The organism is uncultured Microbacterium sp., from assembly GCF_947632095.1.
Classification (GTDB): Bacteria; Actinomycetota; Actinomycetes; order Actinomycetales; family Microbacteriaceae; genus Microbacterium.
The window spans coordinates 1-51,367 of the sequence record NZ_CANROA010000013.1 but is presented as its reverse complement, the minus strand read 5'-3'; the positions used below and the strand labels follow the sequence as shown (position 1 = coordinate 51,367).

The 51,367-nt window shown below is 67.7% G+C and carries 44 protein-coding genes and 1 pseudogene; 11 read left to right on the top strand and 34 right to left on the bottom strand.

Going from position 1 to position 51,367, the window contains the following annotated elements; genetic code table 11:
* Positions 1-194 (bottom strand): 30S ribosomal protein S15 (rpsO, locus tag Q0Z66_RS05690; RefSeq protein WP_298038784.1); only part of this gene is annotated, 194 nt, incomplete at its 3' end.
* A 148-nt stretch (positions 195-342) separates the two neighbouring features.
* On the opposite strand from rpsO, the gene Q0Z66_RS05685 reads away from it, so the two are divergent.
* Positions 343-1,626, top strand: a complete 1,284-nt coding sequence (locus Q0Z66_RS05685; protein WP_298038783.1) for an MFS transporter — start codon at positions 343-345, stop codon at positions 1,624-1,626.
* A gap of 27 nt (positions 1,627-1,653) precedes the next feature.
* Here Q0Z66_RS05685 and Q0Z66_RS05680 read toward each other — a convergent pair whose 3' ends face one another.
* The 3 genes from Q0Z66_RS05680 to Q0Z66_RS05670 form a co-directional block, all read right to left on the bottom strand.
* Positions 1,654-2,208 carry a YceI family protein gene (locus Q0Z66_RS05680; protein ID WP_298038781.1) on the bottom strand — a complete coding sequence of 185 codons (555 nt, stop codon included), beginning with the start codon at positions 2,206-2,208 and terminating at the stop codon, positions 1,654-1,656.
* Positions 2,209-2,351: 143 nt separating this feature from the next.
* The gene (locus Q0Z66_RS05675) at positions 2,352-2,720 is read right to left on the bottom strand and encodes an FKBP-type peptidyl-prolyl cis-trans isomerase (protein WP_298038778.1); all 369 of its coding nucleotides are present in this window, start codon (positions 2,718-2,720) and stop codon (positions 2,352-2,354) included.
* Positions 2,721-2,928: 208 nt separating this feature from the next.
* Positions 2,929-3,942, bottom strand: coding sequence for a PrsW family intramembrane metalloprotease (locus Q0Z66_RS05670; protein ID WP_298038775.1), 1,014 nt, complete (start codon positions 3,940-3,942; stop codon positions 2,929-2,931).
* A gap of 279 nt (positions 3,943-4,221) precedes the next feature.
* On the opposite strand from Q0Z66_RS05670, the gene Q0Z66_RS05665 reads away from it, so the two are divergent.
* On the top strand, positions 4,222-5,091 hold the full coding sequence (locus Q0Z66_RS05665; RefSeq protein WP_298038774.1) for a fumarylacetoacetate hydrolase family protein: 870 nt from the start codon (positions 4,222-4,224) through the stop codon (positions 5,089-5,091).
* A 40-nt stretch (positions 5,092-5,131) separates the two neighbouring features.
* Here Q0Z66_RS05665 and Q0Z66_RS05660 read toward each other — a convergent pair whose 3' ends face one another.
* The 3 genes from Q0Z66_RS05660 to Q0Z66_RS05650 all read right to left on the bottom strand — a co-directional run bounded on the left by Q0Z66_RS05660 (position 5,132) and on the right by Q0Z66_RS05650 (position 8,356).
* Positions 5,132-6,586 (bottom strand): aspartate ammonia-lyase, encoded by a 1,455-nt coding sequence (locus Q0Z66_RS05660; RefSeq protein WP_298038773.1) that lies wholly within the window; start codon positions 6,584-6,586, stop codon positions 5,132-5,134.
* 67 nt (positions 6,587-6,653) lie between these two features.
* The gene (locus Q0Z66_RS05655; protein WP_298038771.1) at positions 6,654-6,989 is read right to left on the bottom strand and encodes a peptidase; all 336 of its coding nucleotides are present in this window, start codon (positions 6,987-6,989) and stop codon (positions 6,654-6,656) included.
* A complete protein-coding gene (locus tag Q0Z66_RS05650) occupies positions 6,986-8,356 on the bottom strand; it encodes an inorganic phosphate transporter (RefSeq protein ID WP_298038768.1) in 1,371 nt (456 codons plus the stop codon). The genes Q0Z66_RS05655 and Q0Z66_RS05650 overlap by 4 nt, the downstream gene beginning before the upstream one ends.
* A 154-nt stretch (positions 8,357-8,510) precedes the next feature.
* On the opposite strand from Q0Z66_RS05650, the gene Q0Z66_RS05645 reads away from it, so the two are divergent.
* On the top strand, positions 8,511-10,604 hold the full coding sequence (locus Q0Z66_RS05645) for a S9 family peptidase (RefSeq protein WP_298038765.1): 2,094 nt from the start codon (positions 8,511-8,513) through the stop codon (positions 10,602-10,604).
* 65 nt (positions 10,605-10,669) lie between these two features.
* Here the strand turns inward: Q0Z66_RS05645 and Q0Z66_RS05640 are convergent, their stop codons facing one another.
* The 6 genes from Q0Z66_RS05640 to truB form a co-directional block, all read right to left on the bottom strand.
* Positions 10,670-11,698 carry a 6-phosphofructokinase gene (locus Q0Z66_RS05640; RefSeq protein WP_298038763.1) on the bottom strand — a complete coding sequence of 343 codons (1,029 nt, stop codon included), beginning with the start codon at positions 11,696-11,698 and terminating at the stop codon, positions 10,670-10,672.
* A 217-nt stretch (positions 11,699-11,915) separates the two neighbouring features.
* The gene (locus tag Q0Z66_RS05635; RefSeq protein ID WP_298038762.1) at positions 11,916-14,069 is read right to left on the bottom strand and encodes a DEAD/DEAH box helicase; all 2,154 of its coding nucleotides are present in this window, start codon (positions 14,067-14,069) and stop codon (positions 11,916-11,918) included.
* A gap of 208 nt (positions 14,070-14,277) precedes the next feature.
* Positions 14,278-15,234, bottom strand: coding sequence for a bifunctional riboflavin kinase/FAD synthetase (locus tag Q0Z66_RS05630; protein WP_298038761.1), 957 nt, complete (start codon positions 15,232-15,234; stop codon positions 14,278-14,280).
* Entirely contained in the window at positions 15,231-15,674 is a 444-nt protein-coding gene (locus tag Q0Z66_RS05625; RefSeq protein WP_298038758.1) for a hypothetical protein, read from the bottom strand. Before Q0Z66_RS05625 ends, Q0Z66_RS05630 begins: the two co-directional genes overlap by 4 nt.
* A 51-nt stretch (positions 15,675-15,725) precedes the next feature.
* Complete coding sequence (locus tag Q0Z66_RS05620; RefSeq protein ID WP_298038757.1) at positions 15,726-16,094, bottom strand: hypothetical protein; 369 nt, start codon at positions 16,092-16,094, stop codon at positions 15,726-15,728.
* Positions 16,091-16,984 carry a tRNA pseudouridine(55) synthase TruB gene (gene truB, locus Q0Z66_RS05615; protein WP_298038756.1) on the bottom strand — a complete coding sequence of 298 codons (894 nt, stop codon included), beginning with the start codon at positions 16,982-16,984 and terminating at the stop codon, positions 16,091-16,093. The genes Q0Z66_RS05620 and truB overlap by 4 nt, the downstream gene beginning before the upstream one ends.
* Before the next feature lie 52 nt (positions 16,985-17,036).
* On the opposite strand from truB, the gene Q0Z66_RS05610 reads away from it, so the two are divergent.
* A complete protein-coding gene (locus tag Q0Z66_RS05610; RefSeq protein WP_298038753.1) occupies positions 17,037-17,936 on the top strand; it encodes an A/G-specific adenine glycosylase in 900 nt (299 codons plus the stop codon).
* A gap of 18 nt (positions 17,937-17,954) precedes the next feature.
* Here Q0Z66_RS05610 and Q0Z66_RS05605 read toward each other — a convergent pair whose 3' ends face one another.
* The 8 genes from Q0Z66_RS05605 to Q0Z66_RS05570 all read right to left on the bottom strand — a co-directional run bounded on the left by Q0Z66_RS05605 (position 17,955) and on the right by Q0Z66_RS05570 (position 28,520).
* Entirely contained in the window at positions 17,955-20,132 is a 2,178-nt protein-coding gene (locus Q0Z66_RS05605; protein WP_298038750.1) for a helix-turn-helix transcriptional regulator, read from the bottom strand.
* A gap of 94 nt (positions 20,133-20,226) precedes the next feature.
* Positions 20,227-20,655: a 30S ribosome-binding factor RbfA gene (gene rbfA, locus Q0Z66_RS05600; RefSeq protein WP_298038747.1), complete on the bottom strand. Its 429-nt coding sequence runs from the start codon at positions 20,653-20,655 to the stop codon at positions 20,227-20,229.
* Between the two features lie 64 nt (positions 20,656-20,719).
* Positions 20,720-23,473 carry a translation initiation factor IF-2 gene (gene infB, locus Q0Z66_RS05595; RefSeq protein ID WP_298038745.1) on the bottom strand — a complete coding sequence of 918 codons (2,754 nt, stop codon included), beginning with the start codon at positions 23,471-23,473 and terminating at the stop codon, positions 20,720-20,722.
* Between the two features lie 60 nt (positions 23,474-23,533).
* Positions 23,534-23,806 (bottom strand): YlxR family protein, encoded by a 273-nt coding sequence (locus Q0Z66_RS05590; protein ID WP_298038742.1) that lies wholly within the window; start codon positions 23,804-23,806, stop codon positions 23,534-23,536.
* Positions 23,807-23,847: 41 nt separating this feature from the next.
* Positions 23,848-24,831, bottom strand: a complete 984-nt coding sequence (gene nusA, locus Q0Z66_RS05585) for a transcription termination factor NusA (RefSeq protein WP_298038740.1) — start codon at positions 24,829-24,831, stop codon at positions 23,848-23,850.
* Positions 24,832-24,924: 93 nt separating this feature from the next.
* Positions 24,925-25,953, bottom strand: coding sequence for a TIGR00730 family Rossman fold protein (locus tag Q0Z66_RS05580; RefSeq protein WP_298038737.1), 1,029 nt, complete (start codon positions 25,951-25,953; stop codon positions 24,925-24,927).
* A 1-nt stretch (position 25,954) separates the two neighbouring features.
* Positions 25,955-27,709, bottom strand: coding sequence for a proline--tRNA ligase (locus tag Q0Z66_RS05575; protein ID WP_298038735.1), 1,755 nt, complete (start codon positions 27,707-27,709; stop codon positions 25,955-25,957).
* A 40-nt stretch (positions 27,710-27,749) separates the two neighbouring features.
* Positions 27,750-28,520, bottom strand: coding sequence for an isocitrate lyase/phosphoenolpyruvate mutase family protein (locus tag Q0Z66_RS05570; RefSeq protein WP_298038732.1), 771 nt, complete (start codon positions 28,518-28,520; stop codon positions 27,750-27,752).
* A 70-nt stretch (positions 28,521-28,590) separates the two neighbouring features.
* Between Q0Z66_RS05570 and Q0Z66_RS05565 the strand changes: the two genes are divergently transcribed.
* On the top strand, positions 28,591-30,012 hold the full coding sequence (locus Q0Z66_RS05565; RefSeq protein ID WP_298038730.1) for an RNB domain-containing ribonuclease: 1,422 nt from the start codon (positions 28,591-28,593) through the stop codon (positions 30,010-30,012).
* Positions 30,013-30,139: 127 nt separating this feature from the next.
* Here the strand turns inward: Q0Z66_RS05565 and ispG are convergent, their stop codons facing one another.
* Positions 30,140-31,291, bottom strand: coding sequence for a flavodoxin-dependent (E)-4-hydroxy-3-methylbut-2-enyl-diphosphate synthase (gene ispG / locus Q0Z66_RS05560; protein WP_298038728.1), 1,152 nt, complete (start codon positions 31,289-31,291; stop codon positions 30,140-30,142).
* A gap of 188 nt (positions 31,292-31,479) precedes the next feature.
* On the opposite strand from ispG, the gene Q0Z66_RS05555 reads away from it, so the two are divergent.
* Positions 31,480-33,366, top strand: a complete 1,887-nt coding sequence (locus tag Q0Z66_RS05555) for a chorismate-binding protein (protein ID WP_298038725.1) — start codon at positions 31,480-31,482, stop codon at positions 33,364-33,366.
* Between the two features lie 27 nt (positions 33,367-33,393).
* Here Q0Z66_RS05555 and Q0Z66_RS05550 read toward each other — a convergent pair whose 3' ends face one another.
* Positions 33,394-34,704 carry an RIP metalloprotease gene (locus Q0Z66_RS05550; protein WP_298038724.1) on the bottom strand — a complete coding sequence of 437 codons (1,311 nt, stop codon included), beginning with the start codon at positions 34,702-34,704 and terminating at the stop codon, positions 33,394-33,396.
* A gap of 51 nt (positions 34,705-34,755) precedes the next feature.
* Here Q0Z66_RS05550 and Q0Z66_RS05545 point away from each other — a divergent pair, with 51 nt between their 5' ends.
* The 3 genes from Q0Z66_RS05545 (at position 34,756) to Q0Z66_RS05535 (ending at position 37,788) form a co-directional block, all read left to right on the top strand.
* Positions 34,756-35,328, top strand: coding sequence for a hypothetical protein (locus Q0Z66_RS05545; RefSeq protein WP_298038722.1), 573 nt, complete (start codon positions 34,756-34,758; stop codon positions 35,326-35,328).
* Positions 35,329-35,424: 96 nt separating this feature from the next.
* Positions 35,425-36,096 (top strand): YcnI family protein, encoded by a 672-nt coding sequence (locus Q0Z66_RS05540; RefSeq protein ID WP_298038720.1) that lies wholly within the window; start codon positions 35,425-35,427, stop codon positions 36,094-36,096.
* Between the two features lie 75 nt (positions 36,097-36,171).
* Positions 36,172-37,788: a UDP-N-acetylmuramoyl-L-alanyl-D-glutamate--2,6-diaminopimelate ligase gene (locus Q0Z66_RS05535; protein ID WP_298038716.1), complete on the top strand. Its 1,617-nt coding sequence runs from the start codon at positions 36,172-36,174 to the stop codon at positions 37,786-37,788.
* Positions 37,789-37,795: 7 nt separating this feature from the next.
* On the opposite strand, the gene dxr is transcribed toward Q0Z66_RS05535, so the two are convergent.
* Both dxr and Q0Z66_RS05525 read right to left on the bottom strand, forming a co-directional pair.
* On the bottom strand, positions 37,796-38,878 hold the full coding sequence (dxr, locus tag Q0Z66_RS05530) for a 1-deoxy-D-xylulose-5-phosphate reductoisomerase (protein ID WP_298038712.1): 1,083 nt from the start codon (positions 38,876-38,878) through the stop codon (positions 37,796-37,798).
* A 48-nt stretch (positions 38,879-38,926) separates the two neighbouring features.
* Entirely contained in the window at positions 38,927-39,877 is a 951-nt protein-coding gene (locus Q0Z66_RS05525) for an FKBP-type peptidyl-prolyl cis-trans isomerase (RefSeq protein WP_298038707.1), read from the bottom strand.
* A gap of 135 nt (positions 39,878-40,012) precedes the next feature.
* Between Q0Z66_RS05525 and Q0Z66_RS05520 the strand changes: the two genes are divergently transcribed.
* Positions 40,013-40,804: a 1-acyl-sn-glycerol-3-phosphate acyltransferase gene (locus Q0Z66_RS05520; RefSeq protein ID WP_298038701.1), complete on the top strand. Its 792-nt coding sequence runs from the start codon at positions 40,013-40,015 to the stop codon at positions 40,802-40,804.
* 12 nt (positions 40,805-40,816) lie between these two features.
* On the opposite strand, the gene Q0Z66_RS05515 is transcribed toward Q0Z66_RS05520, so the two are convergent.
* Positions 40,817-41,296 (bottom strand): OsmC family protein, encoded by a 480-nt coding sequence (locus Q0Z66_RS05515; RefSeq protein WP_298038697.1) that lies wholly within the window; start codon positions 41,294-41,296, stop codon positions 40,817-40,819.
* Between the two features lie 63 nt (positions 41,297-41,359).
* Between Q0Z66_RS05515 and Q0Z66_RS05510 the strand changes: the two genes are divergently transcribed.
* Positions 41,360-42,355, top strand: a complete 996-nt coding sequence (locus tag Q0Z66_RS05510; protein ID WP_298038693.1) for an asparaginase — start codon at positions 41,360-41,362, stop codon at positions 42,353-42,355.
* A gap of 47 nt (positions 42,356-42,402) precedes the next feature.
* Here the strand turns inward: Q0Z66_RS05510 and Q0Z66_RS05505 are convergent, their stop codons facing one another.
* The 8 genes and pseudogenes from Q0Z66_RS05505 to Q0Z66_RS05470 form a co-directional block, all read right to left on the bottom strand.
* Positions 42,403-45,171, bottom strand: a complete 2,769-nt coding sequence (locus tag Q0Z66_RS05505; protein ID WP_298038689.1) for an FtsK/SpoIIIE domain-containing protein — start codon at positions 45,169-45,171, stop codon at positions 42,403-42,405.
* A 57-nt stretch (positions 45,172-45,228) separates the two neighbouring features.
* On the bottom strand, positions 45,229-46,053 hold the full coding sequence (locus Q0Z66_RS05500; protein WP_298038686.1) for a protein phosphatase 2C domain-containing protein: 825 nt from the start codon (positions 46,051-46,053) through the stop codon (positions 45,229-45,231).
* 173 nt (positions 46,054-46,226) lie between these two features.
* Positions 46,227-47,066 (bottom strand): DUF5684 domain-containing protein, encoded by an 840-nt coding sequence (locus tag Q0Z66_RS05495; RefSeq protein WP_298038683.1) that lies wholly within the window; start codon positions 47,064-47,066, stop codon positions 46,227-46,229.
* 100 nt (positions 47,067-47,166) lie between these two features.
* Positions 47,167-47,910, bottom strand: a complete 744-nt coding sequence (yaaA, locus tag Q0Z66_RS05490) for a peroxide stress protein YaaA (RefSeq protein ID WP_298038680.1) — start codon at positions 47,908-47,910, stop codon at positions 47,167-47,169.
* Positions 47,911-48,001: 91 nt separating this feature from the next.
* Positions 48,002-48,262, bottom strand: a complete 261-nt coding sequence (locus Q0Z66_RS05485; RefSeq protein ID WP_298038676.1) for a F0F1 ATP synthase subunit epsilon — start codon at positions 48,260-48,262, stop codon at positions 48,002-48,004.
* Between the two features lie 2 nt (positions 48,263-48,264).
* A complete protein-coding gene (atpD, locus tag Q0Z66_RS05480; RefSeq protein ID WP_298038673.1) occupies positions 48,265-49,716 on the bottom strand; it encodes a F0F1 ATP synthase subunit beta in 1,452 nt (483 codons plus the stop codon).
* A gap of 23 nt (positions 49,717-49,739) precedes the next feature.
* The gene (locus Q0Z66_RS05475; RefSeq protein ID WP_298038670.1) at positions 49,740-50,642 is read right to left on the bottom strand and encodes a F0F1 ATP synthase subunit gamma; all 903 of its coding nucleotides are present in this window, start codon (positions 50,640-50,642) and stop codon (positions 49,740-49,742) included.
* A 20-nt stretch (positions 50,643-50,662) separates the two neighbouring features.
* Positions 50,663-51,367, bottom strand: a pseudogene (locus Q0Z66_RS05470) (F0F1 ATP synthase subunit alpha); the annotation flags it as partial.

Below are 51,367 nucleotides of genomic sequence, written 5' to 3'. Positions count from 1 at the left end.
CGACGGCGCTGACCGACGAGCAGGAACAGGCCACGACGCGAGTGGTGGTCGTGCTTGTGCTCCTTGAGGTGCTCAGTGAGGTCCTTGATGCGCTGCGACAGCATCGCAACCTGCACCTCGGGGGAACCGGTGTCACCGGGGTGCGTCGCGTACTCTTCGATGATCGCCTTCTTGACGTCTGCTTCCAGTGCCATAAATTCGATCCCCTCTCACTCATTGCGCGGCGCCCGACGCCTGATGCGTGGACTCTCTTTATCCGCGGCCGATCAAACGGCAACCTGGAAAGTCTACCAGCACCGGGGCGGCGCAGAGGACACCGGGTCCAGCAGATAGCCTCGATGAGTGCACAACGCCCTGATCGATCTGCGCCCGTTCCGAGCGAGCGCCCCCTTCACCCGCATGTGGATCGGTTCCACCCTCGCCGGCCTCGGCGGGCAGCTCACGCTCGTCACCATCATGCTGCACGTCTTCGATCTCACCGGCAGCACGTTCGCCGTTTCCATGGTCGCGGTCGCCGGCCTCGTCCCGATGATCATCGCGGGCCTCTACGGCGGCATGCTGGCGGATGCCTTCGACCGGCGCATCGTCGCACTCATCGCCGCCGTCATCACCTTCGCCTCCACCCTGATGCTCGCAATCCTCACCTGGGCGCACATGGAGACGATCTGGTGGCTGTACATCCTCAGCGTCGTCAATGCCGCCGCCAACTCCGTCGGAATGGCAACCCGCAGCGCCATCACCCCGCGCCTGCTCCCCCGCGACCTGCTCGCTCCGGCAGCCGCCCTGCACGGCATCACGATCGGCATGATGGTCATGGTCGGCCCGGCCCTCGCAGGCATCCTCGTAGCGACCACCGGATACGGATGGACCTACACGATCGACGTCGTCCTGATGACGGCGATGTTCCTGGGCCTGTGGACCCTGCCCCCGCTTCGCCCGGAGGGTGTCATCGTCAAACCAGGGCTGGCGTCGCTCATCGACGGCTGGCAGTTCCTCAAGCGCGCGAAGAACATCCGGATGCAGTACCTGATCGACATCACCGCCATGACCTTCGGTCAGCCCGTGGCCCTCTACCCCGCGCTCGGCACTGTCCTGCTCGGAGGCGGAGCGATCACGACCGGCGCCCTCGCCGCCGCCGTGGCCGTGGGCACCTTCCTGTCAAGCCTGTTCTCCGGTCGAATCGTCCGGTACCGATGGCACGGCCGTGGCATCCAACGGGCCGTCCAGGTCTACGGCCTGTCGATCCTCGCCTTCGGCGCTGTGCTCCTCGCCGGAACCGCGCTGCCTCCCGTGAGCGAGAACACGGCGAACATCGGCCTGATCATCGCCGCATGCATCGCCCTGGCCGTCTCCGGAGCATCCGACAACGTCAGCGCGATCTATCGCAACACGATGATGCAATCCTCGGTGCCCGACAGCATCCGCGGGCGCCTGCAGGGCATCTTCATCATCGTCGTCACCGGCGGCCCGCGCGTCGGCGCCCTCTACGTCGGCGCACTCACGACCGTCACGGCACTCTGGTTCCCACCATTGCTGGGCGGGTTCGCCGTGATCGCGCTCGTCGCCCTGCTCGTGCGGCTGACACCGCGCTTCCGCTCCTACGACGCGGAGAACCCCGAGCCCTGATTGGCCCGGGGTCCTCGAAGAACGACCTCAGTCCTGCTGCAGCGCCGCCTGCAGATCGAGGCCGATCGTGATCTCCTTGCCGACGAGAACACCGCCGGTCTCGAGCGCTGCGTTCCAGGTCAGGCCGAAGTCTTCGCGGTTGATGACCGTCTTCGCCGACGCGCCCGCCTTGTAGTTGCCGTAGGGGTCCTGACCGAAGCCGCCGAAGTCCAGCTCGAACGTGACGGGCTTCGAAACGCCGCGGATGGTCAGGTCTCCATCGATGAGCAGGTCGCCGTTCTCGACGCGGGCGCCGGTGGAGACGAACTCCATCGTCGGGTGATTCTCGACGTCGAAGAAGTCGGCGGAGCGCAGGTGGCCGTCGCGTCCCTCATCCTGAGTGTCGATCGAGGCGACGTCGACGGACGCCGTGACCGATGTCTCCAGCGGGTTCTCCGGCGCGACGAGCGTTGCGCTCTTGACGCCGAAGGTGCCGCGCACCTTCGAGATCATCATGTGGCGGACGCTGAAGGTCACCTCGCTGTGCGAGGGGTCCAGGATCCAGGTGCCGGAGCGGTAGCCGGGGATGTCGATGGTGCTCATGGTTTCTCCTTCAAGCGTCGGGGCCGAATGTCGGCGTTCACCGAGGGACAACTCTTATGCGATTGAATATATTCCGGTTTCGTGTAAAAAAATTCGGCCCTGCTCACCGGAGACGGGAGCAGAGCCGATGAGCATCGCGCTGATCAGCCGACGGCGACCAGATCGATGATGAAGATGAGGGTCTTCCCCGAAAGGAAATGGCCGGCCCCGGCCGGACCGTAGGCCAGGTGCGGCGGAATCACGAGCTCACGGCGTCCGCCGACCTTCATGCCGGGGATCCCCTCCTGCCAGCCCTGGATCAGTCCGCGCAGCGGGAACTGGATGGTCTCGCCACGACCCCAGGAGGAGTCGAACTCTTCCCCGGAGTCGTACTCGACACCGGCGTAGTGAACCGTCACGGTGTCGCCGGGCTTCGCCTCAGCGCCGTCGCCCACGATGATGTCACGGATGACGAGCTCTGCGGGAGCGGGACCGGAGGGTGCGTCGAACTCAGGCTTTGTGCGATCAGTCATGACTCCATACAACCCGAGCACGAAGGCCCCGGTCAACGCCACAGCGACAGCCGAGAGCGAACACCCCGACCGGATCGCCCCGGAGGGGTATTGACTTCCTCGCACGGGCGAGGCACCCTGGTGTCAGATCAACTCAGCGCCCGGGAGACTCGCAGGCATCGCCGCAGCACCGGGCGCTGAGTCTTTCCTCCGGTGCCCGCAGAAGGGATCAGTACGCGAGCAGCGCCGCGCGCGTCGCGCGGGTGCGCACCAGCAGCGCCTGCTCATCCGCAGGAGCCAGGGGATCGCGTCCCGTGATCGCCCGCTGGCGCACGGCCGCCAGTGCCGTCGCATCCTTGATGAACTGCTTCATCAGCATCCGACGATCCCCCCGCAGCGAAGCCGCCCATCGCAGGCCCGCCGCCCGACCGTTGGGCGTCGCGAGCATCGTGACCTCCTCCGGAGTGAACCAACCGGCCTGCGCATACTCGCCGAGCCGCTCGCGCGTCACACGCGCCTCCTCCTTGCGCAGCGCCACGATCGCCAGGATGAACCCGATGAACAGCGGCACCTGAAGCGTCACATACAGCCACATGAAGTCCGCGAAGATCGTCGAGCCATTCCAGAACCCATGCAGGAGCATCGCCCCGATCACACCGATCGTCCCCGCCCGTAGAACGGCAGTGCGCGTCCCATGCCGACGCGCGGCCAAGCCCATCGCGAAGCCGGTGAGAGCGGTGAACATCGCATGCGCGAAGGGAGACATCAGGCCACGCAGGACGAATGTCGCCGTCAGATGTGCTCCCCCGCCCTCGATGAGGCTGATCGCGAAGTACTGGATGTTCTCCGTGAAGGCGAAGCCGCCGCCGATGAGAGCGCCGTACACGATCCCGTCGATAGGACCGTCAAAAGCACGGCGGCCGATCAGGAACACGAGGAAGATGCCGAGCCCCTTGGCCAGCTCCTCGACGACGGGCGCCTGGATCACCGCACTCAGCGTCTCGGCGCGCATCCCTATCGCAAGCGTGATCGCCAGATCAACCAGCAGGGTGATCGCGATCGCTGCAATGGCACCCCAGCAGATCGCGAACGCGATGAGAGACTTCGGCTCCGGCTCCCACCGATCGATGAGCCGAACGCCGAGGAAGACGATGGCCAAGGGCACCAGCGCCAGAAGCAGCCCGATGCCGGACGCGATAATGCCCAGAGCCCAGATGAAATATCCCGTGAGGACGATCAGCACGAATCCCAGGATGCCGAATAGCCAGACAGACGCGGAGCGCCCAGCGCGCGCGGGAACCGGCATCGGCGGCAGCGCAGCGGACGGGGCCGGGGCCGGGGCCGGCGGCGTGTACAGGGCCGGCTGAGCCAGCGGCGAAGCATACGGCCAGCTGCTCGGAGCGACCGGCCCCGCACCGGGCTGCGAAGCGTGATGCGGATGTGACGGTCCTCCGAGAGTCATATGAAAAGCCTAGAGGTACTCACCAGCCTTCCCCGGTACCGGCACCGGTAGCGTAGAGACATGCGTTTCGCCCATCTGCGCCGCTCACAGCATGACGAGATCCATCTCGCAGTCATCGACGACACCGACGCCATCCTCGTAGCCGATCTCATCTCCCCCGCCCCGCGGACCCTGCAAGACCTCATCGAGGGCGGCGACGACGCACTCCAGCAGGTGCGCGCGGCATTGCGCGACAACGATGCCCCGCGCCATCCCGTCGACGAACAGATCTACGCCTCCGCCGTGCTGAACCCGCCCGTCGTCATTGCGATCGGCCTGAACTACGCCGCGCACTCGAGCGAGCTGGGGCTCAAGACCGACACGGCGCCGACCGTGTTCAACCTGTGGCCGAACTCCCTCACCGGGCACGAATCGACCACCGGCTGGCCGCGCAGCCTCAGCGAATCGATCGATTACGAGGCAGAGCTCGGTGTGATCATCGGAAAGCCGGCGCACGACGTCGCCGAGGGCGACGCGCTCGCCCACGTGTGGGGCTACACGGTGGTCAACGACATCACAGCGCGCGACATCCAGTTCGCCGAGGCCCAGTGGTCGCGGTGCAAGTCCTTCGACGGCTTCACCCCCACCGGCCCCGTCGTCGTCACCGCCGACGAGATCCCCGACCCGCAGGACCTGCATATCTGGACCGTCGTCGATGGCCACACCGTGCAGGATGCGAGCACCGGGAAGATGGTTCGTCCCGTCTCGAAGCTGATCGCCCACCTGTCCCAGTCGGCGACCCTTCTGGCGGGCACGCTGATCTCCACCGGAAGCCCCGGCGGCGCCGGATACTCCCGCGAACCGCAGATCTTCCTGCGCGACCGTTCCACCGTCACCGTCGGAATCGACGGGATCGGCGAGCTCACCACGCACTGCCGCATCTACGGCTGATCGTCGTTGCGCCCGGGGTTCCCCCCGGGCGCAACGCCCCTCAGATCTGGATCATGTCCTCCGGCGGGATCACGGTGATCGCCGAGGTGACCGCCTCCAGGCCCGACAACCGTGCCGGAGACAGCTGCTTCGTGACCTCTTCGCGCGACATCAGCTCGGCCTCGACCACCAGATCCGCGACATTGCGGTTCGTCAACAGCGCAGTTTTCGCCAGAGCCGCGGCCGCCGAATAGCCGATGAACGGCGTCAGCGCCGTGATCACGCCGACCGAGGCGCCGACCATCGCGCCCAGGCGACCCTCGTTGGCCGTGATCCCGTCGACGCAGTTCACGCGCAACGTCCACATCGCCTGGCGCATCCAAGTGATGGACTGGAAGATCGAATGAGCGATCACCGGCTCGAAGGCGTTCAGCTGCAACTGACCGGATTCGACCGCCATCGTGACCGTCGTGTCGGCACCGACCACGGCGAAGGCGACCTGGTTGACGACCTCGGGGATCACCGGGTTCACCTTGCCCGGCATGATGCTGGAGCCCGCTTGCTTGGCGGGAAGGTTGATCTCGCCGAAGCCCGCCTGCGGGCCGGAGGAGAGCAGACGCAGGTCGTTGCAGATCTTCGAGAGCTTGATGGCGTTGCGCTTGAGCGACGAGGAGAACGACATGAAAGCGCCCGTGTCGCTGGTGGACTCGACGAGGTCGGTCGCCGTCTCCAGCGGCAGGCCGGAGATCTCCTGCAGATGCCGAAGCACCGCCGGGGCGTAGTCGACGTGGGTCGTGATCCCCGTGCCGATCGCCGTCGCGCCCATGTTGATCTCGAACAGCAGCTTGGCGTTCTCGGACAGTCGCGACTGATCCTCGTCGAGGGTGGTCGCGAAACCGTGGAACTCCTGTCCCAGGGTCATGGGCACGGCATCCTGAAGCTGGGTGCGTCCGACCTTGAGGACATCGTGGAATTCGACCGCCTTGCCCAGGAATGAGCGCCGGAGCAGATCCAGCTCGTCGAGGAGCGAGCGCAGATTGAGCGAGAGACCGATCTTGATCGCCGTGGGGTAGACGTCGTTGGTCGACTGGCTCCGGTTCGTGTGATCGATCGGGGATAGGAAGGCGTAGTCACCCTTCTCGCGCCCCGCCATCTCGAGGGCGATGTTGGTGATGACCTCGTTCGCGTTCATGTTCGTCGAGGTGCCCGCACCGCCCTGGATCACGCCGACTGTGAACTGGTCGTGGAACTCCCCGTCGATGACGCGCTGCGCGGCGGCATCAATCAGGTCAGCGCGCTGTGCGTCGATCACGCCGATCTGCTTGTTGGCACGGGCGCTGGCCTGCTTGACCATGGCCAGGCCCCGGATCAGATCGGGATAGACCGAGATCGGCCGCTTCGAGATCGGGAAGTTGGCATCGGCTCGAGCAGTATGGATGCCCCAGTACGCCTCAGCGGGGATCTCCATGCTCCCGAGGGAGTCGGTCTCTGTACGGGTGGGCGCGGCAGAAGCCATGTCACATCCTTGTGGGTCGTGGCGAAATCAGGGATATCGCCAGTCTACGCCCGCAGGATGCTGAGGGTCAGAGACCCACGACGATGATGATGATCCCGGCCAGCACAGCGATGGCGCACACCGCGAAGCAGCCGTACGCGCCCCACAGGGAGAGCTTCTTCTGCCCCTCGGTGAGCGGACTCTTCTTCGCCTGCTTCGCCGCCTGCTTGGCCGCGCGCCGTGCTTCCTTCTCGCTGATCACCGCGATCGCATCGGTGAACTCGACGGGTGTGACCACCGGTGCGTGCCCGGCGCGAACCATCAACCGCAACCCCAGCGCATAGAAGGTGACGATCGCCGCTGCTCCGAGGAGAGCTGCGATGAAGACGTGCAGGAACGCATCCCAGTCGATGACCACGCTCATGCGCCGGCCTCCTTGTCGGTTGCCGGAGAGGAGTCCTCGGCGGCATTCGCCGCCTGCTTCTTCGCCTTCTTGTCACGGGACTTGGCCTTCGCCTTCGCGTCGGCCTTCGCCTTCTCACGGGCGTCGGCCTTCGCCTTCGCGCGCGCCTTCGCCTCGGCCTTGGCATCGAGGATGCGCTGCTGACGACGCGTCGGCGGAGGGTTCTCGGGAAGCTCGATCGCGTGACCGGACTCGGCGACATCGCTCATCGCGTTGTCGGGCGTGACCGCGTTGACCTTCGAGCGCAGGTACAGGCCGATGATGACGACCAGCGCGAGGACCGCGTCGATCGCCACTCCCCAGTTCCCGAGCCACACGACCATGAGCGCCGCGATGGCGCCCACGGACGCGGCAGCGGGCAGCGTGAGCAGCCAGCCGATGGCGATGCGCCCGGCGGTGCCCCAGCGGACAGCCGAGCCGCGGCGACCGAGGCCGGAACCGATCACCGAGCCGGAGGCGACCTGCGTGGTCGACAGGGCGAATCCGAGCGCGCTGGAAGCGAGGATGGTGGCCGCCGTCGAGCTCTCCGCCGCGAAGCCCTGCGCCGGCTTGACGTCGGTGAGGCCCTTGCCGAGCGTGCGGATGATGCGCCAGCCACCGAGGTACGTGCCCAGCGCGATCGTCACGGCACAGGCGATGATGACCCAGAGGTACGGATCGGCGTGATCGGAGCTCTGCCAGCCGATCGTGATGAGGGCGAGGGTGATGACGCCCATGGTCTTCTGCGCGTCGTTGGTTCCGTGCGCGAGCGCCACGAGCGACGAGGTGAAGATCTGTCCCCAGCGGAAGCCGTCGCGGCCATCCGGCTTGCCGTCGTAGCGGCGCGTGACCGAGTAGGCGATCTTCGTCGCGGCGAACGCGATGATTCCCGCCGTCAGCGGCGCGATCAGCGCAGGCAGAACGATCTTGGAGAGCACCATGCCGAAGTCGATGCCGCCCAATCCCACGCCGACGAGCGTGGCGCCGATCAGACCGCCGAACAGCGCATGCGAGGAGCTGGAGGGCAGCCCCAGGAGCCAGGTGAGCATGTTCCAGGTGATCGCGCCGATGAGACCGGCGAAGATCACGGCCAGGAATAGCTCGGCGCCGGCTTGGAGGATCGAGGCCTCGTTGATGATGCCGTGCGAGACGGTCTTGGAGACCTCTGTCGACAGGAATGCGCCGATGAGGTTGAGCACCGCGGCCAGCAGGACGGCCGTCTTGGGCTTCAGAGCACCGGTCGCGATGGGCGTGGCCATCGCATTCGCGGTGTCATGGAAGCCGTTGGTGAAGTCGAAGAAGAGTGCCAGCAAGATGACCAGCACGACAATGAGGACTGCGGTTTCCACCGTTTGCTTTCGGTTCGACGAAGAAGGGAGATGCCGACGTGATCGGCGTGACGAACGAAGAGTTCACCGCGGGTTTTTCTTCCGTTAACCGGCCCCGATAAATCCTCGCACCGACATCGCCTCCGGTCAACTCGACAGCGGCTAGCGTTGACTCGTGACGAATGCTCCGATTGCCGCCCGCCGCTCCCAGCTCCGCACCCACCACGGGGATGTCTTCGACGACCCCTACGAGTGGATGCGCGAGAAGGAGTCCCCCGAGCTCATCTCCCACCTCGACGCCGAGAACGCGCACACCGATGCCATGACGGCTCATCTGGAGCCGCTGCGGGAGCAGATCTTCCAGGAGATCAAGGGGCGCGTCCAGGAGACCGACCTCTCCGTCCCGACCCGCCGCGGCGACTGGTGGTACTACAGCCGCAGCGAAGAGGGCGCTCAGTACAGCATCCACTGCCGAGCCGCTGCTGCGCCGGACGACTGGACTCCCCCGGTCCTCGAGCCCGGCGTCCCGGTGCCCGGCGAGCAGATCCTGCTCGACGGCAACGCCGAGGCCGAGGGGCACGAGTTCTTCTCCCTCGGCTCTTTCGCGACCTCCGACGACGCGACCAGGCTGCTGTGGGCACCCGACTACGAGGGCGATGAGCTCTACACGATCAAGGTGCGCGACCTCACCACCGGCGAGACGCTCGCAGATGAGATCCCCCGCACCGGCGGCGGCTTCTTCACTCCCGACGGCAACGCCATCATCTACACGACTCGCGACGAGGCCTGGCGCCCCGACACCCTCTGGCTGCACCGTTTGGGCACCGATGTCGCGGACGACGTGAAGCTGTTCCACGAGCCGGATGAGCGATTCTGGCTCGGGGCCGGGATCACCCGCAGCCACCGCTACCTCGTCATCGGCGTCGGTTCGAGCGTCACGAGCGAGGAGTATCTCGTCGACCTCGCCGGCGACATCACCGCCGAGCCCCGGCTCGTCTGGCCACGCACCGAGGGCGTCGAATACTCGCTCGAGCACGCCGTGGTCGACGGCGAGGACCGGCTCTACATCCTGCACAACGACAACGCACTCGACTTCGAGCTCGTCTCGGTCTCCGCCGCCGACCCCCGCGGTCAGCGGCGGGTCGTCGTGCCTCATACGCCGGGGCGTCGGCTGCTGGATGCGGACTGCTTCCGCGACTTCGCGGTCCTCGCCTATCGCAGCGAGGGCCTCGAGCGGATCGGACTTCTCGACTACGCCACGGATACCGTCGAGGAACTCGCCTTCGAGGAGCCCCTGTTCTCCGCCTGGCCCGCCGGGAACCCGGAGTGGCATGCGCCGTTCCTCCGCCTCGCGTACGCCTCGTTCGTCACGCCCAGCACCGTGTACGACCTGGATCTCGCGACCCGCGACCTCGTGCTGCGCAAGCGCCAGCCTGTGCTGGGGGGCTTCGAGCCGGGCTCCTACGCGCAGGAGCGGCGATGGGCCACAGCGTCCGATGGCACACGTGTGCCGATCTCCCTCGTGTGGAAGACGTCCTTCGGCTCCCCCGGCGACGAGACCCGTCCCGTGCACCTGTACGGATACGGGTCCTATGAGCACTCCATCGATCCCGGATTCTCCGTGGCCCGCCTCAGCGAACTCGATCGCGGCGTGATCTTCGCCGTGGCGCACGTACGCGGCGGCGGAGAGATGGGCAGGCAGTGGTACGAGGACGGCAAGCTCCTGGCCAAGAAGAACACCTTCACCGACTTCGTGGCCTGCGCACAGCACCTCATCGACAGCGGCGTCACCAGCGCCGATCGTCTGGTCGCCGAGGGCGGCAGCGCCGGTGGCCTGCTCATGGGGGCTGTCGCGAACCTCGCGCCCGAAGCGTTCGCCGGAATCCTCGCATCCGTGCCGTTCGTCGATCCGCTGACGAGCATTCTCGACCCGTCTCTTCCCCTGACAGTTATCGAATGGGACGAGTGGGGCGACCCTCTTCACGGTGCGGACGTGTACGCGTACATGAAGTCGTACAGCCCCTACGAGAACGTCCGCGAGGGCGCTGCCTACCCGCGCATCCTCGCCATGACCTCGATCAACGACACCCGCGTCCTGTACGTCGAGCCCGCGAAGTGGGTCGCCCGGCTGCGGGAGGCCGGCGCGGCGGACGTGCTCCTCAAGTGCGAGATGGCTGCCGGCCACGGCGGTGTCAGCGGCCGCTACAACTCCTGGAAGGAGCGGGCGTTCGAACTCGCCTGGATGTTCGACGTGCTCGGCCTGGCCTGACTCCGGTCCACGATGACGATGCCGCCCCGGGAACATCCCCGGGGCGGCATCGTCAGGAGAGAGGATCAGCCGAAGAGCGCTGCGGCCTCGTCATAGCGGTAGCGCGGCACGGTGTTCAGCTCTCCGAGCGCCTCCTCGAACGGCACCCGGACGATGTCGGTCCCCTTCATGGCGACCATCTGCCCCCAGGCGCCCTCGACGATCGCGTCGGCGGCGTGCAGCCCCAGACGCGTGGCGAGGACGCGGTCGAAGCCCGAAGGCGAGCCGCCTCGCTGGATGTGGCCGAGGATCGTGGCACGGGTCTCAACACCCGTGATCTGCTCGATGAGCGGCGCGAGCTGGTCGCCGATCCCGCCCAGGCGCGGACGGTTAAAGGCGTCCAGCCCCTTATCGCTGTAGGCCTCGTCCATCCCCTCGAGCTTGAAGCCCTCCGAGACGACGACCAGCGGTGCGCGTCCGCGGTCGTGGGCGCTCGTGACCTGCGCGGCGATCTCATCGATCGACATGGGCACCTCGGGGATGCAGATCACGTGCGCGCCGGCGGCCATGCCCGCGTGCAGGGCGATCCAGCCCACGTGGCGGCCCATGACCTCGGCGACCATGCAGCGCTGGTGGGAGTCACCGGTGGTGCGCAGGCGGTCCATCGCGTCGGTGGCGATGTTGACGGCGGTGTCGAAGCCGAACGAGTAGTCAGTGGCGCGCAGGTCGTTGTCGATGGTCTTCGGAACGCCGAGCACGTTCAGCCCGTCCTTCGCGAGCCGGTCGGCCGCCGCGAGGGTGCCCTCGCCGCCGATCGCGACGATGCCGTCGATCTTGTGCCCGTAGAGGGTCTTGGCAATGTTCTCCGCACCGCCGCGGTCGCCCTCGTAGGGGTTCGTGCGGCTGGTGCCGAGGATCGTGCCGCCGACCTTCGAGAGTCCCTTGACCTCGTGGCGCGTCAGCGGCATGAAGTCGCCCTCGACGACGCCGCGCCATCCGTCACGGATTCCGACGAACTCGAGATCGTAGGTGGTGGTCCCCTTGAGGACGATTCCGCGGATGACCGCGTTGAGGCCGGGGCAGTCGCCGCCGCTGGTGAGGATGCCGATCTTCATGCTGCTGCCTTCAGACGTTTCGAGGGGAGGTGGTCGGGCGACGTTGCCTGTTCTCGACCCTAGTGGGCATCCGCCCCCAGACGCCATTCGAGGACGATGAGAATCCACGATCTTGCTTCCGTGAGACATCTGATTTCACGGAACTTCGATAAAACGACGAAAAAGACGCAAAAAGGGGCGTAAGAATCCAAATTCTTACGCCCCTTGAGCGAGGGTGTCAGTCCCCGAGAGCCTCCCGCAGCAGATGCATGAGCGCCGCCAGCTGCACCGACTCGCTCGCCGTCTCATCGACGGCCTCACCGTCGAGGGCCCGGGCGGCGAGCCCCTGCTTCTGATCGATGAGCTCGGCGATCTTCGTATCGATCGTGTGCGCCGCGATGATCCGCCACGCCGTGACCGGTTCATCCTGACCGATGCGGTGGACCCGGTCGATCGCCTGGGTCTGTTCGGCAGCGGTCCAGCTCAGCTCGGCGAGAACGACGTTGGATGCCGCCTGCAGGTTGAGTCCGACGCCGGCCGCGGTGAGCGAGCACACGGCGATGCCGACGTTCTCATCGCCGTTGAAGTCGTCGATCGCCTGCTGGCGCGCGGGCGTCGACTGGTCGCCGCGGATCGAGACATAGCGGATGCCGGATGCCGCGAAGTGCGCCTCCGCCTGATCCATGACGTCGATGTGCTTCGCGAAGAAGACGACCTTGCCCACGGAGCGCTGCAACTGCGCCGCGTAGTCGGCGGAGAGCACGGCCTTCGCCTGGCCGATCTTGCGCACCATGGTGAAGACGTTGTCTCCCCCGGTGCCGGCGGCCTTCGATTCCTCGAGCTCGCCCGTCGCGACCAGACGGACAATGTCCTCGTCGATCATGCCCTGAGACAGGTTTCGGGAGCGCGCATCGCCCCGGTCCCCGCGGGCCTCCACGATCCGGCGGTACTTTGCGGCCAGACGCTCGCCGAGCTCGCGCTCCGCCTGACGGATGCTGCGGCCGAAGTCGTCATCGAGCTGCACCGGCAGGTCAGCGACGAGCTTGTCCGGCAGGTCTGCGGCGACGTCCTTCTTCTTGCGACGGACGATGCCCATCGAGATGACGGCGTCACGCGCTTCGGGATAGAAGGCCTTGTCTGCGGGGGTGTGACCGGTCGCGTCGAGCTTCTCCATGAGCTCGGGACCGGGCTTCTCCCCCGTCGTCCAGCCCAGGAAACGCCAGATCGCGTCGAAGTCCTCGACGTCGTTGATCAGCGGTGTTCCCGTCAACGCCATCAGGAGCGGGTTGCGCATGCGCTCACGGATCCGCGAGGCGAGCGCGAGAACGTTCTGCGACCGCTGAGAGGAGAGGTTCTTGATGAAGTGCGCCTCATCGACGACCATGCCCTTCAGCCCGATCTCGCCGAGCCACGACAGATGACGGTCGAGGATCTCGTAATTCACGATGAAGACATCGGCGAAGGCATCCACGTCCTGGCCATCGCCCTGGATCACGGTCGCACGGCGCTGCGGCGTCCAGCGCTCGACCTCGCGAGCCCAGTTCATCTTCACGACGTTGGGCACCACGACCAGCAGCGGGTAGGCATCCGCCAGCGACGCCGCGAGCACGGACTGCGCGGTCTTGCCGAGTCCCGGCTCGTCGGCGAGCAGGAAGGAGCGATGCCCGGCGCGCACAGACTCCAGGAAGCGCGACTGGTGGACCATGATCTCCAGTCCGCGCGGCGAGATGTGGTCGTACTCCGGAACCGGAGGCAGCTCCATGGTCGCGGATGCTCCGCCCGCCCCGGTTTCGAAGGCCTTGTACAGGGGGCCCATGAGCTCCCAGTCGTCCAGACGCCGACGCGGAGTGGTCGTCTCGCGCGGCGTGAGATCCGGCGCGAGGAACGGATTGGCCAACTGGCGCGCCTCCAGCGATGGAGGCGTCACCTGACGCTCCGCAAGGGCAGCGGGAACCACAGGCTCGCGGACCGGCGCAGCGTCGCTGATGACCAGCTCCTCCGGCGCGAGTTCCGCACCGGATTCGAGCAGCCAGTCCCGGCGCATGCGCTTGGCGACAGGGCTCGTCGCCTGATCCGCCTCGAGGAGCTGGATCAGGGAGGTGTCGCGCGCCGCCGTCTTCGCGAGGATCGTCGCGACGCCGTCAAGTCGCTTGAGCAGTTCTGCGCGCGCCGAGTCGCCGAGCGCGGCATCCGCCTTCACCCGGGCGCGCTCCTCGCGCACCAGGAAGGCGATCACCTGGAACTTGACCCGGTTCGTCGGCCCGAGCTTTCCGCGCTGCGTCTTGGCCTCGATCTCACGCACCTTGCGCGCGAGGATGGGAATCAGCGGGGCCTCGTCATCACGACGGGATGTCTTCTTGCGCCGCGTCGCGGCGGTTGCCGTAGTCGGCATGCTCCTCCTGAGCGTGAAATACCGAAACGCCGTTCAGAGGCGAATCGTGCCGTACGTATCGTCCGCGTGTGGCGCGAGCCAGGACCGTGCGGACGTCCTCGGGTTCGCGTCGCGGTGCCGATGAGGCGGGCGTACGGGGTGAACCCGCGGACAGTTTACGGCATCCTGCCGAGAAAACGCAGGCGCGCCGGGCCCCTCGGCCAGGATCTCAGGCCTCGGAGGCCCCGAGCAACAGCGTCCGCGCAGCGACGACGTCGGCAGCCATCTGCGTCATCAGCTCTTCGATGCCGTTGAAGGCGACCATTCCGCGCAGCCGCTCGACGAATTCGACCGACACATCATGTCCGTACAGGTCGAGCGAATCCTCATCGATGACATGCGCCTCGACCTGACGCACCAGCACATCGTCGAATGTGGGATTCGTGCCCACCGACACCGCCGCCGGATGCCGGATGCCGGTGTCATGGTCGACCAGCCAGCCGGCGTAGACACCATCGGCCGGGACGAATGCATCGACGCGCTCCGAGAGGTTCGCCGTCGGGAAGCCGAGCTCGCGCCCGCGCTTGAGCCCGTGCACCACCTCCCCGCGCACATCGACCGAACGCCCGAGGACTCGAGCCGCCGCGCGCACATCGCCGGCCGCGAGCAGCTCGCGCACCCAGCTCGAGGAGACGCGTCGATCGGAGCCCTCGATGTAGACGTCCTCGACGACATCGACCGTGAATCCGTAGCGCGGCCCGAGCTCCCGCAGCAGATCGGGAGTGCCGGCGCCGCGGTGCCCGAATCGGAAGTCCTCGCCCACGAGCACGGCAGTCACCTGCAGAGCACCCACGAGGATCTGCTCGACGAAGGCCTCCGCGCTCAGCGAGGCCAGAGCCTCATCGAATGCCAGAACGAGCGTGGCGTCCAGGCCCAGTTCCCCCAGCAGCTCGAGCTTGCGCTCGACCGACACGACGTTGTCGGGGCACAGATCCGGGCGCAGCAGAGCGAGCGGATTGCGGTCGAAGGTGACCGCCACTGCACGGGCACCCGTGGCCGCGGCATCCGCCTGCAGACGCGCGATCACCTCACGATGCCCCGCGTGCACGCCATCGAATTTGCCGATCGCGACGGCCGAAGGCCCGAAGCTCTCCGGCACCTCCGCCGGGTCGCGGAAGATGATCACGCAGTCGCCTCCGCCGGAGCATCGTGCACGGCCGATGCCGGGCGGTGCTTGCTCAGCCACCACAGTCCGAAGATCGGCAGAACCAGTGGGATGAACACATAGCCGCGGCCGAACATCGACCAGACCGAGTCGTGCTGGAAGAGATCGGGGGCGAGGATGCTGAGGCCGCCGACGACGATCACGCCGACCAGCTCGAAGACGATCGCGACCCACGCGACCGTGTACCAGCCCCTCCTGCCCGCCAGGATCAGCGCGAGCGTCGCCAGGATGTAGACGACAGCGGCCGCCGCGGACAACGAGTACGCCAGTGGCGCCTCGTCGAATTTGCGGACGACCTGCACGAAACTGCGTCCGGTCGCGGCCATGGCCATGACGGCGTAGACGATGACGAGGACGCGACCGATTCCGGTCATCCGAGAGCGGGTTTCGATGGAGCTCATAGCGTGGTCCATTCTATGCGCGCTAAGCCGAGGAGCCGCGCCGCGGCGGCCTCACGCGACCTGGATCGTCCAGATCGTCTCCATGCGCCAGAGCATGATCGCGATCGACAGAGCCACGACGCCGAGGATCACGGTGCTCCAACGACTCCGGTCGATCAGCGCCCACACCGTTCCGCCGATGGGCAGGATGACCGCCGAGACGAGGTAGGTCCAGTACTCGAGCAGGTCTCCCGTCGGCGGGTTCCCGACGAACGGCGCGATGATCGCGACGACGACCTGCACGATCAGGAGGGCCTCGACCAGGGCGAGCGCACCGACCGTGAAATCGCTGGGGCGTCGCCCCATCAGCCCCGCGATGAGGCAGAACAGGCCCGCGGCGATCGCGATGACGATCTGCAGGGCGGTGAACCACAGGATCATCGGCTCTCCTCCGGCATGTTCATGGCGCTCTTCAGATCGCGCCCGCGCTTCTCGACGATCCCGATGAGCGCGCCAGCGGGATCGATCGCGGTTCCGAAGGATGTATCCATACGCTCGGCCTGTCCGCTGAGACGCTTGCCGTGACGGAGATCGCGTGCCTCGTCGGCAGACATCGCCAGCGGCGGCAGGATGAGGGACGCGGCAGCCGCGGCGGACAGTGGCATCGCGTCGGCGAGATCGTCGATCCCGACGGAATCCGCCACATCGAAGGGTCCGATGCGCGTGCGGCGCAGTGACGTGAGGTGCCCGCCGACGCCGAGAGAGTCGCCGAGATCACGGGCGAGGGCGCGGATGTACGTGCCCGAGGAGCAGTCGACCACGACATCGAGGTCGATCACGTCGTCCTGGCGTCGCTCCGAGAGGATGTCGAACCGGGAGACCGTGACGGCTCGGGCCTTGAGCTCGACGTCCTCGCCCGCACGAACCAGATCATAGGCACGGCGCCCGTCGACCTTGATCGCGGATACCGCGCTCGGAACCTGGGAGATATCGCCGGTGAGTGCGGTGATGCCCGAAACGAGCTGCTCATCGGCGATGGCTGCGACCCGCGCCGCATCGGCAGTCTCGACGATGTCGCCGTCGGCGTCATCCGTCGTCGTCGTCTGACCGAGCCGGATCGTCGCCCGATAGGTCTTATCGGCCCCCACGATGTAGGTGAGCAGACGCGTCGCCCCCTCGACGCCGATCACGAGGAGACCGGTGGCCATCGGATCGAGCGTGCCGGCATGTCCGACCTTGCGCGTGCCGACGGCCCGCCGCGTACGCGCGACGACGTCGTGACTGGTCAGCCCACCGGGCTTGTCGACGAGGAGAATACCGGGCGAGACCATTCCTCCAGCCTACCGATGAGCGGCATCCGCGCCGGACGCCTAAGCTGTCCGGGTGCCCGTGACCACGCCCGACCCGACCCCGTTGGCGATCGAACTGGCCTCCTGGTACGCCGCCGAAGCGCGCGACCTGCCCTGGCGACGCGAGGATTTCGCCGAGCACTACGGGGCCTGGGGAACGCTCGTGAGCGAATTCATGCTCCAGCAGACGCCGGTCACGCGCGTGATCCCTCGGCTGGATGCATGGTTGAAGCGCTGGCCGTCGCCGCGGCGCATGGCGCAGGCGAGGCCCGCGGAGGTCGTCGAGCAATGGGCCAACCTCGGTTATCCGCGCCGCGCGCTCTGGCTGCACCGCGCAGCGATCGAGATCTGCGAGCGGCACGGAGGCGAGGTTCCCCGCGACGTGGACGCTCTGCTCGAACTCTCCGGGATCGGCGACTACACCGCGCGTGCCGTCGCGGTCTTCTCATTCGGAGATCATCACCCGGTCGTCGACACCAACACGCGCCGCGTCATCGCGCGGGCGATCGACGGCCGCTCCCAGCCGGGTCCTGCGTCGCGCCGGGACCTCGCGGCGATGTCCGCCCTCCTCCCCCACGAGTACGCCGACGCGGCGGTTTTCAACGCAGCGATGATGGAGCTCGGAGCCGTCGTCTGCACGGCGCGGTCGCCGCGCTGCGATGCGTGCCCGATCGCGCATCGATGCACCTGGGTCGCCGCCGGTCGCCCCGACACCGGCGACACCCGACCCCGCCAGGCCCGCTACGAGGGCTCCGACCGTCAGACTCGGGGCGCCGTGCTCGCGGCCCTGCGCAGTGCCGCCGAGCACACCCTGCCCGCTTTCGCCGTCATCCCCGACTGGCCGGATCCGGCCCAGCGCGACCGCGCGATCGACTCGCTCATCGCCGACGGACTGGCCGAGGCGATCGATGACGTCCTCCGCCTGCCCCGCTGACCGAGCGGACGGCGGCACTCAGAGATGGCGCCCCGCCCGATGGGCGAGGACCGTGAGCTCGACCCGGCTGCGCACGCCGAGCTTGGCGAAGATGCGCCCCGCGTGCACTTCGATCGTGCGCACCGAGACATGGAACTCCTCGGCGATGAGGCGGTTCGTCGCCCCCTCCACGATCCTCATCGCCACATCGAGCTCCCGCTCGGTGAGCAACGGCATCCACGCCACGCGGCTGGCACGGATCGGATCCCGAGTCGGAATCGGAGCCGAAGCGGTGACCGGTTCGAGCGCACGCAGGCGACGATCCATCAACGCGCTCCAGGCATCCGCGCCGGCCGAGGCGAACAGGCTCCGCGCTACTCGCAGGAAACGCTGGCCGCCGGCCTCATCGCCATGCGAGAGGCAGGCGGTGCCGAGCATAGCCTCGACGCGGCCTCGCGAATACGGGGAGCGGATGCCCTTGCTCAGCTCGGCGATCTCGGCGAGCTCCGCGCGCCAGGACTTCTCCGGCAGCAGCCGCAGACGCCGCCGCAGCTGACGCGCACGTCGCAGATCCGGGGCCTCGACCAGCTCCCCCACCTCCATGATCGGACCGACCTCGTCGAGGCAGGGAACCGTGAGCGGAGAGGCCGGCGCACCGGTCTCCTGCCACAGAGCCACCTCCAGCGCCGCTTGCTCCGTATCACCGCGCAAATAGGACTGGAGCGCGGCATCCAGAAGGGTGTCGACCCGGGTCACCCGCGGCAGAGTCGCAGACACCGCCTCCACGAGCGCACCGGGCGCCCCCACCGCAGCGATGTCGAGCCGACGTCCCAGCGCCACGGCGAGACCCGCGAACGGAACCCCGATCGGCAGATCCATCGCAGCGGTCTGGAACACGACCCGCGCCGCGGCGATGTCTCCCGACCAGAAGTGCAGGAGAACCTCGGCGACCGCCAGATAGGCGTCGATCAGGGCGCTGCGCTCGAAACCGGCCGTCAGGTCGTCCTGCACGTCGATGAGCCCCGCGCGTGCACGCGCCAGGATCTGCAGGCCCAGATCCACGTCATCGTCCAGTGCCGCCTGCAGCGCAGCGACGATGTTCGCCGAGAAGGCTCCCGTCGTCGCCACCTCGCCACGATCCTGCTCACCCGACAGCATCCAGCACATCGCCACGGCGGAATCGCGTACGCGTCCTTCAGAACCGGAGCGCAGCTCCGCTGTGCGAAGCTCGAACAACCACTCCCGCATCGCCGAGGTCTCACCGCGCTCCGCGCTGACCACGGCCGCGAGTCCCGCCGTGCGCGCCCACGCCCGCCAATGGGCCGGAATGTCACAGCGCGGACGATGATCCGCCGGTTCCACGCCCGTCACGATGCCCGTGGTGCTCGCCTGCGCCATCTGAAGGGCCGCCAGCGCGCGGATGCGGTGATCCATGTCGCCCGAGGGGAACAGGCTGCCCAGCCACTCCGCTGCTTCCTCCATGCACCCCGCGCCGAGCGCTGCGATGCCGGCCGCGAAGCGCGCCTCCTCGACGTCGACGCCCATCGCGTGATCGGCGGCCTCCGTCGCAACGAGATACGCCCACTCCGAATGTCCCTCGGTCGCGAGAGCACGCGAATGCGCGGCCAATGCGGGCGCCGCATCCGGAATCCTCCGCAGCGCACCGCAGGCACGATGCCAGCTGGCCCGGAGCTCTTCCCCGAGTCGCTCGTAGGCTTCGGAGATTCGCGCATGCGCAGCACGGCGCGCAGAGGCTGCTGCGGTCTGCTGCACCCACACCGACATGCGCGCATCGGTGAATCGATAGTGCCCCCGGGACATCATCAGATGATCGCTCAGACGATCCGCGAGCTCTTCTGCCGAAGACTCGCCGCACGCGGCGACGAGGACCTCGAGACGGCCGTCCGCGATCAACGAGGCCACCAGCAGGACGTCGCGGTCGTCCGGGCACATCTCGCCCGTGTCGAAGGCCGACAGCATCGACGCGACCAGAGGCAAAGGCCTCGGCAACATCCTCTGACCACTGCGTTGAGCCGGAGACAGCTCCGCGACGACCTCGATGACGGTCACGGCATCGGTTCCCAACCGACGCAGCAGCTTTGCCAGCACATGCGGCGCCGTCGACATCCCCAGAGCGGAGAGCCGCTCCGCGACAGCGGAGAGCAGCTCCGCTTCATCGACGGCGGTGGGACGGCGGCGAAGATCGCGCCGGCTCACCATTGATCCCATATTTGCTCCCCAATCGAGCACCCCAGAAACCGCCGCCAGAGACCTGACGACGGCTACTCACACTAGCAAATGCGCCTTCTGATCAGGCGTCTTCGCCCTCACTGCGCATGTAAGGATCAGCATCGCCGGCGTGGGTCGCGCCCGAGGCAAGCTTGGCCACCTCGGCGTCGCGCTCCTGCGCCTGACGCAGCAGCGCCGTGATGTTGTCTGCGTTCTCCGGCAGAGCATCGGCGATGAATTCTAGCGTCGGAACGAGACGCGTGTTCAGCTGCTTGCCGACCTCGCTGCGGAGCATCCCCGTAGCCGAGGCGAGTGCGGCGCCGCTGGCGACACGCTCCTCATCCGAGCCGTAAACCGTGTAGAACACGGAGGCGTGCTGCAGATCCCCAGAAACGCGCACATCCGTGATCGTGACGAACCCCAGACGGGGATCACGCAGACCCTTGTCCAGGCGCTCCGCGAGGATCACCCGGATCCGGTCTGCCAAACGGGCCTGTCTTTCTCCAGCCATTTCCTTCTCCTCTGTGACGAATGAGGGGCGCCCTCGGGCGCCCCTCATCCTTGCATGCTGATGATCAGCTACGCGGCTTCTCGACCATTTCCGTGGTCTCGATCTCGTCGCCGACCTGGATGTCGTTGTACTTTCCGAGGCCGATACCGGCTTCGTAGTCGGTCTTGACCTCGGTGACGTCATCCTTGAAGCGGCGCAGCGACTCGATGGCCAGGCCATCGGCGATGACGACGCCCTCGCGGATGACACGTGCCTTCGCGTTGCGCGTGATCGTTCCCGAGCGGACGATGACACCCGCGATGTTGCCGAACTTCGAAGAGCGGAACACCTCGCGGATCTCGGCGACACCCGACTTGACCTCTTCGTACTCCGGCTTGAGCATGCCCTTGAGCGAGCTCTCGATCTCATCGATCGCCGAGTAGATGACCGAGTAGAAGCGCACGTCCACGCCTTCGCGTGCCGCAGCCTCACGGGCCTTCGGGTCGGGGCGGACGTTGAAGCCCACGATGATCGCGTTATCGATCGTCGCGAGGTTCACGTCGGACTCGGTGACCGCACCCACGCCGCGGTGGATGATGCGCAGCTGAACCGAGTCGTCCACCTCGATCTTGAGCAGCGACTCCTCCAGCGCCTCGACCGCACCGGAAACGTCACCCTTGATGATGAGGTTGAGCGTCTCGACCTTGCCCTCTTCGAGAGCACGGGTGAAGTCTTCCAGCGAGATGCGCTTGCGGGCCTTGGCCAGCAGGGCGTTGCGCTCGACGGCCTCGCGCTTCTCAGCGATCTGGCGAGCCATGCGGTCTTCCTCGGTGACGATGAACACGTCGCCGGCGCGGGGCACGGAGTTCAGACCCTGAACCTGGACCGGTCGCGACGGAGCCGCGAACTCGACAGACTCGCCGTTCTCATCGAGCATCGCGCGGACACGGCCATAGGCGGTGCCGGCGACGATCGAGTCGCCGACGCGCAGCGTTCCCGACTGGATGAGGACCGTGGCCACGGAACCGCGACCCTTGTCGAGCTTCGCCTCGATGGCGACACCGCGAGCGGCCTTGTTCGGGTTGGCGGTGAGGTCGAGACCGGCATCCGCGACGAGCAGCACAGCGTCCAGGAGCTCCTGGATGCCCGTGCCCTGACGGGCCGACACGTCGACGAACATGACGTCTCCGCCATACTCCTCGGCGACCAGACCGTACTCGGTGAGCTGCTGGCGGACCTTGCCCGGGTTGGCCTCGGGCTTGTCGACCTTGTTCACCGCGACGACGATCGGAACGCCCGCGGCCTGCGCGTGGTTGAGCGCCTCAACCGTCTGGGGCATGATGCCGTCGTCGGCCGCGACCACGAGGATCGCGAGGTCGGTGACCTGCGCACCACGGGCACGCATGGCGGTGAACGCCTCGTGACCCGGGGTGTCGATGAACGTCACAGCGCGCTCGATGCCATCGTGCTCGGTCCACACCTGGTACGCACCGATGTGCTGGGTGATGCCGCCGGCCTCGCCCTCGATGACGTTCGTCTTGCGGATCGCGTCGAGAAGGCGGGTCTTACCGTGGTCGACGTGACCCATGACGGTGACCACAGGAGGACGGATCTCGAGATCGTCGTCGCTCTCCTCTTCGAGCTCCTTGTCGAGATCGAGACCGAAGCCCTCGAGGAGCTCCTTGTCCTCGTCCTCGGGAGAGACCATCTGGATCTTGTAGCCGAGCTCCGCGCCGAGGACCTCGAAGGTCGCCTCGTCGAGGGACTCGGTGGCCGTGGCCATCTCACCCAGGTTGAAGAGGATGGTGACGAGCGTTCCGGGCTGAACGGTGTAGCCGTTCAGGGCCTCGAGCTTGTCGGCGAAGTCGGCGATCGATGCTCCGCGACGCAGACGGATCGTCTCTCCGTTGCCCTTCTGGACGTTGACGCCGCCGACGACAGGCGCCGACCGCATCTCGAATTCTTGCCGTTTCGCCCGCCGCGACTTGCGCTGCTTCGACTTGCCGCCGCCCTTGCCGAAGGCACCTGCGGTACCACCGCCGGGACCACGGCCACGGCCGCCGCCACCACCGGGACGACCGGCGAAACCGCCACCGGGACGAGCACCGGGACCGGTACCGCCACCGGCACCGCCGGGACGACCCGGACCGCCGGAGCGCTGCTGGAACGGAGCGCCGGGACGACCGCCCTGACCGGTGCGAGGAGCGCCGGGCCGGGGCGAGCCGGGACGCGGGGCGCCCGGGCGAGGAGCACCGGGACGCGGAGCCTGCGGACGCGGGATGTTGCCCGGCGTCGGACGCTGGCCCATGCCCTGGGCGGAGGAGAACGGGTTGTTCCCCGGACGTGGGCCGGCGGGACGCTGCCCCATGCCCTGCGCGGAGGAGAACGGGTTGTTCCCCGGACGCGGAGCGCCGGGCTTGGGGGCCTGGGCGCCCTTGTCTGCGGCAGGAGCCGCGGGAGCGGCCGGACCGGGCTTGGGAGCAGCCGGACCGGGAGTCGGCGCGGCGGGCTTCTCAGCGGCCGCCGGCTTCGCCTCGGGTGCGGGCTTCGCCTCGGGAGCAGGCTTCGGGCCGGGCTTGGGCCCGGGCGTCGGAGCCTTGGGACCGGGCTTGGCGGCGGCCGGCTTCGGACCGGGCTTCGCCGCGGCCTTCTCCTCGGAAGCGGGCTTGGCCGAGCTGTCGGCCTCGATCGCCGCACGCAGCTTACGAGCCACGGGAGGCTCGATCGTGGAGGACGGGCTCTTGACGAACTCGCCGATCTCCTTCAGCTTTGCAAGTGCGAATTTGCTGTCGACGCCGAGTTCGGCGGCAATCTCATGTACGCGTGGTTTGGCAGCCACAATTCTCCTGTCTGGGGTCGGTCTGCCCAGACAGGGCAGACCACTAGTCGCGGACGGGTCTCATTTCGAGCCGTTCACTTTGTTTCCATAGCCGTTCAGCCGTTTCTCGATGGTCTGCGTGTCCAGTTCACCGGACACACGGAGTGCTCGTGCGAAAGCGCGGCGCCGCAGTGCGGCTTCGATGCATTCCTGCGTCGGATGCATCCACGCGCCCCTCCCCGGCAGAACAGCACTCTCATCGATGACGAGGATGTTGTTCTGAGCCACCACTCTGAGAAGAGCAGTTCGGGAAGCACGCATGCGACAGCCGACGCATGTTCGTACAGGCTCCATCCTACACCGCACCGCTGGATGACAACTGCTCGACCTGCCGATCAGTCGAGGATGCTGTCGGGCTGGATGTCGATCTTTGCGCCGGTGAGCTTCGCGGCCAGACGGGCGTTCTGCCCCTCCTTGCCGATCGCGAGCGACAGCTGGTAGTCGGGGACGAGAGCGCGCACGGCCTTGGTGGTCGCATCGAGCACGAAAGCACTGCTGACCTTCGCGGGCGACAGGGCGTGGGCCACGAACGAGGCGAGGTCGGCGTCGAAGTCGACGATGTCGATCTTCTCTCCGGCCAGTTCCTCGGTGACGGCGCGCACACGGCGTCCGAGCTCGCCGATGCAGGCGCCCTTGGCGTTGATCGCCGGGTCGTTCGCGACGACCGCGATCTTCGTGCGGTGCCCGGCCTCGCGCGCCAGGGAGACGATCTCGACCAGGCCGGCTGCGATCTCCGGGACCTCGAGCGCGAAGAGCTTGCGTACGAGTCCGGGGTGGGTGCGCGACACAGTGATCTGCGGGCCCTTCAGGCCCTTCGCGACGCTCGTGACGTAGACGCGAAGACGGGAACCGTGCGTGTACTCCTCACCGGGAACCTGCTCCTCGGGAGGAAGGATCGCCTCGACGCTGCCGAGGTCGACGTGGATCATGCGCGGGTTCGGCCCCTGCTGGATCACGCCGGCGACGATATCGCCCTCCTTGCCGCGGAACTCGCCGAGCACGGCCTCATCGGCGATGTCGCGCAGCCGCTGGCTGATGACCTGCTTGGCCGCGAAAGCCGCGATGCGCCCGAAGTCGCTGGGCGTGGCATCCTCTTCGCCGATGACAGCGCCTTCGTCATCGGTGACCGGCTGGAGAACGGCGACGTGGCCGGTCTTGCGGTCGAGCTCGACGCGAACGCCCTGCGGAACAGCACCGTCTTCGGAGACGTGCTTGCCGTAGGCCGTCAGAACGGCCTGCTCGATGATCGTCACGAGCTCGTCGAAGGGAATCTCCTTCTCCTTCTCGATCCCGCGCAGCAGCCCCAGTTCGATGTCCATAACGGCCTCCATATTCAGCTCTCGCCGCAGCATCCTGCACGCGCGGCACCGTACAACGATACCCGCTCGGAGCCGAAGCGTCAGCCTTCGGGCTCAGCGTGCGGACTCGAGGCCGTTCAGCGCGGCGATCAGCCGGTACAGCCCGCCGACCTCCCGCTGGCGCAGGCGCAGCGAAATACGGGGTTGCTCGATGGCATCGCTGTCGGCGATCTCCACAGCATGCGCCGGAACCGACTCGATCGCCCCATCGACGAGGAAGTGCCCGAACTCCGTGTTCAGCGCCGCGATCTCTGCCGACGTCGGCTGATTCTTCAGGCGCAGGACGAGCACGTCTTCGATCCAGCGCAGCGAGTGGTAGTTGCGCCAGAAACCGGTCATCTCGGCAACCGCCGCCTCGGCGTCGTCCGTCACCAGCACACGATCGAAATCGTCGGCGGAGATGACCCCCGCCGGAACCAGTGTGTCGCGGATGAACCGTTCGAGACCCCGCCAGAAGGTGCCTCCGGGCGCGTCGAGCAGCACGATCGGCATCGGCTCCGCCTTGCCCGTCTGCTGGAGCGTCAGCAGCTCGAACATCTCGTCGAGCGTGCCGAAGCCGCCGGGCAGGCAGATGAAACCGGTCGATTCCTTCACGAGCATGAGCTTGCGCGTGAAGAAGTACTTCATCTCGACCGAGTGGGTGTCCTTCGCGACGACGGCGTTCGGCTTCTCCTCGAACGGGAGCTTGATCGAGACGCCCAGCGCCATCTTCTCGCCCGCGCCCTCGGCGGCCGCCTGCATGATGCCGGGCCCGGCCCCGGTGACGACCATCCATCCCTGCTCGGCGAGCACGGCCGCCACCGAGCGCGCCTGCTCGTAGAGCGGGTCGTCGGCCTGCGTGCGCGCCGATCCGAAGACCGTCACCTTCGGGGCATCCGCGTAGGGGCGGAACAGCCGGAAGGCATCGCGCATCTCTGTCAGCGCGGACGCGACGATCTTCAGATCCAACCGCGAGGTGTCGTCCTGTCCGAGTCCGAGCCCTGTGGTGAGGATGCGGCGCACCAGCGAGGAGTTCTCGGTGATGCCCGCCTCCGCCATGATGGCTTCGACAGCGCCGGTGATGTCGAGGTCCTTGTCGCTCATGTCAGCTCCGGAGCCGTTCGACAGCATCGGCCAGGGCGATCGTCTCGCGCTCCCCCGTCCGGCGGTCCCACAGCTCGACCTGACCCTCGGCCGCACCTCGGCCGATGACGAGGACGCGCGGGATGCCGACGAGCTCGGCATCGCCGAACTTCACGCCGGGCGAGACCTTGGGGCGGTCGTCGTAGAGCACGTCGAGACCGGCGGCCTCGAGGTCCGCGGCGGCCTGCTGGGCGACGTCGAAGGCGACCTGGTCGCGTCCGGCTGCGACGACGTGCACATCGAACGGCGCGACGGATGCGGGCCAGATGAGGCCCTTGTCGTCGTTGTTGAGCTCGGCGATGATCGCGAGGATGCGGGTGACGCCGATGCCGTAGGAGCCCATCGTGACGGTGACGAGCTTGCCGTTCTGATCGAGGACCTTCAGCCCCAGCGATTCGGCGTACTTGCGGCCGAGTTGGAAGACGTGGCCGATCTCCATGCCGCGGGCGAGCTCGACCGGGCCGGAGCCGTCGGGCGCCGGGTCACCGGCGCGCACGTTCGCGATCTGCACGACGCCGTCTGCGGTGAAGTCGCGACCGGCGATGACCGAGTGCGCGTGCTTCTCGTGCACGTTCGCGCCGGTGATCCAGCGGGTGCCTTCGGAGACGCGAGGGTCCAGGAGGTAGCGGATGCCGGTGGCGGACTCCTCGCCGAGGACGGCGCCCTCCGGCGACCAGGGCCCGATGTAGCCCTTGACCAGCAGCGGGTGCTTCGCAAAGTCCTCGTCCGTGGCCGGGGAGACCTCGGCGGGCGCGAAGGCGACCTCGGCGCGCTTCTCGTCGACCTCGCGGTCGCCGGGGATGCCGACGACGACGAGCTCACGGGTGCCGTCGAGGTTCGTCAGCGCGAGCACGACGTTCTTCAGCGTGTCGGCCGCCGTGTACTCGCCGTCGAGGACCGCGTTGGAGTGCGCGACGAGCGTCTCGATCGTGGGCGTCGCGGGCGAATCGAAGATGGTGGCTGCGGGGGCGTCGTCGAACGGCGCCGGCGCCGGCGCGGCGGTGGTGAACGCCTCGACGTTCGCGGCGTAGCCGCCCGCGCTGCGCACGAACGTGTCTTCACCGACCGGGGTCGGGTGCAGGAACTCCTCCGAGCGCGAACCGCCCATCGCACCGGCATCCGCCTTCACGATCGCGTACTCGAGGCCCAGGCGCTGGAAGATGCGCTCATAAGCGTCGCGCTGCGCCATGTAGCTGGTCTCGAGCCCCTCGTCGGATGCATCGAAGGAGTAGGCGTCCTTCATCGTGAACTCACGGCCGCGGAGGAGCCCGGCGCGCGGACGCGCCTCGTCGCGGTACTTGTCCTGGATCTGGTAGATCGTCAGGGGCAGGTCCTTGTACGAGGAGTACATGTCCTTCACGAGCATCGTGAAGGCCTCTTCGTGGGTGGGCGCGAGCAGATAGTCGCCGCCCTTGCGGTCCTGCAGGCGGAAGAGCAGGTCGCCGTACTCGTCCCAGCGGCCGGTGGCCTGGTAGGGCTCGCGCGGCATGAGCGCCGGGAAGTGCACCTCCTGCGCACCGGCTGCAGCCATCTCCTCGCGGATGACGGTCTCGATCTTGGCCTTGACCTTGAGCCCCAGTGGGAGCCAGGCGAAGATGCCCGCTGCCTGCGGCCGGATGTATCCGGCGCGGATCAGCAGCTTGTGGCTGGCGATCTCGGCGCCGGCCGGGTCTTCACGGAGTGTGCGGAGGAAGAAGTTCGAGAGACGAGTGACCACGCGACAAGTCTAGTGACCTGTCGCGTGGTCATCGTCGCGGTCAGTTCAACGCGCGGGTGCTCGCGGGGATCACGCCATTCGCGTACAGGGATGCGGCGACATCCTGCACCGCGGTCAGCCCCACGCGCTGGATCATGGGCCCGTAGGAGATGCGGGCGACGCCGAGCGCCTCGTACTCAGCGGCCGTGAGGGCTCCGGGCAGGCCGATCACGCTGATCTTGCGCTCGCCGATCCCGTCGACGAGCCGACGGGTGGTGTCGGCGTCGAGGACGCCGGGGATGAAGACGCAGGTCGCTCCGGCATCGAGGAACGCACGGCCCCGTTCGATGGCATCCGCGATACTCTCGTGGAGCGGCCGGTCTCCGGCCCGGACGAAGGCATCCGTGCGGGCGTTGAGCGCGAAGGCGATGCCCTCGGACTCCGCGGCGCGCACGATCGACTCGACGACCGCGACGGACTCGGCCAGCGGCTTGAGCCGGTCCTCAACGTTGGCGCCGACGATCCCTGCGGCGAGCGCGAGCCGCGTCGTCTCGCCCGCGTCGTCGTAGCCGTCGTCGAGGTCTGCGGTGACGGGCAGGTCGGTGGACGCTGCGATCCGCCCAACCATGTCGATCATGAGGTCGCGGGGGATCTGGCCGTCGTCGTAGCCGAAGGTCGCGGCGATGGAGTGGCCGGCGGTCGCGATCGCCGTGGTCTCGGCCAGGTCGGCGACGGCTTTCGTGGAGATCACGTCCCAGGTGTTGACGACCCGGAGGATTTCGGGGGCTTCGTAGAGGGATCGGAGGGCGAGGGCCTTGTCTGCGGTGCTCATGCTCCGACGCTACCCGGCGCGCTCAGATCCGGGACGGGGGTTGACGGGGCTGCACGTTTAGTGTGGTGGCATGCCTCAGCGTCGATCCCATGTCGCCCCGTCCGCCGCGCAGAGCGCTCTTGCCACGGCTCTGGCCGAGCTTCGCGAGCGTCTGGACGTCGCGGAGGACTTCTCGGATGAGGTCCTGACCGAGGCTTCCGCGTCTTCGGCGCCGATTCCGGAGCTCGATCTGCGCGAGGTGCCGTTCGTGACGCTGGACCCGGTGGGGTCGAAGGATCTGGATCAGGCGTTCCATCTGCAGCGCGCCGGCACGGGTTTCATGGTGCGCTACGCGATCGCGGATGTTCCGGGGTTCGTCGTTCCGGGAGGCGCGGTGGATGCTGCGGCTCGCCGGCGCGGACAGACACTGTATGCCGCGGACGGGTCGATCCCGCTGCATCCGCGCATCCTCAGCGAGGACCGCGCCTCACTGCTCCCGGATGTCGATCGCCCGGCTCTCGTCTGGACTTTCGATCTGGATGCCGCCGGCGCCGTGACGGCGTTCCGGTTGGAGCGCGCACTGGTGCGATCGCGCGCCCAGCTCGACTACGTCTCGGTCCAGGGTTCTCTGGATCGTGGCGAGTCCGGGCCCTGGGATCTGCTGCCGGTGATCGGTGCGCTGCGCACCGCGCTCGAGGAGCAGCGCGGCGGTGCCAGCCTGAACATGCCGGATGAGGAGGTCGTCCAGAACGAGGACGGCACCTACTCGATCGAGCGGCGCAGCCCCCTTGCCGTCGAGGAGTGGAATGCGCACCTGTCGCTCATGACGGGCATGGCCGCGGCCGAGCTCATGATCGGGGCGAAGGTCGGCGTGCTGCGCACCATGCCGCGCCCTGACGATCGCGCCTTCGCGACGTTCCGCCGGCAGACCGAAGCGCTCGGGCGCCCGTGGACGGACGGCTCCTACGGCGAATACCTCCGCAGTCTGGACCGTGATGACCCGCTGACGCTGCCCGTCCTCGAAGCCGCGGCGTCGCTGTTCCGGGGCGCGGGCTATGCGACCTTCGATGGCGACGTGCCCGATGAGACGATCCAGGCGGCGATCGGCGCCCCCTACGCGCATGCCACCGCTCCCCTGCGCCGGCTCGTCGACCGGTGGGTGCTGGCGATCTGCCTCGCCGTCTCCACGGATGCCGAGATCCCGGCCTGGGCCCGCGAGTCGCTCGATGATCTGCCCGCCCTCATGCAGGAGTCCGGGCAGCGCGCATCGCGTCTGAACGCCGACACGGTCAACCGGGTCGAGGCGGCTCTGCTCACCCCTCTGGTCGGGCAGCGCATCAGTGCGAGTGTGATCGAGTTGCGCAATGGCGGCGAGCGCGCTCAGATCCAGATCGCCGACCCCGCAGTCACCGCGACCGCGCCCGTTGCGGCGGGCACGCAACCGGGCGACACGGTGTCACTCACCGTGGTGCGCGCAGACATCGCCCGCGGCGAGGTCGAGTTCTCCCTGTGACCGATCGGCACGGCGGGCGATTGACCGGCCGTGCCTGTTGCGCCCGGCGGAGGTTGTTGCACCCAGCGGACTTTCTTCCCGAGGACATCCGCCATGTGCAACAGCATCCGCTGTGCGCAACGCCGCATCAGGCGGTGACCACCTGCGCGGTCCCCAGCGGAGCATCCGGACCCATTTCGGCGGCGATGCGGTTGGCCTCTTCGATGAGCGTCTGAACGATGTCGGCCTCGGGCACGGTCTTGATGACCTCGCCCTTGACGAAGATCTGTCCCTTGCCGTTGCCGGAGGCCACACCCAGGTCGGCGTCGCGCGCCTCACCGGGACCGTTGACGACGCATCCCATGACGGCCACGCGCAGCGGCACGGTCATGTCCTTGAGGCCCTCGGTGACCGAGTCGGCCAGCGTGTAGACGTCGACCTGGGCACGACCGCACGACGGGCAGGAGACGATCTCGAGCTTGCGCTCGCGCAGGTTCAGCGACTGCAGGATCTGGTGGCCGACCTTGACCTCTTCCGCGGGCGGCGCCGACAGGGACACGCGGATCGTGTCGCCGATGCCCTCCGACAGCAGGATGCCGAAGGCCGTGGCCGACTTGATCGTTCCCTGGAAAGCGGGGCCGGCCTCGGTGACGCCGAGGTGCAGAGGCCAGTCGCCCCGCTCGGCGAGCATCCGATAGGCCTTGACCATGACGATCGGGTCGTTGTGCTTGACCGAGATCTTGAAGTCGTGGAAGTCGTGCTCCTCGAACAGCGAGGCTTCCCACACGGCGCTCTCCACGAGCGCTTCCGCCGTGGCCTTGCCATATTTCGCGAGCAGGCGCTTGTCGAGCGAACCGGCGTTCACGCCGATGCGCAGCGAGACGCCGGCCGCCTTCGCTGCCTCGGCGATCTTTCCGACGTTGCCGTCGAACTCGCGGATGTTGCCCGGGTTCACGCGCACCGCGCCGCAGCCGGCATCGATCGCCGTGTAGATGTAGCGCGGCTGGAAGTGGATGTCGGCGATCACCGGGATCTGGCTCTTCATCGCGATGATCTTCAGCGCGTCGGCGTCGTCCTGGTGCGGCACGGCGACGCGCACGATCTCGCAGCCGGATGCCGTGAGCTCGGCGATCTGCTGGAGTGTGCCGTTGATGTCGGTCGTCTTCGTGGTCGTCATCGACTGCACGCTGACGGGGGCGTCACCGCCGACCAGCACCTTCCCGACCGAGATCTGGCGGGACTTGCGGCGGGGGCTCAGAACTTCGGGGACGCTCGGCATCCCAAGATTCACTGCGGGCACGCGCTCAGCCTACGCGGATGTCACACGGCGACGCTGGACATCGCCGGTGTGATAGTTTCGGCCCATGCTCGCGAACCTCACCTGGTGGCCCGCCTCCTAGGCGGTGTGTTCGCGTTCCCACGAATCCAGACCGCCCCCGGGGCGGTCTTTTCGTTGAGCCGCGCCGGAGCCCCGCACAGGAGACCTCGATGACTGTAAACCTGCTCGCCGAACTGGCGCGCGACTCCGAAGCATCCTTCGTGCTGATCGCACGCGACGGCGCCGAGACCATCGAGCTGCTCACCGGCGATGTCACCGACGTCGACCTGCTCGCCGATATCCCGCTCACCGTCGACGGCACGCCGCGCGAAGTATTCGCCATGGTCCCCTACCGTCAGGTGCGCGAGCGCGGCTTCGAGGCCCAAGATGACGGCACCCCGTTGCGCTGCCTGCTCGTCGATCAGCACCACAACCTGCCGTTGGATGACGCGCTCGCCGCCCTCCCGTCCGAGACCGTGCCGCTGCACGACGCCGGATTCGACATCACCGACGAGGACTACGCCGAGATCGTCACCCGCGTGATCCGCGACGAGATCGGCCGCGGCGAGGGCGCGAACTTCGTCATCCGCCGTGACTACACGGCCCGGGTCACGGCCGATGAGCGCACGACCGCCCTCGGCTGGTTCCGCGCGCTCCTCGAGCACGAGCGCGGCGCCTACTGGACGTTCGCCGTCATCACCCCCGGCCACATCGCGGTGGGCGCGAGTCCGGAAGCGCACGTCGTCGCACGCGACGGCATCGTCACCATGAACCCCATCTCCGGCACCTTCCGCCACCCGGCGGGAGGCGCCACGAAGGAGACCCTCGTCGAGTTCCTCTCCTCCACGAAGGAGACCGAGGAGCTGTTCATGGTCGTCGACGAGGAGCTGAAGATGATGAGCGCCGTCTGCTCCGACGGCGGACGCATCACCGGCCCGCATCTGAAGCAGATGTCGCGCCTGACCCACACCGAGTACATGCTCCGCGGGCGCAGCCGGCTGGACCCGCGCGACATCCTGCGCGAGACGATGTTCGCCCCAACCGTGACCGGCTCCCCCATGCAGAACGCCTGCGCCGTGATCCGCCGCCACGAGAGCGAGCCGCGCGGCTACTACTCGGGAGTGGCCGCGCTCTTCACCCCGAACGCCGACGGCGGGCACGACCTCGACGCCCCGATCCTCATCCGCACCGTCTACCTCGAGAAGGGACGCCTTCGCGTCCCTGTGGGGGCGACCCTGGTGCGCCACTCCGACCCGCACGGAGAGGTCAGCGAGACCCACGGCAAGGCCGCGGGAGTGCTCGGCGCGATCGGCGCGATTCCCCGCGACACGGCGACGGTCGCGCCCTCCGACCCGGATGCCCCCGACTCCCCCGCCATAAACCTGGCGCAGGACCGCGAAGTCTCCGAGCTGCTCTCATCCCGCAACGACCGCCTCGCCGAGTTCTGGCTGAACCCGCAGGATGACGGCGCCGACGGCGCCTTCGCCGGTCGCAGCGCCCTCGTGGTCGACGCCGAGGACCGTTTCACCACGATGCTCGCGCACCAGCTGCACCACCTGGGCCTCGATGCCCGCATCGTGCCGTGGAGCGATGTCACGGATGCCGAGATCGACGCCGCGGAGCTCGTCGTCGCCGGTCCCGGTCCCGGTGACCCGCGCGATGCGGGCACGCCCCGCATCGCGCGCATGCGGGAGGTCGTCGCCCGCCGCCGCGCCACCGGCGCTCCGCTGCTGGCCGTGTGCCTGAGCCACCAGATCCTCGCCGATTCTCTCGGAATCGGACTCGTGCCTCTGGATGCTCCGCATCAGGGTCTGCAGAAGGTCGTGCCCGTCTTCGACGAGGACGCCTCGATCGGCTTCTACAACACGTTCACCGCGCGCGTTCCCGCAGGTTCCATCGCGATCGGTGAGGCACAGGTATCAGCGGATCCCGTCACGGGCGACGTGTACGCCCTGCGCGGGCCCGGCTTCGCCAGCGTCCAGGGCCACCTCGAGTCGATCCTCTCGCGCGACGGCATCCGCACGCTCGAACGCCTCATCGGCGCCGCACTGGCCTGACCCGCCTTCCCCGATCGCGCGGTTCGCTCAGCCGAACAGCGCGATCGGGTTGACGACGTCGGCGATCATCAGCAGCGCACCCATCGCGATCATCGCCACGGCGACGATGACCGTGACCGGAACCAGGCGCGTCGCATCCACCGGTTTCGGAGCCGGACGGCGCCACAGCTTCGCCCACCCGCGACGCAGACCGTCCCACAGGGCGACCACAACGTGGCCTCCGTCGAGCGGGAGCAGCGGGATGAGGTTGAACACGAACAGGGCGATGTTGAGGGATCCGAGCAGGCTCAGCAGCACGACGAAGCGGTCGAGGATGGGAGCGTCCGTCGCCGCGACCTCCCCGGCGATGCGGCCGACGCCCACGACGCTGAGCGGTCCGTCCGCATCGCGCTCGGTGTCGCTGACGAGCGATGCTCCGACGTTCCACAGCTTGACCGGCAGTTGCACGACGATGCCCGCGACACGGACGGCGTTCTCGCCGACCATCTGCACGCCCGTGCCGATGGGCTGCCGGATGAGCCCCATCTGCGAGGCCATGCCGACATAGCCGACGGTGGCGATGATCTCGTCGCCCTGATCGTCCCGGAGCGCCTGCCCCGAAGCATCCGTCAACGTGCGCTCCACCGCGATCGGCGTGATCTCCAACAGCGTCTCGCGACCGTCGCGCAGAACGATCATGTCGAGCGTCTCACCGGGCGCCGCCTGCACGATCGCTGTCGTCTCCGCGAAATCGGAGACCGGTACGCCGTCGAGTGAGACGACCACGTCACCCGGACGAACATCCGCTTCGGCAGCCGGAGTCGCCGGGTCACCGGGCGCACAGGCATCCTGTTGCGTTCCGGCCGGAAGCACGCACTCGTTGACGGAGGCGATCGTCGTGGTGCCCTGCTGGAGGCCGATCCCCGAGGCGAGGACCGTGAAGATCAGCGCGGCGAGGACCAGGTTCATGAAGGGCCCGCCGAGCATGATGATGATGCGCTTGAAGATTGGCAGACGGTAGAAGACGCGTTCCTCATCGCCGGCGAGGATCGTCTCGTCATTCGCGGAGCGGGCGTCCTGGACGAGTGTGCGGAAGACGCCCCGGGCGGGCTTGCCATCGGATGCCGGGTACATGCCCGACATCGAGATGAAGCCGCCCAGCGGCAGCGCCTTGACCCCGTACTCGGTCTCACCGATCTTCTTCGACCAGATGCGCGGCCCGAAGCCGATCATGTACTGGCCGACCCGCACACCGAACAGCTTCGCGGGCACCAGGTGTCCGATCTCGTGAAGACCGATCGAGAGGGCGAGTCCCACCAGCATGAACAGGATGCCGGCGAGATAGAGCAACGTTTCCACCCGACCACGGTACTGCGCCGGGCTGTGGAGTTGCCCGCGTAGGCTGGTGGGGTGACTACCCGGCAAGTGCGACTCGTGCGCGGTGCCGCGGCATCCACCGGAGCGACGGTCATCGCCGCCGTATCGCACACGTTCGGCGGCGGGGCGGCGCCGCATCCCCTGCTGGTCGTAGCCCTGAGCGTCTTCCTGATCCCGATGTGCGCTGTTCTCGTCGGCCGGCGGCTCCGGCTGCGCAACCTCGCGCTGACGGTGCTCCTCTCACAGGCGCTGTTCCATATGCTTTTCGTCGCATTGAACGCCACAGCGGGTTCGGGAACCGACGGTGGCCACCAGCACGCCCTCGTTCTCGGTCCGGTCGATGATCTGGCCACCGCCGAGACCGGCATGCTGGGTGCGCACCTGCTCGCCGCGGCCGTCACGACTGCTTTGCTCTGGCGCGGCGAGCGGCTGCTGCGCCTCATCGCCGGCTGGGTGCGCGCCGTGCTTCGCCACCGCGCACTTGCACCATTCGGCGACTTCCCCGCGTCAGCGCGCCCGATCCCGGCGCCCTCCTGCCCGGCGCACTCCCGCCACCACCAGAACATCAGCAGACGAGGGCCTCCAGCCGTGCTCCCGCGCGGCTGAACATTCGCCCGCACAGCATCCTTCTTTTTCTCGCGTGCCCGCTCACGGGAGCGATCGCGCATGCAGATGCACTCTGCTGATCCTTGGGAGAGACCCTTGTCCTCGAAGAACCGCAACACCCCTGTCCACGCGCGCCGTTCAACCATCGGCGCCATCATCGCCGCCGGGCTCGTGCTCGCCGCCCCTGCCGCAGCGCACGCTCATGTCGGGGTTTCCCCCGACGCCGTCGAGCCGGGAGGAAGCGCCGTGCTGATCTTCTCCTTCTCGCACGGATGCGACGATTCCCCCACGACCGCGCTGCGCTTCACCCTCCCCGAAGGCCTCGCCTCCGTCGCGCCGACGGTCGATGCCCTCTGGGACATCGATGTCGAACGTGCCGAGAACGGGCTCGTCTCGGCTGTGACCTATTCCGCGACCGACCCCGTTCCGAACGGCCTGCGCGGCACCGCCACGATGTCGGTGCGTTTGGCCGATGATGCGCCGGAGATGCTCGCCTTCCCCGTCGAGCAGATCTGCGCAGACGGATCGCACATCTGGGACGAGGTCGCCGACCCCGGAACCGACCCGCACGACCTCGAGTCCCCCGCGCCCACGATCACCGTGTCATCCTCCGAACAGGATGACGCCGACGCCGATGCCGGCGTTTCCGAGGCGGGTGCTCCAGCCGCTGCCGCGGCGATCGCGCTCGGTCTCGGCGGCGTCGGCCTCATCGCCGGGATCGCTGCGCTGATCGTCTCCGTGCGCACCGCACGCGGCGCCCGAGCGTAGAGCACAGCATCCGGGGCACGTCGACCGTCGCGCCGACGTGCCTCGAGTGCCCGCGCGTGAGATTATTGACCTGCCATGTCGACCACACAGCCCAGCCTCCCTCCCGTACTCCGTCCCGATGCTCCGCCACAGCGGGCTCTGACGGATCTCGTCGCCCATCTCGCCGCCGAAACCCGCGGTGACATCGACGGCGTCACCGTCACCGGAATCACCCTCGCCACCGCGGACCTCCGCGCCGGCGAAGCGTTCGTCGCGATCCGCGGCGTGAACAAGCACGGTGCAGAGTTCGCCCGGACCGCCGCAGATAAGGGCGCCGTCGCGATCATCACCGATGCCGCCGGCGCCGACATCGCCGCCGATGCGCATCTCCCGATCGTCATCGTCGACGATCCCCGTGGCATCCTCGGCGCACTGAGCGCCTGGGTCTACGGAACCGGCGCCGATGACGAGCTACCCCTGCTGTTCGCGACCACCGGCACCAACGGCAAGACCAGCGTCTCCCACCTCCTCGAGGGCATCCTCCGCCAGATCGGCGTCACCACGGGCCTGTCCTCCACCGCCGAACGGCACATCGCCGACGAGGTGATCATATCCCGGCTCACGACGCCCGAGGCCTCCGAGATGCACGCCCTGCTCGCCCTCATGCGCGAACGTTCGGTCGAGGCCGTCGCCGTCGAGGTCAGCGCCCAGGCGCTCTCCCGCAACCGTGTGGACGGCATCGTGTTCGACGTCGCGGGCTTCACCAACCTCAGCCACGACCACCTCGACGACTACGCCGACATGCAGGAGTACCTCGAGGCGAAGCTCGCGCTGTTCCGTCCCGACCGCTCCCGCCGCGCCGTGGTCTCCCTCGATTCCCTTCCCTCCTCTGCGGTCATCGCTGCGGCCGAGGTGCCCGTCGTCACCGTCGGCACCCCGGCGATCGCCGCCGACCCCGTGCAGGCCGCGGGCGCCGACTGGGTCGTCACGATCGACGACGAGCAGCAGCGCGGAACGCGTTTCACCATGACCGGGCCCGAGGGGCGTTCGCTGTCATCGATCGTCCCGGTGATCGGCGCGCACATGGCGGCCAACGCGGCCCTGGCGATCGTCATGCTCCTCGAGGGCGGCTACGACTGGGAGCGCATCTGCTCCGCCCTGGAGCGAGACGGTCGCATCGATGCTTACGCGCCGGGCCGCACCGAGCTCGTCTCCGGAGAGCGCGGCCCCGCCGTATTCGTGGACTTCGGGCACACCCCCGACGCGTTCGTGAAGACGCTCGAGGCCGTGCGACGGGTGACGCCGGGCCGCGTTCTCATGATCTTCGGCGCGGACGGCGACCGTGACGCGACCAAGCGCCTCGATATGGGCCGCACCGCGGTCGAGGGCAGCGACATCCTCGTCATCACCGACCACCACCCGCGCTTCGAAGACCCGGATTCGATCCGCGCCACGCTGCTCGAGGGAGCGCGCACCGCACGTCCGGACGCCGAGATCCACGAATTCTCCCCGCCGGAGAAGGCCATCATCGCGGCGATCGCCCTCGTGGGCGAAGGGGATGCCGTGCTATGGGCGGGCCCCGGGCACCAGGACTACCGCGACATCCGCGGCGTTCGCACGCCGTACTCTGCCCGCGAGCTCGCCCGACGTGCGCTCAGCGCCGCCGGCTGGCCCGTCCCCGAGCCGAACTGGCCCGTCCCCTACGCGGACTGAGTACTTCTCAGGCGCGCGCGATGAGCTGATCGGCCGTCGCGCGCGCCCAGCTCTCGGCCTCCGCGAGTGTTTCGACCGTCAGCTCATCGGGTGACTCGTGCGCGTCGACGACGCGAGCGATCGTGTCGACGATTCCGAGGAACGGCAACCGTCCCTCGTGGAAGGCGTCGACCGCCTGCTCATTGGCGGCGTTGAACACGGCGGGGAAGGTGCGCCCCGCGCGTCCCACGCTCTTGGCGAGCGCCACCGCGGGGAATGCCTCGTCGTCGAGAGGTTCGAAATCCCAGCGGGATGCCGTGGTCCAATCCAACGGTGCTCCGACGCCGCCGATCCGCTCCGGCCAGTCCAGTCCCAACGAGATCGGCAGGCGCATGTCGGGAGGGGACGCCTGGGCGATCGTCGACCCATCGATGAACTCGACCATCGAGTGCACGATCGACTGCGGATGCACGACGACCTGGATGTCGTCGTAGTCGACGTCGAACAGCAGATGGGCTTCGATCACCTCGAGGCCCTTGTTGACGAGTGTCGCGGAGTTCGTCGTCACGACGCGCCCCATGTCCCAGGTGGGGTGTGCCAGTGCCTGGGCAGGAGTGATGTCGGCCATCTCCGCCCGGGTGCGCCCCCGGAAAGGACCGCCGGATGCCGTGACCACGAGCCGCCGGATCTCGGAATGCGTGCCCGCCCTCAGTGCCTGGGCGATCGCGGAGTGCTCCGAGTCGACGGGCACGATCTGTCCCTGAGCTGCCGCGGCGGTGACGAGAGCCCCGCCGACGATGAGCGATTCCTTGTTCGCCAGGGCGAGGGTGCGGCCGGCCTGCAGCGCGGCGAGCGTGGACCCCAGCCCGATCGATCCGGTGATCGCATTCAGCACGACATCGGCTTCGACATCGCGCACGAGCTGCTCGGCCTGATCGGAGCCGAGAGCGGTGTGCTCCACACCGAACTGCTCGGCCTGCGCGGACAGGAGCCCGGCGTTGCTGCCCGCGGCGAGTCCGACGAGCTCGAAGCGGCGGGGGTTCGCCCGTACGACGTCGAGAGCCTGAGTGCCGATGGAGCCGGTCGAGCCGAGGACGATGATGCGACGCATGCCGACAGCCTACGCCGCGGCACGCGCCGTTTCAGCGCGGCGAGCGGGTCAGAGCGCCGCCGGGTGCATCGTGGCGAGGATGTCGATCACGAAGACCAGGGTCTGTCCCGCGAGCTCGTGCTCGCTGCTGCCCTCTTCGCCGTAGCCGAGTGCCGGCGGGATGACGACGAGCACCTGCGAACCGACCTTCTGGCCCTCGAGCGCCTCGACGAAGCCCTCCACGTAGGTGTTGCCGTCGATGCTGATCGGGCCGCTCTTGCCCCAGGAGGAGTCGAAGACCTCTCCGCTCTCCCAGCCGGTGCCGTGGTACTGCAGGAGCGTCGTGTCGCCGGCGGCGACGGTCGCACCATCGCCCTCCTTCAGCACCTCGATCTTCAGATCGGCCGGAGCATCGGCATCCGGGATCTCGATGCTCGGGGTGCCGTCTTCGTCGAGCGTGACGACCGGCATGCCGTCGACCGCGTCCTTCTCGGCACCGGACGCGGCGGCCGGCACGATGTCGAGCACGTCGAGGATGTAGAACTGGGCCGCGGCATCTTCCGTGGTCGGGAAGACGATGGACAGACGAGAGCCCACCGTCGCGCAGCCGATCAGCTGACCGAGGGGCGTCTCCGCCGTGAGGCTGGCGGGGAGCAGCTCGGCCTCGGCGTAACCGGCATCGCCGAGACGCTCGCCCGATGCGCCATCGAACGCGCTCAGGGCGTAGCTGACGTAGTCGCCCTCGGAGATCTTGTCGCCATCACCCTCGGTGAGGATCGAGCGCTGGGCTTCTTCGACCTGCTGGTCGAGCTCGAACTCCGCGGTGGAGGCCTCGCCGAATGCGCCCTCCACGCTGACGCTCTCCGCGGCGGCGCCGGAGTCGATCGTGACGGAGCAGAGATCGGTCGCCGTCGCCTCACCGGCGTCTTCGGTCGTCGAGCCGTCGGTTCCGGCGCAGCCGGCCAGGAGCAGCGACGTTGCGGCGATGGTGGACAGGGCGATGAGCGAGCGGTTGCGCACAGTGAAACCTCGAAATCGTTGCGGGGACCCGTCCATACTGTCCTATTCCCCCTTTGCCCGCGCTGAGAGTCGCCGTCTCCGACACCCGTGTCGCGCATTCCGGCTTCGGCATAGAACCGGGAGTAGCCTGATCTGATGACTTCTGCGCCGTCGTCCTCCCCGGAATCCGACACCGAGACGACGTCGGCCGAACCAGAGGAAGCCTCGGCCGCGCCGCGGCATGCCGGCGCGACCTACCGCATCGGCCGCTCGCTCGCCCGGATGCTCTACCGCCCGCGAGTTGAAGGCCGGGAGAAGGTGCCGACCGACGGCCCGGTGATCTTCGCCAGCAACCACCTGTCGTTCATCGACTCGATCGCGATTCCGGTGGCGGCTCCGCGCCCGGTGCACTTCCTCGCGAAGTCGACCTACTTCGAGGGCACCGGGTTCCGCGGCGCGATGATGCGCCGCTTCTTCCAGTCCATCGGTGCGATCCCCGTGCGCCGCGGAGCCGGTCAGGCTGCATTGAACGCCCTCGACCAGCAGCGCATGCTGTTGGACGAGGGTCTTTCCGTCGCGCTGTACCCTGAGGGAACGCGCTCCTCCGACGGACGCCTGTACAAGGGCCGCACAGGGGTGGCCTTCCTCGCTCTCCAAAGCGGAGCGCCAGTCGTCCCGGTCGGTCTCATCGACACCGACAAGGTCATGCCACGCGGGGCGAAGATGCCATCCATGCGCCCGCGCATCACGGTGCGCTTCGGCGATCCGATCGACGTGAGCGTGCACGGACCCGCGTCCAGCGGCAAGGCGCGACGACTCGCGACCGATGAGATCATGTCGGCGATCCATGCCCTCAGCGGGCAGGAGCTCGCCGGCGTCTACAACGAGCCGCCCGCACAGGGCGCACTCGAGAAGATCAAGCAGGCGCTGCCGCACGAGCGCCGCTGAGCGCCCGCGGCCTCATTCCCCGAGCGCCGTGATCACGGCTCGGTGGTGGACGGGGAAGTTGACCGAGTTCGCGATGAAGCACATCCGGTGAGCGTCGTCGTGGGCACGGCGCGCGGCATCCAGCATCCCGGCTTCGGCGACCACGACTCTCGGATTCAGCGTGACCTCGCGGAATGCTCCCCCGCTGCGGCCGTCTTCGACCATCACGCCGTGCGCATCGTCACTGTAGGAGACGACCACGACACCGGCCACCACGCACGCATGCAGGTACGACAGGAGGTGGCACTCCGACAGGGCTGCGATCAGCAGGTCTTCCGGGTTCCAGCGCGACGGGTCTCCACGGAAGGGCTTATCAGCCGAGGCTGCGAGTGCCGGTTTGCCGGCCACCTCGATCGTGACGTCACGCGCATAGGCGCGGTATCCGCTCGTCCCGGTGCCGAGGTTGCCCGTCCAGGTCGTCGTCAACGCGTACTCGTGCTCTCCCAGTCGCATGTCGCCAGTCTGACATGCGTCCTCGTCATCCGGTGCGCCGGTCAGCGCCGCTAGGCTGGTCGGATGCTGGAGACTCTCACCGTCGCGGATGCTGTCGAACTCGCCGTCGTCGAAAGAAGCGGATTCGTCGAATCCCGTCATGCCGGAGCCGCGATCGTGCTCTCGCCCGAGGGCGACGTCGTCCTCCGTGCGGGGAACACCGATGCCCTGATCCTCCCGCGCTCGAGCCTCAAGCCTCTGCAGGCCGTCGCATGCATCACCGCCGGAGCGGACCTCACCGGCGCGGAACTCGCCCTGGCCACCGCGAGCCATGTCGGCACCGAGCGCCACGCGGACGTCGTGCGCGATGTCCTGACCGCCGGCGGTCTCACCGAAGACGATCTCGCCTGCCCGCCCGCATGGCCCAGCGACATGGCGAGCCGCGATGAGCTCGTTCGCGAGCACGGTGAGAAGGCGCGGATCCGCATGAACTGCTCCGGCAAGCACGCGGCGATGCTCCGTGCCTGCGTCGCCACGGGCTGGCCGACCGAGGGTTACCTCGATGCGGCGCACCCCCTGCAGCTGCACATCCGTGAGGTCGTCGAGCGTCTGACCGGCGAGAAGATCGCCCACACCTCGATCGACGGCTGCGGCGCGCCGGTGCACGCCATGCCCCTCGCCGGCCTCGCCCGAGGCATCCATCGAATCGGCTCCGCCTCGGAGCGCTCGCCCTTCGCCCTTCACCGTGTGGCCGGGACACTCGTGCGCATGGTCAAGGAGAACCCGTGGACCATCGAAGGGCCCGGCAAGCCCGACACCGTGGCGATCGAGACGCTCGACGTCTTCGCCAAGGGCGGAGCCGAGGGAATCATGGTCATGGTCGCCCCCAATGGTGCCACCGTGGCTCTGAAGATGCTCGACGGCTCGGCACGCGCTTCGACGATCGTCGCGGCGACCCTGCTGGCCCGGGTCGGCGCGCTGAGCGAAGACGACGTGAACCGCCTGGCTGCGGCGCTTCCCCTGTCGGTGCTCGGCGGTGGAGAAGAGGTCGGAACGATCCGCCCTGGCGCCGGCATCTGAGGTCCGTGGACAAGGGCCGCGGCTCCCCGGTCCCCCGCAGATAGCACTCACGATTCGTCGGCACCCGCGAGGATGACGCGCCGTGGCGCGGCGCCATCGCGGAACGACCATGCACGGCCCCGGTGCGTCTGCACGAATGGCGGCAGCTCCCGGTACCCGGCGAGCGAGCGCAACTCCGACGTGCACTCCGCCATGAGCAGCATCTCCCCCTCGCCGCGAACGCGCTGCCACAGAGTCCAGTTGCGCTGCCAGCTCTCGGCGTCGCCGACGAGGATGCCCGGTGTCCCCCGCTCCGCCGACTCCGCCGACTCCGCCGGGTCGCCGACCACACCCACGTGCGTGTGCGGATACGTTCGGCGAAGGTCCTCGACCACGCGGCGCGATGACGGCGCGACGACTCCGATGAGTGACCCCGACGGCTCCCATGCTTCCGTCGGCGGCGCACCGGCCTCGGGCGCATGCCCCGGCTCCGTCCACACGATCTGCACCTCGCGCTCGTCCATTCGTGCGCGTCCGGGGAGCCGGTCTCGCAGGTAGCCGTCGCTGTCACCGCCCGCCGCCAGGTGCTCCATCCGGGTCCCCGTTCGCAACAGCATCCGATTCGGAAGCGCATCGACGACCCGTGATACCGCCCCGGCGAGCCGCGATGCGGTGATCACGATGCACCCTCGGTGCGCCCCCGCCGAGCGCACCAGGGTCTCGAAGCGCTCGAGGAAGAGTGCGGCGTAGTCGTGCGGGAACCCGGCGGCGATGCGATCGAGATCATCGCACAGCAGCAGCCGGGGCATGACGGTGCGACGCTCGACGAGGGCCTCGACCGTGTCCCATGCCGCTTCCGGGTCGGCCGGGACGAACAGCGCATCGGAGCACTGCGCGGCGAGGACACGGATGAGCGCGGTCCGGCCCGAACCACTGCCGCCGATGACCGCCAGCCCGCGATCCTCGCCCAGACGCAGCGTCAGCGGCGTCTGACGTTGCTCGTCCGGTTCATCGGAGAGCCCGAGGACGAGCGTGTCCGCATCTCGTGGGGCGACGCGAGGGTCCGCGAGGGCAAGCGAAGCCGGCAACGGCGCCAGCCAGGGGCTGACGGCACGTCCCGCGTCCGCCCACAGACCGGCGATGGCACGGATATCGCCCGCTCCTGTCAAGGCGATGCGCACGGCCGCCGGTGCAGCATCCTGCGGACGGCGCAGGAACGCCAGGCCGCGCGATGCCGCACCGCCGGGCAGCTCCGCTGCGTCATCCGTCCCGATCACCAGCCGACTGTCCGAAGCATCGGTGACCCGCAGACTCAATCGCAGCGGGCAGTTCGCTGCGAGAGCATCGCGGATCACTCCGGACGCCCGCTGCGTTCCCAGCACGAGATGCATGCCGAGGGCTCGCCCCCGAGCGGCGATGTCGGTGAACACCGCGGCGAGATCCGGATGTTCCTGGATGAGCGCGGCGAACTCGTCGACGACGATAACCAGCCGCGGCATACGCCCCTCGGCCTCGCCGATGTTGCGCGCGCCCATGCCCGCCAGGATCCGTTCCCGGCGACGCAGCTCGGCCGTCAGGCTCCGCACGCCCCGACGCGCTCCCTGCTCGTCGAGGTCGGTGATCACCGCGGCGACGTGAGGAAGGTCGCGGAGCGGATCGAACGCCGTTCCGCCCTTGAAATCGGCAAGGACGAACGTCACCTCGTCGGGACCGTGCTCGCGCGCCATCGATGCGATCCACGACACCAGCAGTTCGCTCTTGCCGGATCCGGTCATCCCCGTGACGATCGCATGCGGTCCGTCCTCGACCAGGTCGATCTCCGCATCCCCGGCCTCCGTGCGCCCGATCGGAGCCCGCAGCCCGAACGTCGAGTCGCCGGCCGACGCCGCGAGTTCCCCGAGCATCACCATGTCGGGGAGCATCGCCGCTTCACCCTCGCGCTCGATCGACGTATCGGCGACGACGCGGGCCTGCTCCTCCGAGAGGCACTCCACGGCGATGTGCACCACATCGTTGCCGCGCCGCAAGCGGGCCTTGCCCGGTTCCCCGATGTCGAGGACGGTCGTGATCCCCTCCGGGACGTCCGCATCGGCCGCGCGCACGTGCAGATGGGATGACGCCTCGACATCCTGCTCCGGCGAGAGGGAGACGCCCAGGCGCCAGGCGCCCCGTCTGACCCGACCCGCATGCGGAAAACCGGCCACGCCCAGCTCCTGCGCCTCCGCCCCGACGATCGCCAGTTGCGCGGGCGCGTGCGCCAAGCACAGTTGCACGAGCAGCGCCCGCGCAGCGGCACGCGCCACCGGTTGCGGGCCCCGAATGCACAGCCCCCGACCGAGTGCGGCCGTTATCGGAGCCCCGGAAAGCTGCGATGCCCTCTTCTGAAAAGAACGGGCGAGTTCGCCGTTGTCGCCCGTGACCCGCAACCGACTCGGCACGATCCCCGCGCCCAAGACGATCAGCGTCGACTCGTCGACCGGTTGCAGATCCCGCAGAGGGGGATCCTGGATCTGCCCTGCCGCGTCTGGATGCGCCCGTTGCAGCGCGCGCTTCTCACGATCATGGCGACGCCTCAGCTCCTGATCGGCACGCGCCCAGCCGTGTTTCTGCTCCTCATCGGCGATCCGACGGTCACGACGACGCAGCCGCATGCCGTCAAGCAGCGAGGCGCCGATCATGAGCGGGCCGAGCGCCGCGAAGCAGAGGGAGAAGATCGAGCCCGTGATCAGCCAGAGCACGACTCCCGCGGCGATCGGCACCACGGCCGCGAGCACCGGTATCGGCTGCCGTCGAGGTTCAGCGGGCGCGGTCGGAAGCGTCAGCGTTTCTGAGTCCATGGCACCATTGCATGCCACAACGAACCCCTTCAGCCCGCTATCCACAGGCCGGGCGGCTTACTCGGTCGTGTGCTCCGATGTGGAGGAGAACTCGTCCTCTTCCCCGACACGAGCGGGGCGCTCGACCTGCAACACGATGATGGTCACATTGTCGCGACCACCGTTCTCCAGAGCAGCGGCGAGCATCGCATCGACAGCCTGCGCCGGGTCGGCATACTCGCGCAGGAAATGCTGAATGCCGTAGTCCGTGAGCTCCTTCGTGAGGCCATCGGAGCAGATCACGAACCTGTCTCCGTCGAGGACCTCGATGCCCAGGTAGTCGGGCGGGGTGAGCTCGCTGGCGCCGACCGCACGGGTGATGACGTTGCTGTAGGGGTGCCCTTCGGCTTCCTCCGGGCTGAGGCGGCCGGCGCTGATCAGCTCCTGCACCACGGAATGGTCGGTCGTGACCTGCACGAGTCGGCCGTCACGGAGAAGATAGACGCGCGAATCGCCGATGTTCAACGAGATCCAGCGCGCATCATCACCGGAGGCATCGAGGAAGACGCCTGTGAGAGTCGTACCGGTGCCTTCATCGGTGGTCTCCGGGTGCGCCGCGATATCGGCCACCGTCTGCTCCAAAGCATTCTCGATGGCGGTCGTCGTGGTCGGACCGGTCTCGACCATCCGCTGCAGATGCGCGACGGTGCTCTGGCTGGCGATCTCGCCGCCGGCGTGGCCGCCCATCCCATCGGCGACGATGAAGAGTGGAAACATCGCGAGGAACGCATCCTGGTTGTTCTCGCGACGACGACCCGTATCCGTCGCTCCTGCCCAGGTGAGCACGATGTCATCGCCGGGGGCGACGCCGACGCTGTGCGTGTGCGTGGTCGTCTCAGACAAAGGGGCCTCCGGAATGGCTGCGGATGATCGGGATGACCGCAGGGTACTCAGACATCGTAATGGAACCGTACGGCGCACGCGCGAGCGCACCGACTCCCCAACGCTATCGGAGTATCGACGGATGCAACGACGAAGGGCCCTCGATCGAAGCCGAGGGCCCTTCTGTCATGCGATTACGCAGGCGGCTGGGTCGGGTCCGCAGGCGGAGCCGGAGGAGCCGGAGGCGTCGTCGGCGTCGTCGGCGCGGCCGGCGCCGGTGCCGGCGGGACGGGCGGCGTCGCCGGGCTCTGCGGCATCACCGGTGCGGCCGGAGGCTGGTAGCCCGGAGCCGGCTGCTGCGGGTATCCCGGCTGCTGGCCGTAGGGCTGCTGCGGGTAGCCAGGAGCCGGCTGCTGCGGGTGACCGGGCTGCTGCCCGTACGGCTGCTGCGGGTAGCCCTGCGGCTGACCGTAGGGCTGCTGGGGAGCGGCGCCATAAGCACCCGGGGCAGCGGCCGCGGAAGGCTGACGGGGGACGCCTTCCCAGTCGGTGCTGTCACCGAAGAAGGAGTTTCCGGCCCAGGGAGCAGGCTGGATCTGCGGATTCCAGCGCGACTTGTCGAATGCAGCGATACCAAGCCACACGATCGACAGGAAGATGTAGAGCGCCACCCAGGCGCCATCCTTCTGGAGCTTCTGGCCCACGCGGTAAGCAGCCAGGACCATCACGACGGTCGCGGCGAGCGAGAACAGGCCCGCGAAGATGTTCAGCACCGGGATCCAGCTCAGGACGATCGCACCACCCGCGGCGTAGAGGATCAGCCACGGGCTCAGGTCGCCGAGCTTGAGGAACACCATCGAGTTGTACACGGGCACCCAGGCCCGCCACTTGCCCGTGACACCGGCCTTCTCGAAGATCTTCATCAGGAACAGCGAAGACAGGACGTAGCCGGCGATGGCCAGGATAAAGCCGACGACCACCAGCCCGAAGAGCGCGGCGACCGCGGCACCGCTGTCGTAGTAGTAAGGATCCATTAGCCCCTCCATGGAGTCAGCGACACCATTCGCATCGCGTGAAACACCCTAGCGTGCGCGGGAAATCGATGCATCCCTCGTAGGCCGGGCGCGTTGGGATTCACTCCCCGACGACGAGCTCCGCAGTTCGAGCATCCACCTCGCGAAGAACGATCGAGCGCATCGCCGACCATTCCACGAGCTCCCCGAAGGACGATAGATCGGGCGCATCCTGTGCGAGCGCACGGACGAGCTGCCCCTTGGACTTCTTGTTGAAGTGGTTGAGCGCCTTGCCCTGATCGGTCACGACACGCACGTACATCGCACTCACGCCATCGGGGATCGGCCCGAGCGCCACATAGGCCTCACTGCGCAGGTCGAGCACGAACGACGGCTTCTCCTGAGCGATCGCTTCCGAGGTCGGAACCGCCCAGTGGCGCCGCAACGGCGGCATCCCCGGCACCGAGGTTCCGGCAGCAAGACGGTACGCCGGAATGGCGTCCAGGGCCGATATCGGCCCGAACGGCGCTGCGTGAATCCAGACGTTCTCACCGAGCCAGGCGCGGGAGGACTCCCCCAGCGAGACGGCATCCAGCGCGTCGTAGAGCACACCCGTGTATCGGTCGACCGCCGGCATCGTCGGCGACGTGAGCAGAGTCGCGTTATCGACGATCCCGCTCAGCTGACGGGCGCTGAGCTTCAGCACGCGCTGCGCGGCATCGGCGTCTGCCGACAAGCCAATCAGCGCTTGAACGGCCAGCGACCGTTGCTCCCCCAATGCGGGAAGCGCCAGATCGGCTATCGCCAGAGGCGCACCCGCACCCCCGGGCTTCTTGGTCTCCGAAGGAGGCAGCAGAACTCTCATATCTCCACACAGACAAGAACGCGCCCGCCTCGGGCACACCCACCGGAACCGGTGCGATGTACGAGGCGGACGCGTCCGAAATGAATCGTGATCAGGCGACGAGCGCGGCGTGGCCAGCCACGATCATCAGCTGGTCCCCCTCCATGGAGAGGAACCCGTCCTGAGCATTGGCGAGGATCTTCGCGCCGTCGGCCTGGGTGATGCGCACCTGGCCCTCGGCGAGGATGGCCAGCACCGGCTCGTGGCCGGCCATGATGCCGATCTCACCCTCGACGGTCTTGGCGACGACGAGCGATGCCTCTCCCGTCCAGACCTCCGCGTCCGCGGAGACGAGGCTGACGTTGAGCGCCATGATCAGGCGTTCTCCTTCTGGATCTTCGCCCATGCCTCTTCGACGTCGGAGATGCCACCGACGTTGAAGAACGCCTGCTCGGCCACGTGGTCGAACTCGCCCTTGGCGATTGCATCGAACGACTCGATGGTCTCCTTGAGGGGAACCGTCGATCCCTCGACACCCGTGAACTTCTTCGCCATGTAGGTGTTCTGCGAGAGGAACTGCTGGATGCGGCGTGCACGCGACACGACGATCTTGTCCTCTTCGGAGAGCTCGTCGACACCGAGGATCGCGATGATCTCCTGCAGCTCCTTGTTCTTCTGAAGGATCTGCTTGACCGTGGTCGCAACGCGGTAGTGGTCCTCGCCCAAGTAGCGGGGGTCCATGATGCGCGACGTCGAGGTCAGCGGGTCGATGGCCGGGTACAGACCCTTCGACGCGATCTCGCGAGAGAGCTCGGTCGTCGCATCGAGGTGCGCGAAGGTCGTGGCCGGGGCCGGGTCGGTGTAGTCGTCAGCGGGGACGTAGATCGCCTGCAGCGAGGTGATCGAGTGGCCGCGGGTCGAGGTGATGCGCTCCTGGAGGAGACCCATCTCGTCGGCGAGGTTCGGCTGGTAGCCCACGGCCGAGGGCATGCGGCCCAGCAGCGTGGAGACCTCGGAGCCGGCCTGCGTGAAGCGGAAGATGTTGTCGATGAAGAGCAGCACGTCCTGCTTCTGCACGTCGCGGAAGTACTCCGCCATCGTCAGAGCCGAAAGCGCGACGCGAAGACGGGTCCCCGGCGGCTCGTCCATCTGGCCGAAGACGAGGGCGGTCTTGTCGAAGACGCCCGCCTCTTCCATCTCAGCGATGAGGTCGTTGCCCTCACGGGTGCGCTCACCGACGCCGGCGAACACGGACACACCACCGTGATCCTGCGCGACACGCTGGATCATCTCCTGGATGAGGACGGTCTTACCGACACCGGCGCCACCGAACAGACCGATCTTTCCACCCTGGACGTAGGGGGTCAGAAGGTCGATCGACTTGATGCCGGTCTCGAACATGGTGGTCTTGGACTCGAGCTGGTCGAAGCTCGGCGCCTGACGGTGGATCGGCCACCGCTCGGTGATCTCGATCTGCTCGCCGGGCTCGGCGTTGAGGACCTCGCCGATCACGTTGAAGACCTTGCCCTTGGTGATGTCACCGACGGGAACCGAGATCGGCAGGCCCGTGTCACGGACCTCCTGGCCTCGGACGATACCGTCCGTGGGCTTCAGTGCGATCGCGCGGATCAAGTCGTCGCCGAGGTGCTGCGCGACCTCGAGCGTGATCTCCGTCGACTCTTCACCGATGGTGATCGTGGTCTTCAGAGCGTTGTAGATGTCCGGGATCGAGTCGTGAGGGAACTCGATGTCGACGACCGGGCCCGTGACGCGTGCGACGCGCCCGACGACCGCGGTCCCAGCCTCAGCTGTGGCGGTGGGGGTCATATCTTCGTCTCTTTCTTAATGGTCTATTTGCTCGACGAGAGCGCGTCGGCACCGCCGACGATCTCAGCGATCTGCTGCGTGATCTCCGCCTGACGCGCGTTGTTGCGCAGACGGGTGTAATCGGTGATGAGCTTGTCGGCGTTGTCGCTCGCGGACTTCATCGCCTTCTGCGTCGCGGCCTGCTTGGCGGCCGACGACTGCAGCAGGGCGTTGAAGACCCGGCTCTGGACATACACCGGCAGGATCGCGTCGAGCACCGTCTCGGCATCCGGTTCGAACTCGTAGAGCGGGTACACCGGCGCCGAAGAGGAATCGGCGCCGTCGTGGTCCACGATCTCCAGCGGAAGCAGGCGCACGGTCTCCGGCGTCTGCGTCATCATGCTGACGAAACGGTTGTAGACGAGGTGGAGCTCGTCGACTCCCCCGTTCTCGCCCCCGCGCTGGAAGGCTTCCAGCAGCGCGGCCGAGATCTCCTCGGCCGTCGAGAACTGCGGGGTGTCGGTGTCACCGGTCCACTCCGCAGCAGCCGCGATGTTGCGGAACTGGAAGTAGCCCACGGCCTTACGGCCGACGAGGTAGTAGACCGGCTCGGAGCCCTGCGAGCGGATGAGCTCGCCGAGCTCCATCGCCTCTCGGAGAACCTGCGAGTTGAACGCACCAGCCAGACCGCGGTCGGAGGAGAAGACCACCACCGCGGAGCGGCGGATCGTCTCGGGCTCGCGGGTGAGCGGGTGATCGACGTTCGAGTGCGTCGCGACGGCGGAGACGGCCTGCGTCACGGCCCGTGCGAAGGGCGACGACGCGCGAACGCGCGCCATCGCCTTCTGGATGCGCGAAGCCGCGATGAGTTCCATCGCCTTCGTGATCTTCTTGGTCGTCTGAGCAGAAGAGATCTTCTGCTTGTAGACCCTGAGTTGAGCGCCCATGTTTTCAGTACCTCACGCGATTACGCGCGACGACCCTTGACGATCTTCTCCTGGTTCACGTCGTCCGCGTCGGCAGCTGCGTGCTCCTCGGATCCGAGCGCGCCGAGGGCAGCGCCCGAGCCGCTCTGGAATTCGAGGATGAACGCATCGACCTGCTTCTCGAGCTCGGCGACCGTGTCGTCGGTGAGAAGGTTCGTCTCGCGCAGCGTGTCGAGGATCTGCGTGTTGCGACGCAGGTGATCGAGCAGCTCGCGCTCGAAGCGCAGGACGTCAGAGACCTCGATCGAGTCGAGCTTTCCGTTCGTGCCGGCCCAGATCGAGACGACCTGGTCCTCGACGGGGTACGGCGAGTACTGCGGCTGCTTCAGCAGCTCGGTCAGACGTGCACCGCGGTCGAGCTGACGACGCGAAGCCGCATCGAGGTCGCTCGCGAACATCGCGAAGGCTTCGAGCGAGCGGTACTGAGCGAGCTCGAGCTTCAACGTTCCCGAGACCTTCTTGATGGACTTCACCTGAGCGTCGCCACCGACTCGCGAGACCGAGATTCCCACGTCGACCGCGGGACGCTGGTTGGCGTTGAACAGGTCGGACTGGAGGAAGATCTGGCCGTCGGTGATCGAGATCACGTTGGTCGGGATGTACGCCGAGACGTCGTTCGCCTTGGTCTCGATGATCGGGAGACCCGTCATCGAACCTGCGCCGAGCTCGTCGGACAGCTTCGCGCA

Coding starts and splice junctions, on each gene's coding strand:
- Q0Z66_RS05680 (WP_298038781.1), bottom strand. CDS start 2,208: ATGAGCACCATCGACATCCCCGGCTACCGCTCCGGCACCTGGATCCTG.
- Q0Z66_RS05675 (WP_298038778.1), bottom strand. CDS start 2,720: ATGACTGATCGCACAAAGCCTGAGTTCGACGCACCCTCCGGTCCCGCT.
- Q0Z66_RS05665 (WP_298038774.1), top strand. CDS start 4,222: ATGCGTTTCGCCCATCTGCGCCGCTCACAGCATGACGAGATCCATCTC.
- Q0Z66_RS05660 (WP_298038773.1), bottom strand. CDS start 6,586: ATGGCTTCTGCCGCGCCCACCCGTACAGAGACCGACTCCCTCGGGAGC.
- Q0Z66_RS05655 (WP_298038771.1), bottom strand. CDS start 6,989: ATGAGCGTGGTCATCGACTGGGATGCGTTCCTGCACGTCTTCATCGCA.
- Q0Z66_RS05640 (WP_298038763.1), bottom strand. CDS start 11,698: ATGAAGATCGGCATCCTCACCAGCGGCGGCGACTGCCCCGGCCTCAAC.
- Q0Z66_RS05635 (WP_298038762.1), bottom strand. CDS start 14,069: ATGCCGACTACGGCAACCGCCGCGACGCGGCGCAAGAAGACATCCCGT.
- Q0Z66_RS05625 (WP_298038758.1), bottom strand. CDS start 15,674: ATGAGCTCCATCGAAACCCGCTCTCGGATGACCGGAATCGGTCGCGTC.
- Q0Z66_RS05620 (WP_298038757.1), bottom strand. CDS start 16,094: ATGATCCTGTGGTTCACCGCCCTGCAGATCGTCATCGCGATCGCCGCG.
- truB (WP_298038756.1), bottom strand. CDS start 16,984: ATGGTCTCGCCCGGTATTCTCCTCGTCGACAAGCCCGGTGGGCTGACC.
- rbfA (WP_298038747.1), bottom strand. CDS start 20,655: ATGGCTGGAGAAAGACAGGCCCGTTTGGCAGACCGGATCCGGGTGATC.
- Q0Z66_RS05590 (WP_298038742.1), bottom strand. CDS start 23,806: ATGGAGCCTGTACGAACATGCGTCGGCTGTCGCATGCGTGCTTCCCGA.
- nusA (WP_298038740.1), bottom strand. CDS start 24,831: ATGGACATCGAACTGGGGCTGCTGCGCGGGATCGAGAAGGAGAAGGAG.
- Q0Z66_RS05580 (WP_298038737.1), bottom strand. CDS start 25,953: ATGAGCGACAAGGACCTCGACATCACCGGCGCTGTCGAAGCCATCATG.
- Q0Z66_RS05570 (WP_298038732.1), bottom strand. CDS start 28,520: ATGAGCACCGCAGACAAGGCCCTCGCCCTCCGATCCCTCTACGAAGCC.
- Q0Z66_RS05565 (WP_298038730.1), top strand. CDS start 28,591: ATGCCTCAGCGTCGATCCCATGTCGCCCCGTCCGCCGCGCAGAGCGCT.
- Q0Z66_RS05555 (WP_298038725.1), top strand. CDS start 31,480: ATGACTGTAAACCTGCTCGCCGAACTGGCGCGCGACTCCGAAGCATCC.
- Q0Z66_RS05535 (WP_298038716.1), top strand. CDS start 36,172: ATGTCGACCACACAGCCCAGCCTCCCTCCCGTACTCCGTCCCGATGCT.
- dxr (WP_298038712.1), bottom strand. CDS start 38,878: ATGCGTCGCATCATCGTCCTCGGCTCGACCGGCTCCATCGGCACTCAG.
- Q0Z66_RS05520 (WP_298038701.1), top strand. CDS start 40,013: ATGACTTCTGCGCCGTCGTCCTCCCCGGAATCCGACACCGAGACGACG.
- Q0Z66_RS05515 (WP_298038697.1), bottom strand. CDS start 41,296: ATGCGACTGGGAGAGCACGAGTACGCGTTGACGACGACCTGGACGGGC.
- Q0Z66_RS05510 (WP_298038693.1), top strand. CDS start 41,360: ATGCTGGAGACTCTCACCGTCGCGGATGCTGTCGAACTCGCCGTCGTC.
- Q0Z66_RS05505 (WP_298038689.1), bottom strand. CDS start 45,171: ATGGACTCAGAAACGCTGACGCTTCCGACCGCGCCCGCTGAACCTCGA.
- Q0Z66_RS05495 (WP_298038683.1), bottom strand. CDS start 47,066: ATGGATCCTTACTACTACGACAGCGGTGCCGCGGTCGCCGCGCTCTTC.
- yaaA (WP_298038680.1), bottom strand. CDS start 47,910: ATGAGAGTTCTGCTGCCTCCTTCGGAGACCAAGAAGCCCGGGGGTGCG.
- Q0Z66_RS05485 (WP_298038676.1), bottom strand. CDS start 48,262: ATGGCGCTCAACGTCAGCCTCGTCTCCGCGGACGCGGAGGTCTGGACG.
- atpD (WP_298038673.1), bottom strand. CDS start 49,716: ATGACCCCCACCGCCACAGCTGAGGCTGGGACCGCGGTCGTCGGGCGC.
- Q0Z66_RS05475 (WP_298038670.1), bottom strand. CDS start 50,642: ATGGGCGCTCAACTCAGGGTCTACAAGCAGAAGATCTCTTCTGCTCAG.